The 53,260-nt window shown below is 63.3% G+C and carries 65 protein-coding genes (1 of these 65 running past the window's edge); 40 read left to right on the top strand and 25 right to left on the bottom strand.

Features of this window, described 5'->3' with window-relative positions:
* The 14 genes from lpxA to ACY3GB_RS01050 form a co-directional block, all read right to left on the bottom strand.
* Window positions 1-608, bottom strand: the 5' portion of a protein-coding gene (gene lpxA / locus ACY3GB_RS01115; protein WP_463087076.1) for an acyl-ACP--UDP-N-acetylglucosamine O-acyltransferase. It extends 169 nt beyond the left edge of the window; the window shows 608 of its 777 coding nt (coding positions 1-608); its start codon is at window positions 606-608; the stop codon falls past the left edge of the window.
* Between the two features lie 2 nt (window positions 609-610).
* A complete protein-coding gene (gene fabZ, locus ACY3GB_RS01110) occupies window positions 611-1,063 on the bottom strand; it encodes a 3-hydroxyacyl-ACP dehydratase FabZ (protein ID WP_463087075.1) in 453 nt (150 codons plus the stop codon).
* Entirely contained in the window at window positions 1,056-2,102 is a 1,047-nt protein-coding gene (gene lpxD / locus ACY3GB_RS01105; protein WP_463087074.1) for a UDP-3-O-(3-hydroxymyristoyl)glucosamine N-acyltransferase, read from the bottom strand. Before lpxD ends, fabZ begins: the two co-directional genes overlap by 8 nt.
* 51 nt (window positions 2,103-2,153) lie before the next feature.
* Window positions 2,154-2,639 (bottom strand): OmpH/Skp family outer membrane protein, encoded by a 486-nt coding sequence (locus ACY3GB_RS01100; RefSeq protein ID WP_463087073.1) that lies wholly within the window; start codon window positions 2,637-2,639, stop codon window positions 2,154-2,156.
* A 19-nt stretch (window positions 2,640-2,658) separates the two neighbouring features.
* A complete protein-coding gene (bamA, locus tag ACY3GB_RS01095) occupies window positions 2,659-4,974 on the bottom strand; it encodes an outer membrane protein assembly factor BamA (protein ID WP_463087072.1) in 2,316 nt (771 codons plus the stop codon).
* A 9-nt stretch (window positions 4,975-4,983) separates the two neighbouring features.
* Entirely contained in the window at window positions 4,984-6,327 is a 1,344-nt protein-coding gene (gene rseP, locus ACY3GB_RS01090) for an RIP metalloprotease RseP (RefSeq protein ID WP_463087071.1), read from the bottom strand.
* Entirely contained in the window at window positions 6,321-7,505 is a 1,185-nt protein-coding gene (gene ispC, locus ACY3GB_RS01085) for a 1-deoxy-D-xylulose-5-phosphate reductoisomerase (RefSeq protein ID WP_463087070.1), read from the bottom strand. The genes rseP and ispC overlap by 7 nt, the downstream gene beginning before the upstream one ends.
* Before the next feature lie 16 nt (window positions 7,506-7,521).
* Window positions 7,522-8,328, bottom strand: coding sequence for a phosphatidate cytidylyltransferase (locus tag ACY3GB_RS01080; protein WP_463087069.1), 807 nt, complete (start codon window positions 8,326-8,328; stop codon window positions 7,522-7,524).
* Window positions 8,329-8,332: 4 nt separating this feature from the next.
* A complete protein-coding gene (locus tag ACY3GB_RS01075) occupies window positions 8,333-9,088 on the bottom strand; it encodes an isoprenyl transferase (RefSeq protein ID WP_463087068.1) in 756 nt (251 codons plus the stop codon).
* A 10-nt stretch (window positions 9,089-9,098) separates the two neighbouring features.
* Window positions 9,099-9,656: a ribosome recycling factor gene (gene frr, locus ACY3GB_RS01070; RefSeq protein WP_166440627.1), complete on the bottom strand. Its 558-nt coding sequence runs from the start codon at window positions 9,654-9,656 to the stop codon at window positions 9,099-9,101.
* 75 nt (window positions 9,657-9,731) lie between these two features.
* Window positions 9,732-10,451 carry a UMP kinase gene (gene pyrH, locus ACY3GB_RS01065; protein WP_021477858.1) on the bottom strand — a complete coding sequence of 240 codons (720 nt, stop codon included), beginning with the start codon at window positions 10,449-10,451 and terminating at the stop codon, window positions 9,732-9,734.
* A 90-nt stretch (window positions 10,452-10,541) separates the two neighbouring features.
* Window positions 10,542-11,408 carry a translation elongation factor Ts gene (gene tsf / locus ACY3GB_RS01060; protein WP_463087067.1) on the bottom strand — a complete coding sequence of 289 codons (867 nt, stop codon included), beginning with the start codon at window positions 11,406-11,408 and terminating at the stop codon, window positions 10,542-10,544.
* Window positions 11,409-11,481: 73 nt separating this feature from the next.
* Complete coding sequence (gene rpsB, locus ACY3GB_RS01055; protein ID WP_463087066.1) at window positions 11,482-12,210, bottom strand: 30S ribosomal protein S2; 729 nt, start codon at window positions 12,208-12,210, stop codon at window positions 11,482-11,484.
* 161 nt (window positions 12,211-12,371) lie between these two features.
* On the bottom strand, window positions 12,372-12,563 hold the full coding sequence (locus tag ACY3GB_RS01050; protein WP_463087065.1) for a hypothetical protein: 192 nt from the start codon (window positions 12,561-12,563) through the stop codon (window positions 12,372-12,374).
* Between the two features lie 43 nt (window positions 12,564-12,606).
* Here ACY3GB_RS01050 and ACY3GB_RS01045 point away from each other — a divergent pair, with 43 nt between their 5' ends.
* Window positions 12,607-13,674 carry an NAD(P)H-dependent flavin oxidoreductase gene (locus ACY3GB_RS01045; RefSeq protein ID WP_463087064.1) on the top strand — a complete coding sequence of 356 codons (1,068 nt, stop codon included), beginning with the start codon at window positions 12,607-12,609 and terminating at the stop codon, window positions 13,672-13,674.
* A 65-nt stretch (window positions 13,675-13,739) separates the two neighbouring features.
* Here the strand turns inward: ACY3GB_RS01045 and ACY3GB_RS01040 are convergent, their stop codons facing one another.
* A complete protein-coding gene (locus ACY3GB_RS01040) occupies window positions 13,740-14,534 on the bottom strand; it encodes an outer membrane protein assembly factor BamD (protein WP_440217214.1) in 795 nt (264 codons plus the stop codon).
* Here ACY3GB_RS01040 and rluD point away from each other — a divergent pair.
* The 8 genes from rluD (at window position 14,533) to ACY3GB_RS01000 (ending at window position 20,387) form a co-directional block, all read left to right on the top strand.
* Window positions 14,533-15,639 carry a 23S rRNA pseudouridine(1911/1915/1917) synthase RluD gene (gene rluD, locus ACY3GB_RS01035; protein ID WP_463087063.1) on the top strand — a complete coding sequence of 369 codons (1,107 nt, stop codon included), beginning with the start codon at window positions 14,533-14,535 and terminating at the stop codon, window positions 15,637-15,639. The genes ACY3GB_RS01040 and rluD overlap by 2 nt on opposite strands.
* Window positions 15,629-16,366, top strand: a complete 738-nt coding sequence (gene pgeF / locus ACY3GB_RS01030) for a peptidoglycan editing factor PgeF (protein ID WP_463087062.1) — start codon at window positions 15,629-15,631, stop codon at window positions 16,364-16,366. The genes rluD and pgeF overlap by 11 nt, the downstream gene beginning before the upstream one ends.
* 102 nt (window positions 16,367-16,468) lie before the next feature.
* Window positions 16,469-17,080 carry a type 1 glutamine amidotransferase family protein gene (locus ACY3GB_RS01025; RefSeq protein WP_463087061.1) on the top strand — a complete coding sequence of 204 codons (612 nt, stop codon included), beginning with the start codon at window positions 16,469-16,471 and terminating at the stop codon, window positions 17,078-17,080.
* Window positions 17,077-17,925 carry a GNAT family N-acetyltransferase gene (locus ACY3GB_RS01020; protein WP_463087060.1) on the top strand — a complete coding sequence of 283 codons (849 nt, stop codon included), beginning with the start codon at window positions 17,077-17,079 and terminating at the stop codon, window positions 17,923-17,925. Before ACY3GB_RS01025 ends, ACY3GB_RS01020 begins: the two co-directional genes overlap by 4 nt.
* Window positions 17,926-18,066: 141 nt before the next feature.
* Window positions 18,067-18,720, top strand: coding sequence for an HD domain-containing protein (locus ACY3GB_RS01015; RefSeq protein ID WP_463087059.1), 654 nt, complete (start codon window positions 18,067-18,069; stop codon window positions 18,718-18,720).
* 27 nt (window positions 18,721-18,747) lie between these two features.
* The gene (locus ACY3GB_RS01010) at window positions 18,748-19,497 is read left to right on the top strand and encodes a metallophosphoesterase (RefSeq protein ID WP_463087058.1); all 750 of its coding nucleotides are present in this window, start codon (window positions 18,748-18,750) and stop codon (window positions 19,495-19,497) included.
* A gap of 31 nt (window positions 19,498-19,528) precedes the next feature.
* Window positions 19,529-19,933: a hypothetical protein gene (locus tag ACY3GB_RS01005; RefSeq protein WP_463087057.1), complete on the top strand. Its 405-nt coding sequence runs from the start codon at window positions 19,529-19,531 to the stop codon at window positions 19,931-19,933.
* A gap of 55 nt (window positions 19,934-19,988) precedes the next feature.
* A complete protein-coding gene (locus ACY3GB_RS01000; protein WP_463087056.1) occupies window positions 19,989-20,387 on the top strand; it encodes a VOC family protein in 399 nt (132 codons plus the stop codon).
* A 52-nt stretch (window positions 20,388-20,439) separates the two neighbouring features.
* Here the strand turns inward: ACY3GB_RS01000 and ACY3GB_RS00995 are convergent, their stop codons facing one another.
* From ACY3GB_RS00995 to apaG, 3 genes are all read right to left on the bottom strand, one after another.
* Entirely contained in the window at window positions 20,440-21,162 is a 723-nt protein-coding gene (locus ACY3GB_RS00995) for a substrate-binding periplasmic protein (RefSeq protein ID WP_463087055.1), read from the bottom strand.
* A gap of 209 nt (window positions 21,163-21,371) precedes the next feature.
* Window positions 21,372-23,159, bottom strand: coding sequence for an ABCB family ABC transporter ATP-binding protein/permease (locus tag ACY3GB_RS00990; protein ID WP_463087054.1), 1,788 nt, complete (start codon window positions 23,157-23,159; stop codon window positions 21,372-21,374).
* 177 nt (window positions 23,160-23,336) lie between these two features.
* Window positions 23,337-23,717, bottom strand: a complete 381-nt coding sequence (apaG, locus tag ACY3GB_RS00985; protein ID WP_115617152.1) for a Co2+/Mg2+ efflux protein ApaG — start codon at window positions 23,715-23,717, stop codon at window positions 23,337-23,339.
* A gap of 106 nt (window positions 23,718-23,823) precedes the next feature.
* Here apaG and rpe point away from each other — a divergent pair, with 106 nt between their 5' ends.
* The 4 genes from rpe (at window position 23,824) to trpE (ending at window position 27,619) form a co-directional block, all read left to right on the top strand.
* Complete coding sequence (rpe, locus tag ACY3GB_RS00980; RefSeq protein WP_463087053.1) at window positions 23,824-24,507, top strand: ribulose-phosphate 3-epimerase; 684 nt, start codon at window positions 23,824-23,826, stop codon at window positions 24,505-24,507.
* 39 nt (window positions 24,508-24,546) lie between these two features.
* Window positions 24,547-25,299, top strand: coding sequence for an SDR family oxidoreductase (locus ACY3GB_RS00975; RefSeq protein ID WP_463087052.1), 753 nt, complete (start codon window positions 24,547-24,549; stop codon window positions 25,297-25,299).
* 57 nt (window positions 25,300-25,356) lie between these two features.
* Window positions 25,357-26,025: a phosphoglycolate phosphatase gene (locus ACY3GB_RS00970; RefSeq protein WP_463087051.1), complete on the top strand. Its 669-nt coding sequence runs from the start codon at window positions 25,357-25,359 to the stop codon at window positions 26,023-26,025.
* Between the two features lie 127 nt (window positions 26,026-26,152).
* Window positions 26,153-27,619 carry an anthranilate synthase component I gene (gene trpE, locus ACY3GB_RS00965; protein WP_463087050.1) on the top strand — a complete coding sequence of 489 codons (1,467 nt, stop codon included), beginning with the start codon at window positions 26,153-26,155 and terminating at the stop codon, window positions 27,617-27,619.
* Window positions 27,620-27,657: 38 nt separating this feature from the next.
* Here the strand turns inward: trpE and ACY3GB_RS00960 are convergent, their stop codons facing one another.
* The gene (locus tag ACY3GB_RS00960; RefSeq protein WP_463087049.1) at window positions 27,658-28,860 is read right to left on the bottom strand and encodes an MFS transporter; all 1,203 of its coding nucleotides are present in this window, start codon (window positions 28,858-28,860) and stop codon (window positions 27,658-27,660) included.
* A 297-nt stretch (window positions 28,861-29,157) separates the two neighbouring features.
* Between ACY3GB_RS00960 and ACY3GB_RS00955 the strand changes: the two genes are divergently transcribed.
* From ACY3GB_RS00955 to ACY3GB_RS00945, 3 genes are all read left to right on the top strand, one after another.
* Window positions 29,158-29,529 (top strand): winged helix-turn-helix transcriptional regulator, encoded by a 372-nt coding sequence (locus ACY3GB_RS00955; RefSeq protein ID WP_463087048.1) that lies wholly within the window; start codon window positions 29,158-29,160, stop codon window positions 29,527-29,529.
* Between the two features lie 341 nt (window positions 29,530-29,870).
* The gene (locus ACY3GB_RS00950) at window positions 29,871-30,050 is read left to right on the top strand and encodes an Arm DNA-binding domain-containing protein (protein WP_463087047.1); all 180 of its coding nucleotides are present in this window, start codon (window positions 29,871-29,873) and stop codon (window positions 30,048-30,050) included.
* A gap of 352 nt (window positions 30,051-30,402) precedes the next feature.
* Window positions 30,403-30,879 (top strand): hypothetical protein, encoded by a 477-nt coding sequence (locus ACY3GB_RS00945; protein ID WP_463087046.1) that lies wholly within the window; start codon window positions 30,403-30,405, stop codon window positions 30,877-30,879.
* Between the two features lie 54 nt (window positions 30,880-30,933).
* Here ACY3GB_RS00945 and ACY3GB_RS00940 read toward each other — a convergent pair whose 3' ends face one another.
* The gene (locus ACY3GB_RS00940) at window positions 30,934-31,584 is read right to left on the bottom strand and encodes a hypothetical protein (protein WP_463087045.1); all 651 of its coding nucleotides are present in this window, start codon (window positions 31,582-31,584) and stop codon (window positions 30,934-30,936) included.
* 792 nt (window positions 31,585-32,376) lie between these two features.
* On the opposite strand from ACY3GB_RS00940, the gene ACY3GB_RS00935 reads away from it, so the two are divergent.
* The 9 genes from ACY3GB_RS00935 (at window position 32,377) to ACY3GB_RS00895 (ending at window position 40,446) form a co-directional block, all read left to right on the top strand.
* Window positions 32,377-32,565 (top strand): helix-turn-helix transcriptional regulator, encoded by a 189-nt coding sequence (locus tag ACY3GB_RS00935; RefSeq protein WP_463087044.1) that lies wholly within the window; start codon window positions 32,377-32,379, stop codon window positions 32,563-32,565.
* 65 nt (window positions 32,566-32,630) lie between these two features.
* Window positions 32,631-33,200 (top strand): aminodeoxychorismate/anthranilate synthase component II, encoded by a 570-nt coding sequence (locus ACY3GB_RS00930; protein ID WP_463087043.1) that lies wholly within the window; start codon window positions 32,631-32,633, stop codon window positions 33,198-33,200.
* A complete protein-coding gene (locus ACY3GB_RS00925) occupies window positions 33,200-33,586 on the top strand; it encodes a lysozyme inhibitor LprI family protein (RefSeq protein ID WP_463087042.1) in 387 nt (128 codons plus the stop codon). Before ACY3GB_RS00930 ends, ACY3GB_RS00925 begins: the two co-directional genes overlap by 1 nt.
* A gap of 12 nt (window positions 33,587-33,598) precedes the next feature.
* Window positions 33,599-34,627: an anthranilate phosphoribosyltransferase gene (gene trpD / locus ACY3GB_RS00920; protein ID WP_463087041.1), complete on the top strand. Its 1,029-nt coding sequence runs from the start codon at window positions 33,599-33,601 to the stop codon at window positions 34,625-34,627.
* A 57-nt stretch (window positions 34,628-34,684) separates the two neighbouring features.
* Window positions 34,685-36,061, top strand: coding sequence for a phosphomannomutase/phosphoglucomutase (locus tag ACY3GB_RS00915; protein WP_463087040.1), 1,377 nt, complete (start codon window positions 34,685-34,687; stop codon window positions 36,059-36,061).
* An 89-nt stretch (window positions 36,062-36,150) separates the two neighbouring features.
* Window positions 36,151-37,053: a 50S ribosomal protein L3 N(5)-glutamine methyltransferase gene (prmB, locus tag ACY3GB_RS00910; RefSeq protein ID WP_463087039.1), complete on the top strand. Its 903-nt coding sequence runs from the start codon at window positions 36,151-36,153 to the stop codon at window positions 37,051-37,053.
* 156 nt (window positions 37,054-37,209) lie between these two features.
* On the top strand, window positions 37,210-38,466 hold the full coding sequence (locus ACY3GB_RS00905) for a tyrosine-type recombinase/integrase (RefSeq protein ID WP_463087038.1): 1,257 nt from the start codon (window positions 37,210-37,212) through the stop codon (window positions 38,464-38,466).
* Between the two features lie 229 nt (window positions 38,467-38,695).
* Entirely contained in the window at window positions 38,696-39,931 is a 1,236-nt protein-coding gene (locus ACY3GB_RS00900) for a PAAR domain-containing protein (RefSeq protein ID WP_463087037.1), read from the top strand.
* The gene (locus ACY3GB_RS00895) at window positions 39,928-40,446 is read left to right on the top strand and encodes a hypothetical protein (protein ID WP_463087036.1); all 519 of its coding nucleotides are present in this window, start codon (window positions 39,928-39,930) and stop codon (window positions 40,444-40,446) included. Before ACY3GB_RS00900 ends, ACY3GB_RS00895 begins: the two co-directional genes overlap by 4 nt.
* Before the next feature lie 53 nt (window positions 40,447-40,499).
* Here the strand turns inward: ACY3GB_RS00895 and ACY3GB_RS00890 are convergent, their stop codons facing one another.
* The 3 genes from ACY3GB_RS00890 to ACY3GB_RS00880 form a co-directional block, all read right to left on the bottom strand.
* Window positions 40,500-40,796, bottom strand: coding sequence for a hypothetical protein (locus tag ACY3GB_RS00890; protein ID WP_463087035.1), 297 nt, complete (start codon window positions 40,794-40,796; stop codon window positions 40,500-40,502).
* Between the two features lie 75 nt (window positions 40,797-40,871).
* Entirely contained in the window at window positions 40,872-41,453 is a 582-nt protein-coding gene (locus tag ACY3GB_RS00885; RefSeq protein WP_463087034.1) for a phage portal protein, read from the bottom strand.
* Window positions 41,454-41,546: 93 nt separating this feature from the next.
* Window positions 41,547-43,526: a terminase large subunit domain-containing protein gene (locus ACY3GB_RS00880; protein WP_463087033.1), complete on the bottom strand. Its 1,980-nt coding sequence runs from the start codon at window positions 43,524-43,526 to the stop codon at window positions 41,547-41,549.
* Between ACY3GB_RS00880 and ACY3GB_RS00875 the strand changes: the two genes are divergently transcribed.
* The 8 genes from ACY3GB_RS00875 to ACY3GB_RS00840 all read left to right on the top strand — a co-directional run bounded on the left by ACY3GB_RS00875 (window position 43,462) and on the right by ACY3GB_RS00840 (window position 48,253).
* Complete coding sequence (locus ACY3GB_RS00875; RefSeq protein ID WP_463087032.1) at window positions 43,462-44,277, top strand: GPO family capsid scaffolding protein; 816 nt, start codon at window positions 43,462-43,464, stop codon at window positions 44,275-44,277. The two genes, ACY3GB_RS00880 and ACY3GB_RS00875, sit on opposite strands and share 65 nt — an antisense overlap.
* Window positions 44,278-44,429: 152 nt before the next feature.
* Window positions 44,430-45,341, top strand: a complete 912-nt coding sequence (locus ACY3GB_RS00870; protein WP_463090907.1) for a phage major capsid protein, P2 family — start codon at window positions 44,430-44,432, stop codon at window positions 45,339-45,341.
* A complete protein-coding gene (gene gpM / locus ACY3GB_RS00865) occupies window positions 45,338-46,012 on the top strand; it encodes a phage terminase small subunit (RefSeq protein ID WP_463087031.1) in 675 nt (224 codons plus the stop codon). Before ACY3GB_RS00870 ends, gpM begins: the two co-directional genes overlap by 4 nt.
* A 92-nt stretch (window positions 46,013-46,104) precedes the next feature.
* On the top strand, window positions 46,105-46,584 hold the full coding sequence (locus ACY3GB_RS00860; RefSeq protein ID WP_463087030.1) for a head completion/stabilization protein: 480 nt from the start codon (window positions 46,105-46,107) through the stop codon (window positions 46,582-46,584).
* A complete protein-coding gene (locus tag ACY3GB_RS00855) occupies window positions 46,584-46,796 on the top strand; it encodes a tail protein X (protein WP_463087029.1) in 213 nt (70 codons plus the stop codon). The genes ACY3GB_RS00860 and ACY3GB_RS00855 overlap by 1 nt, the downstream gene beginning before the upstream one ends.
* A 4-nt stretch (window positions 46,797-46,800) precedes the next feature.
* The gene (locus tag ACY3GB_RS00850; RefSeq protein WP_463087028.1) at window positions 46,801-47,169 is read left to right on the top strand and encodes a putative holin; all 369 of its coding nucleotides are present in this window, start codon (window positions 46,801-46,803) and stop codon (window positions 47,167-47,169) included.
* Window positions 47,166-47,477, top strand: a complete 312-nt coding sequence (locus ACY3GB_RS00845) for a phage holin family protein (protein ID WP_463087027.1) — start codon at window positions 47,166-47,168, stop codon at window positions 47,475-47,477. The genes ACY3GB_RS00850 and ACY3GB_RS00845 overlap by 4 nt, the downstream gene beginning before the upstream one ends.
* Complete coding sequence (locus ACY3GB_RS00840) at window positions 47,468-48,253, top strand: N-acetylmuramidase domain-containing protein (RefSeq protein ID WP_463087026.1); 786 nt, start codon at window positions 47,468-47,470, stop codon at window positions 48,251-48,253. Before ACY3GB_RS00845 ends, ACY3GB_RS00840 begins: the two co-directional genes overlap by 10 nt.
* On the opposite strand, the gene ACY3GB_RS00835 is transcribed toward ACY3GB_RS00840, so the two are convergent.
* Window positions 48,223-48,561, bottom strand: coding sequence for a hypothetical protein (locus ACY3GB_RS00835; RefSeq protein ID WP_463087025.1), 339 nt, complete (start codon window positions 48,559-48,561; stop codon window positions 48,223-48,225). The genes ACY3GB_RS00840 and ACY3GB_RS00835 overlap by 31 nt on opposite strands.
* Here ACY3GB_RS00835 and lysC point away from each other — a divergent pair.
* Genes lysC through ACY3GB_RS00815 form a run of 4 tightly spaced genes read left to right on the top strand, consistent with a single transcriptional unit; the run spans window position 48,560 to window position 49,916 of the window.
* Entirely contained in the window at window positions 48,560-48,823 is a 264-nt protein-coding gene (gene lysC, locus ACY3GB_RS00830) for an Rz1-like lysis system protein LysC (protein ID WP_463087024.1), read from the top strand. The genes ACY3GB_RS00835 and lysC overlap by 2 nt on opposite strands.
* Window positions 48,816-49,028 (top strand): TraR/DksA family transcriptional regulator, encoded by a 213-nt coding sequence (locus tag ACY3GB_RS00825; protein WP_168227191.1) that lies wholly within the window; start codon window positions 48,816-48,818, stop codon window positions 49,026-49,028. The genes lysC and ACY3GB_RS00825 overlap by 8 nt, the downstream gene beginning before the upstream one ends.
* Window positions 49,012-49,470, top strand: coding sequence for a phage tail protein (locus tag ACY3GB_RS00820; protein ID WP_463087023.1), 459 nt, complete (start codon window positions 49,012-49,014; stop codon window positions 49,468-49,470). The genes ACY3GB_RS00825 and ACY3GB_RS00820 overlap by 17 nt, the downstream gene beginning before the upstream one ends.
* Window positions 49,413-49,916, top strand: coding sequence for a phage virion morphogenesis protein (locus ACY3GB_RS00815; protein ID WP_463087022.1), 504 nt, complete (start codon window positions 49,413-49,415; stop codon window positions 49,914-49,916). The genes ACY3GB_RS00820 and ACY3GB_RS00815 overlap by 58 nt, the downstream gene beginning before the upstream one ends.
* 199 nt (window positions 49,917-50,115) lie before the next feature.
* Here the strand turns inward: ACY3GB_RS00815 and ACY3GB_RS00810 are convergent, their stop codons facing one another.
* Complete coding sequence (locus tag ACY3GB_RS00810) at window positions 50,116-50,958, bottom strand: hypothetical protein (protein ID WP_463087021.1); 843 nt, start codon at window positions 50,956-50,958, stop codon at window positions 50,116-50,118.
* A gap of 270 nt (window positions 50,959-51,228) precedes the next feature.
* On the opposite strand from ACY3GB_RS00810, the gene ACY3GB_RS00805 reads away from it, so the two are divergent.
* The 3 genes from ACY3GB_RS00805 to ACY3GB_RS00795 are packed head-to-tail and all read left to right on the top strand — an operon-like array spanning window position 51,229 to window position 53,148.
* On the top strand, window positions 51,229-51,900 hold the full coding sequence (locus tag ACY3GB_RS00805; RefSeq protein ID WP_463087020.1) for a phage baseplate assembly protein V: 672 nt from the start codon (window positions 51,229-51,231) through the stop codon (window positions 51,898-51,900).
* Window positions 51,897-52,253 (top strand): GPW/gp25 family protein, encoded by a 357-nt coding sequence (locus tag ACY3GB_RS00800; protein ID WP_463087019.1) that lies wholly within the window; start codon window positions 51,897-51,899, stop codon window positions 52,251-52,253. The genes ACY3GB_RS00805 and ACY3GB_RS00800 overlap by 4 nt, the downstream gene beginning before the upstream one ends.
* A gap of 1 nt (window position 52,254) precedes the next feature.
* On the top strand, window positions 52,255-53,148 hold the full coding sequence (locus tag ACY3GB_RS00795; protein ID WP_463087018.1) for a baseplate assembly protein: 894 nt from the start codon (window positions 52,255-52,257) through the stop codon (window positions 53,146-53,148).
* Window positions 53,149-53,260 lie beyond the last annotated feature (112 nt).

Below are 53,260 nucleotides of genomic sequence, written 5' to 3'. Positions count from 1 at the left end.
GTGAAGCCGCGGCGCTTCATGCCCTCGGCGTTGATGCCGGAAGGCACCGCGCGGTTGCCATGCGCCGTCACGAAGGCCGGAATATCCTGAGCCACCGCGCTGGCGAAGGCCGTCATCGCGTGCTCGCCGACGATGACGAACTGATGCACGCTGGTAAAGCCGCCCAGGAACACCCAATCGCCGAGGTGGACATGGCCAGCCAAGGTGGCGTTATTCGCCAGAATGATGTGGTTGCCGACCTGGCAGTCATGCGCGATGTGCACATAGGCCATGATCCAGTTGTCGCTGCCGATGCGGGTGACGCCGCCGTCTTGCACCGTTCCGGTGTTGAAGGTGCAGAATTCGCGGATGGTGTTGTTGTCGCCGATCTCCAGCCGCGTCGGCTCGCCGGCGTATTTCAGATCCTGCGGAATGGCGCCCAGCGAGCAGAACTGGAAGATCCGGTTGTTCTTGCCGATGGAGGTGTGGCCTTCGATCACCACGTGCGGGCCGACCCAGCTGCCGGCCCCGATGCTGACATGGGGGCCGATGATGGAATAGGCGCCGATTTCGACGTCGTCGGCGATCTGCGCCTTGGGATCTACGATTGCTGTCGGATGGATGGCCATGTTCACACCTCGCGGCGGGCGCACATGATCTCGGCTTCGCAAGCCACCTGGCCGTCCACCAGCGCGCGGGCGGCGTACTTGCCGATGCCGCGCTTGACGGTCTTTTGCGTCACTTCGAATACCAGCTGGTCGCCCGGCACCACCTGGCGCTTGAAGCGGGCGTTGTCGATGCCGACGAAGAAGTACAGCTCGTTGTCGGCGCGCTCGCCCTGGCTCTTGATCGCCAGGATGCCGGCGGCCTGCGCCAGCGCCTCGATGATCAGCACGCCCGGCATCACCGGATATTGTTCGAAATGGCCGACGAAGAACGGCTCATTGATGGTGACGTTCTTCAGCGCCGTGATGCGCACGTTGGGCTCCAGCTCGGTGACGCGGTCAACCAGCAGGAACGGGTAACGATGCGGCAGGCAGCGCATGATCTCGCGGACATCGATCGAGACAGCGTGTTCACTCATGAGGTTCTTCCTTCGATTTTTTCAGTGTTTCCAGTTCTCGCTCAAGCTGCTTCACGCGCTTGGCGAAATCGTCCAGATGGCGCACGTGGACCGCGTTCGACAGCCAGTCCTTCATGCTTTGCAACGGGTAGGAGGACGCGTAGTTGCCGGCCTCCTTGATCGACTTCGACACCAGGGTGCCGCCGCCGATGTGGGTGCGGTCCGCCACTTCGATGTGGCCGACGAACATCGCCGCGCCGCCCACGGTGCAGCGCGCGCCTATCTTGGTGCTGCCGGCGATGCCGACGCAGCCGGCGATAGCGGTATGCTCGCCGATTTCGACGTTATGGGCAATCTGCACCAGATTATCTATCTTGGCGCCCTTGCGGATCACCGTGTCGGCCAGCGCGCCGCGGTCCACCGTGGTGTTGGCGCCGATCTCGACGTCATCCTCCAGCACCACGCGGCCGGTCTGAGGAATCTTGAACCAATGGTCCTTGTCCCAGGCCAGGCCGAAACCATCGCCGCCGATCACGCTGCCCGAGTGCACGCCGACGCGATCGCCGATCACGCAGCCATGATAGACGGTGACGTTGGGGTGAAGCGTGACGTCGTCGCCGATCTGGCAACCGTCGCCGACCACCACGCCTGGCATGATGCGGCAACGCTCGCCGATGACGACGTTGTCGCCGATGGTGGCGTTGGCGGCGATCTCGCTGCTCTCGCCTATCCGGCAGCCTTCGCCCACCACCGCGCGCGGATGAATGCCGGCGCGCGGCGCCTTCGGCGGATGAAACAGCGTGGCCAGGCGCGCGAAATACAGGTAGGGATCGGCGGCCACGATCAGCGAACGATCCGGCAGCTCGGCCGCCAGCGCTTCGGTGACGATCAGCGCGCCCGCCGCGCTGTCCAGCATCTGGCGGCGGAACTTGGCGCTGGCGACGAAAGCGATTTCATCGGTGCCCGCCAAATCCAGCGGGGCCAGCCGGGACACGTCCCGGTTCTGGCCGCGCAGCTCTCCGCCCAGTTGCGCTACGATATGTTCGAGTGTGTAGGACATCAAAAACAAAGCCGACTCGGGGTCGGCTTGCTCCGGTAACGGTTTAAACGACTACTTGTCGAGCTCTTTCAGCACTTGCGGCGTCAGATCGAACTTGGGATTGATGTACACCGCTTCCTGCAAGATCAGATCATAGTTCTCGCGCTGGGCGATTTCCTTGACCGCGCGGTTGGCCCGCTCGGTCACCCCGGCGAATTCCTCGTTGCGGCGCTGGTTGTAATCCTCGGCCAGCTCGCGGGATTTGGCGCGGTAATCCCGGTCCAGCCCGGCGTACTCCCGCTCGTAACGCTTGCGGTCATCCGGCGACAGGCTGTTTTTCGCCAACATGGACTCCAGATCCTTGGCCCGCGTCTCCATCTTCTTCAACTCGTCGCGGCGGCTGGAGAATTCCTTGTCCAGCTTCTTGTAGATGGCGACGGAAACGCCGGCTTCGCGATAGATGCGCTCGATGTTGATGAAGCCCAGCTTGAAGTCGGCGGCATGAACCGGCAGCGCCGCCACGCTCAGCACTGCCAGCCACCATTTCAATGCTTTCATGATCTCATCCTGATAACGGTTAGAACGACGTGCCCAGCTGGAATTGGAAGCGCTGAACCTTGTCTCCCTGCTCTTTCTTCAGCGGGTTGGCGATACTGAACTTCATCGGCCCCATCGGCGACAGCCAGGTCAACGCCAGACCCACGGAATAGCGGAAGCCGTCGCTCGGCGAGCTGGTGATGCCCAACGCCTTTTCCGACGCCGTCAGATTGGTGTTCCACAAGGTGCCCGCATCGAAGAACAGGCTGGTGCGCAGCGACTTGTTGTCCTTCATGCCAGGGAAGGGGAACAGGATTTCCGCGTTGGCCACTACCTTGCGGTTACCCCCGAGGTAGGAGTTCGCCGCCGAATCGTACGGGCCGATGCTGCTGCTGTCGTAGCCGCGAACCGATCCCAGGCCGCCCATGTAGTAGTTCTTGAAGAACGGCAACTGCTTGGTTTTGCCGTAGCCGTCAGCATAGCCCAATTCGCCGTTCAGCATCAGCGTGAAGTCTTTCGACAGCGGGAAGAACCAGGTCTGCTGATGGGTCAGGCTGTAATACTGCAGCGAGCCGCCCGGCAGGCCGAAATCGGCGTTGACGCGGATGCTGGCGCCGCGGGTCGGCCACAACGCGCTGTCTCGGGTGTCCCGGCCCCAGCCTACAGTACCCAGGACGGTATAGTTGCTGCTGCCGTACTGGTTCACGAAGTCGATATACTGCTGCGGGCTGTTGCTATAGGTAGTGATGTCGGTCTTTTCCGCGCCGATCGTGAAATTGATGCGGTCGTACTCGGTGATCGGCACGCCGAAACGCATGTCGGCGCCGGTGGTGCTGGTCTTGTACGCGGAGATCGACGTGGCGTCCGGGTTATAGACGCGGTTGTACAGGTCATAGCCCAGGCTGACGCCATCCGGAGTGAAATACGGATCGGTGAACGACAGCGAGTAATTCTTGTTGACCTTGCCGGTGGACATGCCCAGCGACATGTACTTGCCGGAGCCGAAGATGTTGCTCTGGGAAATGTTCGCGCCCAGCACCAGGCCCTCGCCCTGCACATAGCCCAGGCTGCCGGAGATGCTGCCGGTGGAGCGCTCTTTCAGGCCGATATTCATGTCCACCTGGTCCGGCGCGTCTGTCACCGCCGGCGTTTCGACGTTGACGTCCTCGAAGTAGCCGAGCAGCTCCAGGCGCTCCTTGCTGCGCTTGACGTTGGCGGCGTTGTACGGCGCGCCCTCCAGTTGGCGCAGCTCGCGGCGGATCACTTCGTCGCGGGTCTTGCTGTTGCCTGCAACGTTGACGCGGCGGACATAGGTCTTGCGGCCCGGATCGACGAAGAAAGTGAAGGCGGCGGTCTGCTTTTCGCGGTCGATATCCGGCAGCACGTTGACGTTGGCGAAGGCATAGCCCTCGTTGCCCAGCCGGTCGCTCAACGCCTTCACCGACTCGGTCACCTTCTCATTGTTGAAGGTGTCGCCGCGCTTCACCTGCACCAGGCTCAGCAATTCGGCTTCCGGCACCTTCAGGTCGCCAGCCAGACGCACATCGGACACGGTGTACTTCTTGCCCTCATGCACATTGATGACCAGGTACATGTCCTTCTTGTCCGGACTGATGGACACCTGGGAGGAGTCGATGCCGAACTCCATATAGCCCTGATTCTGGTAGAAGGCTTTCAGCTTCTCCAGGTCGCCGGTCAGCTTCTGCTTGGAGTACTGGTCGTCCTTGGTGATCCAGGACAGCCAGCCGCCAGTAGTCAGGCTGAATTCGTCCAGCAGCTTGGACTGGGCGAAGGCGTTGGCGCCGACGATGCGGATTTCCTTGATGCGGGCGGTCGTGCCCTCGCTGATGTCCAGCGTCACCGCGACGCGATTGCGCTCCAGCTTGGTGACCGAAGGGGTGATCTCCACCGAGTACTTGCCGCGGCTGTAGTACTGGCGCTTCAGCTCCTGCACCGCGCCGTCCAGCAAGGCCTGGTCGAAAATCAGGGACTCGGCGAAGCCGTTGTCCTTCAGCGCCTTCTTCAGCTGGTCCTTGCTGAATTCCTTGGCGCCGTTGATGTTCAGCTGGGTGATCACCGGGCGCTCCGCCACGGTGACGATCAGCGTGCCGCCGCGGCTTTCCACGCGCACGTCGTTGAAGAAGCCGGTGCCGAACAGCGCCTTGATCGCTTCCTTGGCCTTGGCATCGGTAAAGGTGTCGCCCACCTTGACCGGCAGATAGTTGAAGACCGTGCCCGGCTCGGTACGCTGCAGGCCTTCAACGCGGATATCCTTGATCACAAACGGATCTGCAGCCATGGCAACGGTGGCCATGGTCAGGCCCATTGCGGCTACAGCGAGTCGCTTCAATTTCATAGGTTTGTTTTAACCCCCAAATAGGCGGCTGAAATCGTTCAGCATGGCAAAAGCCATCAAAGACGCCAGCAATATGAAACCAATTTTTTGTCCGAGCAATTGCACCCGTTCGCTGACGGGCTTACCTCTAACCAGCTCCGCGACATAATACATTAAGTGGCCCCCATCCAGAACCGGTATGGGCAGCAGATTCAACACGCCGATGCTGACGCTGATCAGCGCCAGGAATTCCAGGTACGGCGTCAATCCCTCGCGGGCGGTCTGGCCGGCCACGTTGGCGATAGTCAGCGGACCCGACAGATTGTTCAAAGAAGCGCGGCCGATCAACATGTTGCCGAGAAACTTGACGCTCATCCAGGCGGTTTCGCCGGTCTTGGCCCAGGCGGCGGCGAAGGCCCCGACCGCATCGTAATGCCGGGTAAAGGCCAGTTGGTCGCTCCAGGCGCGATCCGGCGTCGGCCCTACGCCGATGCGGCCGACCACCTCGTCATCCTGCGCCACCGCCTGCGGACGCAGCTTGATCTCCAGCGGCTTGCCGGCCCGCTCGACGCGCACCGACAACTCCTTGCCCGGGCTGTTGCGCACCAAGTGCACCCACTCTTCCCAGTTTCTGAGCATCACCCCGTTCACGGCCTGCAGCTTGTCGCCGGCCTTGAGGCCGGCCTTGGCAGCCACGCCCTTCTCTTCCAGCACGCCCACCTGCGCCAGGAAGCGCGCCGGAGACAGCCCCGGGTCGCCCTGCTGCAAAGCCTGCTCAGCCTTCTCGCCGAAACGGCGCGCATCGATATCGCGCCGCTTCCTGGCGCCGGACGTTTCCTGCACTTCGACGCGAACCACGGTGGACGACATCGCAGCCTCGACGATGGCCAGCCTCACCTCCTGCCAGCTGGCGACGGGCTTACCCGCCACGCTGAGGATGCGGTCGCCCTCCTTGAAGCCGGCGGCGGCGGCCGGCGTCTGCTCGACCACGGTCCCCACCAGCGGATGCAGCTGCGGCACGCCCTGGGCGATCACCGCCCAGTACAGCAGCGCCGCCAGCAACAGATTGGCCAGCGGCCCCGCGGAAACGATGGCCATGCGCTTGAGCACATGCTGATTGTTGAACGCCCGAGGGCGATCCGCCTCATCGACCAGGCCCTCGCGCTCGTCCAGCATTTTCACATAGCCGCCCAAGGGAATCGGACACACCACCCACTCCGTCTCGCGCGGACGGAAGCGCAGCAACGGCGAGCCAAACCCGATGGAGAAACGCAGCACCTTGACGCCGCACAGCTTGGCCACCCAGTAGTGGCCCAGCTCGTGAAAAGTCACCAGCAGTCCGATGGCCGCCAGGAACGCCAGCAGCGTCAGCATGCCGCCACCCTGCCCTCGGCGAAGCGGCGCGCCTCTTCGTCGCGGGCCAGCAAGCCTTCCAGGCTGTCGCTGGCCGCGCAGGATACGCCGGCCAACGCGGCGGACACCACGCGCGGGATGTCTACGAAACGCAGCCGTCCCTCCAGGAACGCCGCCACCGCCACCTCATTGGCGGCATTCAGCACCGCCGGCGCGTCGCCGCCCATCTCCAGCGCGTCGAACGCCAGCTGCAGGCAAGGGAAGCGCTCAAGATCCGGCTTCTCGAATGTGAGATCGGACAATGCGAAGAAGTCCATGGGCTCCACGCCGGCGTCGATGCGCTCCGGCCAGGCCAGCGCGCAGGCGATAGGCGTGCGCATGTCGGGCGACCCCAGCTGCGCCATCACCGAGCCGTCGCGGTACTGGACCATGGAATGGATCACGCTTTGCGGATGCACCGCCACCTCGATGCGGCTGGGCGGCACATTGAACAGCCAGCGCGCCTCGATCACCTCGAGACCCTTGTTCATCAGCGTGGCGGAGTCGACGGAAATCTTGCGGCCCATGCTCCAATTCGGATGGCGGCAGGCATCGTCCGGCGTGACGTGGGCGAGATCGGCGGCCTGGCGGCTGCGGAACGGCCCGCCCGACGCGGTAAGAATGATTTTGCTCACGCCGGCGGCGTCGGGATTGGCGGCGTAATCGGCGGGCAGAGACTGGAAGATGGCGCTGTGCTCGCTGTCCACCGGCAGCAGCGCCGAGCCGCTGGCGCGCACCGCGTCCATGAACAGGCGTCCGGCCACCACCAGCGATTCCTTGTTGGCCAGCAGAATGCGCTTGCCGGCGCGCGCCGCGGCCAGCGCCGACGGCAAGCCGGCCGCGCCGACGATGGCGGCCATCACCGCGTCCACCTCCGGCAACGCAGCCACCTGGACCAGCGCGTCCGCGCCATGCAGCACTTCCGCGTTCAAGCCGGCGTCCGCCAGCCGCGCGCGCAGATCCGCCGCGGCAGAGGCATCGGCCGCCACCAGATAGTCAGGACGAAAACGGAGAGCCTGCTCGAACAGTTTGTCGAGCTGGCGATGGGCGGTCAGCGCCACCACGCGGTAACGCTCCGGATGACGGGCGATCACATCCAGCGTATTGCAGCCTACGCTGCCGGTCGCCCCCAGTACGGCAATACCCTGAGGTTTGGTCATTGCTATGTTTCCAGAATTACATGCCGCCCAGCGCGCGCAGGGCGTTGCTGACCGCCAGCACGGCGATCAGGCTGTCGATGCGGTCGTAGACGCCGCCATGGCCCGGCAACAGCCGGCTGCTGTCCTTGATGCCGGCCGAGCGCTTGAACCAGGACTCCAGCAAGTCGCCGCACACGCTGACCGCGGTCAGCGGCAATGCCAGCAACAGCAGGCCCCACAGCGGCAGCTTGATGTCCAGCCAGCCGAAATGATCAACCAAGGCGACGTAGATCGCCACGCAGACCACCGCGCCGTAAACGCCCTCCCAGCTTTTGCCCGGGCTGATGGCCGGCGCCAGCTTGCGTCGGCCGAAGGCCTTGCCGGAGAAATAGGCGGCGATGTCGGCCACCCATACCAAGCCCATCACGGCCAGCAGGGCCAACGCGTCATGCGCGGTGGCGCTGGGGCGCCACTCGAGAAAAGCGAACCAGGCCGGCAGCATCAGCGCCCAGCCCAGCAGCCAGGCCGACAGGCCGGACGGCATGGCCCAGCGCTTGGCCAGCCAGGCCGGTACCAGCAACAGCCACAGCGCCAACACCGCGCCGTGCTCGAAACCCTGCATCCGCCAATGGCCGAACCAGGCCGCGGCGGCGAACAGGGTGGACAGCGCAAGATAGCACGCCTGCCGAGAGAGGGGCATCCCGACCATCCGGGCGTACTCCCACAGGGCCAGAACGACGATCAGCCAGGAAAACCCCGCCCAAGCGGCGGCAGGGAACAGGAACAGCGCCGCCAGCATCAGCGGCAGCAATACGAGCGCGGTCAAAATTCGCGTTATCAGCATGAAGTCAGAGCTTGTCTCGGCGCAGGTGCTCGGGCAATTGCTCGCTGGTGCGGCCAAAGCGGCGCTCCCGCTGCCAGTAGGAGTGGATCGCCTCCTGCAGCGCCGCTTGGTCGAAATCGGGCCACAACAGGTCGGTGAAGTACAACTCGGAATACGCCAGCTGCCACAGCAGGAAGTTGCTGATGCGCTGCTCGCCGCCGGTGCGGATGAACAAATCAGGCTCCGGCGCCCATGCCATGCCGAGACGCTCCGTCACCATCTCCTCAGTGATGGCGGCCTGGCCCTCGGCGATCAGCTGATTCACCGCGTGGACGATATCCCAGCGGCCGCCGTAATCGGCGGCGATAGTCAGCACCAAGCCGTCATTGCCGGCGGTCTTGGCCTCCGCCCGTTCGATTCGCTCGGACAACTCCGCGCTGAAGCGCTCGCGCGAACCCAGCACCTTCAGGCGGATATTGTTGTTATGGAGCTTGGAGACTTCGTGCTCCAGCGCGCGCAGAAACAGGTCCATCAGGAAAGACACTTCTTCCTGCGGCCGGCGCCAGTTTTCAGTGGAGAAGGCGAACAGCGTCAGATAGCCGACGCCCATTTCCTTGCAGGCCTTCACCGCCTCGCGCACGGCGTCCAGGCCGCGCTTGTGGCCGGCCACGCGCGGCAGGAAGCGTTTCTTGGCCCAACGGCCGTTGCCATCCATGATGATGGCGATATGCCGGGGCGGCTCGCACCCCTCCGGCACAGTTTTCGAAGAACCGGGAAACAAGATCCGCCCCTTATACCGCCAGCAGGTCGGCTTCTTTGGCGGCCAGCATCTTGTCGACTTCGGCGGTGTACTTGTCGGTCAGCTTCTGGATCTCGTCCTGGCCGCGGCGCTCGTCGTCCTCGGTGATGGCCTTGTCCTTCAGCAGGTTCTTGAATTCGGTGTTGGAATCGCGGCGGATGTTGCGGACGGCCACGCGGGCGCCTTCGGCCTCGCCGCGCACCACCTTGATCAGGTCCTTGCGGCGCTCTTCGGTCAGCATCGGCATCGGAACGCGGATGATCTCGCCCATCGAAGCCGGATTCAGACCCAGGTCGCAATCGCGGATCGCTTTTTCGATCTTGGCCAGCATCGGCTTTTCCCACGGCTGCACGCCGATGGTGCGGGCGTCGATCAGGGTGACGTTGGCCACTTGGTTGACCGGCACGTCGCTGCCGTAATAGTCAACCATGACATGATCCAGAATGCCGGTGTGGGCGCGTCCGGTACGAACCTTGGCCAGGTCGTTCTTGAACGCTTCCAGCGTCTTCTGCATTTTTTGTTCGGCCGATTTTTTGATTTCGTTAATCATGTCGCACTCCCGGAATACTTCAAATGACAAGGCGAAAACGGCCATTGCCGTTTTCGCCCTCAGCAATTTTCAAACTCAGCAGTGTACCAGCGTGCCTTCGTCTTCGCCAAGCACGACGCGGCGCAGCGCGCCGTTCTTGAAGATGCTGAACACCTTGATATTGAGGTGCTGATCGCGGCACAAGGCGAAGGCGGTGGCGTCCATCACCTTCAGGTTCCGCGAGATCGCCTCGTCGAAAGTCACGCTCTGGTAGCGGACCGCGTCGGGATTCTTTTTCGGATCATCGGTATACACGCCATCCACCTTGGTGGCCTTCAGCATGATGTCGACGTTCATTTCCATGCCGCGCAGCGCGGCGGCGGTATCGGTGGTGAAGAAGGGGTTGCCGGTGCCGGCGGCGAAGATCACCACCTTGCCCTCTTCCAGGTACTGCATCGCCTTGCCGCGCACATAAGGCTCGGCGATCTGCTGCATCGTCAGCGCGGACTGCACGCGGGCGATCAAGCCAGCCTTGGTCATCGCATCCTTCAACGCCAGGGCGTTCATCACGGTAGCCATCATGCCCATGTAATCCGCCGTCGCGCGATCCATGCCCGCCGCAGCAGGAGCCACGCCGCGGAAAATATTGCCCCCGCCGATCACGATGCCCACCTCAACGCCCAGGCCCACCACTTCTTTGATCTGACCCACAATCTGCTCGATGGTCGAGCGGTTGATGCCATAGCTGTCATCCCCCATCAGGGCTTCGCCGGAAAGTTTCAACAGGATGCGTTTATAGGCGGGAACTTGGCTCATGATGTCCTCGGATTGGCGGTTGTGGTGTGTTCAATTTGCAAAACGGCACCCTGCAGGCAGGGTGCCGTTGGTAAAGCGGTAAGCCGAAACTTACAGCTTGGCAGCCGCAGCCACTTCAGCTGCGTAGTCTACTACTTTCTTCTCGATGCCTTCGCCCACTACGAACATGGCGAACGCCTTGACCGAGGCTTTTTGCTCGGCCAGCAGCTTCTCGACGGTCACATCCGGGTTCTTGACGAAGGGCTGACCCAGCAGGGTCACTTCGGCCAGGAACTTGTTGATGCGGCCTTCAACCATCTTGGCGACGATGTCGGCCGGCTTGCCGGACTCGGCAGCCTGGGCGCTGTAGATCTTGCGCTCTTGGTCCAGGGTCTCGGAGGAAACCTGGTCCTTGGACACGCAGATCGGCTTGGAAGCGGCGATGTGCATGGCCACGTCCTTGCCCACTTGCTCAGAGCCGGCGTAGTCGACGATCACGCCGATCTTGGCGCCATGCAGGTAGGTGGCGATCGCGCCTTCGGTCTGGTAGCGAACGAAGCGACGGATGGTCATGTTCTCGCCCAGCTTGGCGATGGCAGCCTTGCGGATGTCTTCCACGGACACGCCGTCGACTTCCACTGCGGACAGCGCTTCGACATCGGCCGGATTGGCGATGACGGCAGCCTTGGCGGCTGCGGCGGCCAGCGCCAGGAAGGTCGGGTCTTTGGCGACAAAGTCGGTTTCGCAGTTCACTTCCACCAGGGCGCCGACGCCGGCTTCCACGTAGGAACCGATGATGCCTTCGGCGGCCAGGCGGCCAGCCATCTTGGAAGCCTTGTTGCCGGACTTGATGCGCAGGATTTCTTCAGCCTTGGCCGCGTCGCCGTCGGCTTCAACCAGAGCCTTCTTGCACTCCATCATGCCGAGGCCGGTGGCCACGCGCAGATCCGAAACCATTTTTGCGGTGATTTCCGCCATCTTGCTACTCCTGAATGATTTAGATTACGTGAATGTTCGGGTCCAAAAAAAGGGGCTTTCGCCCCTTTTCCGCTTACTCGGCCTGGGCCGATTCAGCAGCTGCGACGATCTCTTGCAGAGAGTTCGCGCGACCTTCCAGCACCGCGTCGGCAATGCCGCGAGCGTACAGGCGGATGGCGCGGGAGGAGTCGTCGTTGCCCGGAACCACGTAATCGATGCCGTCCGGGGAGTTGTTGGTATCAACAACGCCGATAACCGGGATGCCCAGTTTCTTGGCTTCGACAATGGTGCCCTTCTGGTAGCCAGTATCGATGACGAAGATGGCGTCCGGCAGGCCCTTCATATCCTTGATACCGCCCAGCGAGCGTTCCAGCTTGTCAACTTCGCGTTGCAGGTCCAACAGTTCTTTCTTGTTGTAACCGGTGTCAGCGCCTTCGAGGATGGCACGCTTTTCTTCAAGACGCTTGATGGACTGCTTCACGGTCTTGTAGTTGGTCAGCATGCCGCCGAGCCAGCGGTGATCAACAAACGGCATGCCAGCGCGGGCAGCTTCTTCACGGACGATCTCACGCGCCTGACGCTTGGTACCAACAAACATTACGGTACCCTTGTTGGCGGCCAGACGACGCACATATTCCTGGGCGCTGATGAACAGCGGCAGAGTCTTTTCCAGGTTGATGATGTGGATCTTGTTGCGGCTGCCAAAGATGTACTGAGCCATCTTCGGGTTCCAGAAACGGGTTTGGTGGCCGAAGTGAACGCCGGCCTCAAGCATTTGACGCATGGTAACGTTGGTGGACATGCAAAAACTCCTAAAAGGGTTAAGCCTCCATCCGCGCAGACAACCCTGCAAGGCTTCAGCCAGCGGGCACCCTTTGGCGCGGATGTGCGTAGTTTTGGATTAACAATTCCCCGCCGACATGGCAGGGAACACGAGATTGTAGCATTCCGGGACAGCCGGACTCAAGCCTTTCCCTCGCCCTCCGCGGCCCGCCGCCGCTTGCGCAGCCTGTTGCGTGCCACCCACGCCACAAACCAGACCGGCAGCACGCCCAGGAAGAAGAACACCGCCGCGCCGGCAGCCACGCTGCGCTGCCCCGCGGCCAGCATCAACACCGCGTACAACCACCCCATCAGAACTATGATCAGCGCCATGGATTAAAACATTCGTTTGAAATTCAGGACAAATACAACAACAATGAACCGTCATTGTAAACCACCCGCCTCCATCTCCATGCAAACCGCCATCACTCGCCTGCTCGGCATCCAGCGCCCCCTGCTCTGCCCCGGCATGAGCTATATCGCCACCCCGGAACTGGTCGCGGCGGTCAGCAACGCCGGCGGCCTGGGCATACTCGCCACCGGGCCGCTGTCAGCCGACGCCGTCCGCGCCGCCATCCGCCGCATACGCGAGCTCACCGACAAGCCCTTCGGCATCGGCTGCACGCTGATGATGCCCGGCGCCGCCGACAACGCCAAAGTCGCGCTGGAAAAGCAAGTGCCGGTAATCAATTACTCGCTGGGCAAAGGCGACTGGATCGCCGAGGCCGCGCATCGTTACGGCGGCAAGGTGCTGGCTACCGTGGTGACGGAAAAACACGCGAAATCGGCCGAAAAATGCGGCGCGGACGCCTTGCTGGTCACCGGCCACGAGGCGGCGGCCCACGGCGGCAGCGTGACCTCGCTGGTGCTGATTCCCGCCATCCGCCGCGCAAGCTCGCTGCCCATCGTCGCGGCGGGGGGCTTCGCCGACGGCGCCGGCTTGATGGCGGCGCTGGCCCTGGGCGCCGATGCGGTGGCCATGGGCTCGCGGCTGGCCATGACCCGGGAAAGCCCGGTCCACGCCGCCACCAAGGACATGGTGCTGCAGCGCGGCGTCGGCGATACGCTTTACTCGAAGAATTTCGACGGGCTATGGTGCCGGATGATGGACACGCCCGCCGCGCGCCGCGCCTGCCGCAAGCCGCTGGGATTGATCCCCGCCGCCTTCCGCGCCAGCAAGATGGCGCGCCGGATGGGCATGCCGGTGATGAAAGTGGCGATAGGCGGCATGCTCAGCCAGCCGCAAGCGCTGCGCCAGCTGGCGCTGTTCGGCGCCGCCACCGAGTCCATCCGCCTGGCGATACAGGAGGGAAATCATGAGAAAGGCGTGCAACTGATCGGCCAGGCGCAAGGATTGATCGACGACCTGCCCAGCGTGGCCGAGCTGTTCGCCAGAATCATGTCCGAGGCCAGAGCCTGCCAAGAGCGCGTCGCAGGCTTCTAAGCTCCCGCGGCAAAACAGCCCGCCGATTTCTCGACGGGCTGTTCAAATTCAACATGCCGGAAAGCTTACTTCCACAGCTTCCACCACGGCATCTCCTCGACCGTCCACGACTTCCCCAGGTACTGGCTCTGCGGGTAGTTGAGCGCCAGCACGCGGCGCGCGTCGTCCCGCAGCTTCGGCAACTGCAGCTTGTCGTAGGCGGCCACCATGATGGCCAGCGCCTCTTCCGGATACCTGGTGTTGGCGTAATCCTTGACCACCCCCTGGGCGCGGTTGGCCGCGGCCAGATAGGCGCCGCGCTTCATGTAGTAGCGGGCCACGTGCATCTCGTTGCCGCCCAGCGCGTCCACCAGGCGGATCATCTTCGCCTTGGCGTCCGGCGCGTAGGTGCTGTTGGGGAAACGGGTGGTCAACTCGCGGAAAGCCGAGAAGGCCTCGCGGGCCGCGCGCGGATCGCGTTCGCTCATGTCCTGGCCGGCCCATTTGGCGAGCAGGCCGGAATCATCGTTGTAATACACCAAACCCTTCAGATAATAGATGTAGTCGATGTTCGGATGCGTAGGATGCAGCTTGATGAAGCGATCGGCGGAGGCGATGGCCAGCTCGGGCTCGCCGTCCTTGTAATGGGTGTAGGCCAGGTCCATCTGAGCCTGCTGCGCGTAGCGTCCGTAGGGAAAGCGCGCTTCCAGCGTTTCGTACAGCTTGACTGCGCGAGTATAATTACCGCTGTTCAACTCATCGTGAGCTTCCGAATAGAGCTTCTCCACGGTCCAGCCGCGCGTTTCGTCGTAGGTTTCCGTGGTTGCACAACCGGCAAGCCCCACCATCACCAACATAGCTGCAACAACGTATCTTTTCATGACTGATCCTTACATTGACCCGGACGATTATAGCGACATCTCGGAAAACGAGATATCCGCCACGCAACTTCTTGAGGTGCCGCTCTCGCTGTGCGGCGAACGGCTTGACGCCGCGCTCGCCAAACTGCTGCCCGATTACTCCCGCAGCCGGCTGACTCAATGGGTCAAAGACGGGCTGGTGAAGGTGGACGGCCAGGTCCTCGCGCCCAAGACCAAGATGCTGGGCGGCGAGAAGCTGGAAGTGACGCTGCAGCTCACCAATGAAGAAATGGCCTTCCAGCCCGAGCCGATGGATCTACCCATCGTGTTCGAGGACGACCACATCCTGGTGATCAACAAGCCCGCCGGCCTGGTCGTGCATCCCGCCTCCGGCAACTGGAGCGGCACCCTGCTCAACGGCCTGCTGCACCACTGCCCGTCGCTGGCCAACGTGCCGCGCGCCGGCATCGTCCATCGCCTGGACAAGGACACCTCCGGCCTGATGGTGGTGGCCAAGACCGTGCCGGCCCAAACCGAGCTGGTGCGCCAGATGCAGGCCCGCAGCGTCAAGCGCGTCTACCGCGCCATCGCCGACGGCGTGGTACCCTTCGATGGCACCATCGACGCCAATATCGGCCGCGACCCGCACAACCGGCTGAAAATGGCGGTGCTGAAATTCGGCGGCAAGCCGGCCATCACCCATCTGCGGGTGCTGGAGCGCTTCGCCAGCCATTCCTACGTGGAATGCAAGCTCGAGACCGGCCGCACCCACCAGATCCGCGTCCACATGCGCGAAGCGGGCCACCCGCTGGCCGGCGACCCGGTGTATGGCAATCCGCGCCACAAGATGGACGAGGACGCCGCCGCCGCGGTCAAGGCGCTGGGCCGCCAGGCGCTGCACGCCTTCGCGCTGGCGCTGATCCATCCGGCCACCGGCGAGGAACGCAGCTGGAAGGCGCCGCTGCCCGACGACTTCCGCGCGCTGCTGGACCTGCTGCGCGGCGACGGCGCGGTGGCGGACGACGAAACCTTCGCCCACGGCGACGGCGAGGACGATGAAGACTGGGACGACGACGACGACGACGACGACGATGACGGCGACGTCGAGGTGATCTATGCCCGATAAGGACTGGATCGAGGCCGACTGGCCCGCCCCGGCGCGGGTCCGCACGCTGGCGACCACGCGCAACGGCGGCGTCAGCCAGCCGCCCTACGCCAGCCTGAACCTGGGCGCGCATGTCGGCGACGACCCGGAAGCCGTGGCGGCCAACCGCGCGCGGCTGCGCGACGAGCTGCCCGCCGAACCGGCATGGCTCAACCAGGTGCACGGCATCATCGTGGCCGACGCGGCGACGGTCGGCCACGCCGCGCCCGATGCCGACGCCAGCTTCGCCCGCGCGCCGGGAGCCGTCTGCGCGGTGATGACCGCCGACTGCCTGCCGGTGCTGCTGTGCGACGAGCAGGGCCGCGCGGTGGCCGCGGCCCACGCCGGCTGGCGCGGGCTGTGCGACGGCGTGATCGAGGCGACCGTGGCCGCGATGGCGCTGCCGCCGTCGGGACTGATGGCCTGGCTCGGCCCGGCCATCGGCCCGGACGCCTTCGAAGTGGGGCCGGAAGTGCGCCAGGCCTTCATCGCGAAAGACGCCGAGGCGGACCATGCCTTCGCCGACATCGGCGGCGGCAAGTACCTGGCCGACATCTACGCGTTGGCGCGGCTGCGGCTGAAAAAGCTGGGCGTCTCGCGCGTCTACGGCGGCGATTTCTGCACCGTGATCGACCGCGACCGCTTCTTCTCCTACCGCCGCGACCGCGAAACTGGCCGCATGGCCTCGCTGATCTGGCTGGAAGACTGATCCCGCCCGCCCCGCCGCCCGGCGGGGCCTCTCCTCCCGGTTGACCCGGCCGTTCGATGCGAACAACATAGACAGGTGTATTAACATCCAGGAAAACGCCCCATGGATATCGCCATCGTCACGCTGGACTGTTTCAACGAGCTGGACTCCATGATCGCCGCCGGCATCTTGGGCCGGATGAGCCCGCAAGGCTGGAACGTGCGCATCTGCTCGCCCGCGCCCGTCATCCAGTCGCGCAGCGGCACGCGCGTGGAGCGCCAGGAAGACCTGTCCTACGCCAATCGCGCCGACGCGGTGCTGATAGGTAGCGGCTGGCGCACCCGCGACTGGGTGGCCGACGACGCGATCATGAGCCAGTTGAAGCTGGACCCGTCCCGCCAGTTGATAGGCTCCCAATGTTCGGGCGCGCTGGTGCTGCACCGGCTCGGCCTGCTCGCCGACGGCGTCGCCTGCACCGACGGCATGACCCGGCCGATGCTGGAACAGCTTGGCATCCAGGTGCCGTCCGCAGCCTTCCGGGTTGCCGGCAATATCGCCACCGCCGGCGGCTGCCTGTCCTCGCAATACCTGGCGGCCTGGGTGCTGCTGCGCCTGGCCGGCGAGGCGAAAACCCGCGAGATCCTGTCCTACATCGCGCCGGTAGGAGAAGAGGACGCCTTCGTTCAGCGCGCGCTGTTCATCGTCTCCGTCGCGCCCGAGCCTGCCCTCCGATGAAGATCGCATCGTTGGCGGGGCTGGCGCCTGAAGACCTCCACCCCTGCTTTCTCGACGCCTTCAGCGACTACCTGGTGCCCGCCCAGCCTGGTTTGCCGCAGCTGGCCGCCATGCTGCGCCGGCGGGGCTGGGCGCCCGAGCTGAGCGCCGGCGCCTGGCTGAATGGCAGCCTGACCGGCTTCTGGCTATGCGCGACGCCGGAAATCGACGGGGAACGCGAAGGCTATTGCATCGCCGCCGGCGTCGCTCCCGCCGCGAGGCGGCGTCACGCGCTGACCGATATGGCGGGGCTGGTCAGCCGCCTGCTGGCCGCCCACGGCATCCGCCGCCAGCGCCTGGAAGTGATAGACGGCAACCAACGGGCGCGCGAAGCCTACGCTTCCCTGGGCTTTACGCCGCTGCGCAAGCTGGACTGCTACCAGATGACGGCGCAGGTTCAGACCCGCCGCGCATGGCCGGTAACCATTCATTCGGCCCACGATCCGGCGCGATGGCCGGCGCCCGATGCCCTCTCCTACCCCCAGGCCGTGCCCAATCGGCACGAATCATTGCTGCGCGCCGACCCGCCGCTGCGCTGGCTGACCGTCGACTGCGACGGACAAACCCTGGGCTCCTTGCTGATGTCGCCGGACGGCGAGGTCGCCGAGCTGCAGGTGGATCCAGCCTTCCGCCGCCAGGGCATCGCCAGCCAGCTGCTGCTCGCCGCGCAGGGACTGAGCGCGGGCGGTCGCCTGGGCTTCAACAACGTCGACAGCCGCGACCTGCCCTTGCTTTCCTTGTTGCTGCGCCACCAGGCCGTCTATCGCCTGTCGCAATGGGAAATGACGCTTTCCCCTGCGCGCTAGCCTGCGATTCCGCCTGCGGATGTTAAAATGACAATACGGATTGTTTTCAATCAGTCATTTTCGCCGCTCCCCTGCGGACGGCGCGCGCAACCCCGCCACGCCGGCGCATCGCTGGCGCGCGCAAACCTCAGGACCTGCCGCATGACCCCGCAGCAACAAACCGAATGGCAGCAACGCCTGATCGCCGTGCTGGAAAGCCAGCCGCCGGACGACGACGGCGCCCATGACCTCAGCCACCTCCACCGCGTCTGGGCCGTGGCCCGCAAGCTGCTGGCCCGCTATCCCGAGGCCGACCCCATCGTCGTCATGGCCGGCAGCTATCTGCACGATCTGGTCAACCTGCCCAAAAACCACCCGCAACGCCAGCTCGCCTCTCACTGGTCGGCCGAGCGCGCGCGCCAGTTGCTGGCAGACAGCGGCCTGTCCGGCGCCCAGCTGGACAACCTGGCCCACGCCATCGAGGCCCACAGCTACTCGGCCGCCATTCCGCCGCGCACTCTGGAAGCCAAGATCGTGCAGGACGCCGACCGCATGGACGCGCTGGGACCGGTTGGCCTGGCCCGCATGTTCTACGTGTCCGGCCGCATGGGACGCGCGCTGGCCCACCCGATCGACCCGATGGCCGAGCAGCGCGGCCTGGACGACCAGGCCTGGGCGATAGACCATATCGACGTCAAGCTGGCCAGGCTGCCCGGCATGATGCAGACCGAGGCCGGGCGCGACATGGCCGAGCGGAAGCTGGAATGGCTGATTCGCTTCCGCGACGAATTCTGCCGGGACTGGATGGCCCGCTGAAAGAAGCCACACGGGAGAGCCGCCGCCATGCTGATCGAGAAACTGTCCCGCAACACGCAAGGCCGGGATTGGGCGGTCGGGGATGTGCATGGCTGCTTCGCCCAGTTGTCGGGCCTGCTCAAGATCATCGCCTTCGACCCCGCGCGCGACCGGCTGCTGTCGGTGGGCGACCTGGTGGACAGAGGGCCGGACAGCCCGATGGTGACGGAATGGCTGGCCCAGCCGTGGTTCCACGCGGTGCGCGGCAACCATGAGCAGATGGCGCTGGACGCGATGCGCAACCCGCTCGAGGATCAGGAGCGCCATCTGCGCAACGGCGGCCGCTGGCTGGCCGAACTGAGCCCGGCCGAGCGCGAGGCTTGCGCCGCGGCCCTGTCCCGGCTGCCGCTGGCGCTGGAAGTGGAGGTAGAGGGAGGAAAAATCGGCGTGCTCCACGCCGATTGCCCCGGCAACGACTGGACCGCGCTGGCCGCCAGACTGGAAGCCGGCGATCTCGACGAGCAGGACCGAGACGCGCTGCTGTGGTCGCGCGAGCGGGCGCGAAACGGCGGCGCCGGCACGGTGGCCGGCATAGACCTGGTCCTGGCCGGCCATACTCCCCAGCCCAACGCCGTTCTCTACGACAACGTGATGCATCTTGACACCGGCGCCGTCTACGGCGGCAAACTCACGCTGTTCTGCCTGCAGGATTTCGTCGAGGTATCGCTGCCCTCCGGCTTCGGCCACCTGGCCCGCTTCGAGCTGCATGAATTAGACGCCGGCCGCCCTCGCCGCTAGAATGCGCGCTCAGCAGACCAAGGACACGACAATGGCCGAGCGCAACAAGAAAACCGCCGCCCCCAAACCGGGCCAACAGCAACGCCGCGCGCAGGAGCAGCGCAACGCCCAGGCCGAGACAGCCTGCCGCCAGCTGGTCGGACTGCTGGAGGGCATGGCGGAAGAAGGCCGGCTGGACGGCCAGGAAACCGCCGCCCAGTACCTGAACTCCACCCGCGCCTACTACCGCCGCATCCGCAACGGCAAGGTGATGGGTCCGGCCGACTTCGCCGCCGCCGCCGACGTCTGCGCCAGCGTCCGCCGCGCGCTGGCCGCGCTGGACCCGTCGCTGGAGTTTTCCGGGCTGCCGCAAGCCGACGCGCTGCGCGAAGCGCTGCGCCAGGGCGCGCTGGTGATCGAGGAAATGAAGCGGATCAAGGCCGGCAAGACTGGCTGAACGTCCGCCCGCATGCCATGATGGAGGCATCCCCAAACCACCCGCCTCCATCGCCATGTACAAGCAAACGCCCCAGCTGCGAATCGCCCGCCCAGTCGGCAATCTCAACCTCAGCAAGGCGATGTATTGCGAAGGACTGAATCTGCAGCAACTGGGCAGTTTCAAGGATCACGACGGTTTCGACGGCGTGATGCTGGGTCTGCCCGGCGCCAGCTACCATCTGGAATTCGTCGTCAGCCACCGCCACCCGGCGCGGCCCAGCCCGACGGTTGAAGACCTGCTGGTGCTCTACCTGCCCGACCACGCCGAATGGGAAGCCGCCTGTGCCTGCATGCGCGCCGCCGGCTTCATCCAGCAGCCCGCCGCCAATCCTTACTGGAACATCCACGGCGCCACTTTTGTCGATCACGACGGCTACCGCACCGTGCTGCAAAATACCGCCAGCCCGGTCTAGGAGGCATCATGCCCCGCCGGCCGGCCTGCGAAAACGAGACCCTCTCCGCATCCTACTTCGCAGGCTGGGCCTCCAGCTTTTCCAATAGCCCCGCCTTGCGCATTTTCTCGATGACCTTGTTGAATTCAGCGACCCACTTGTCCGCTCCCGACGCCTTGGAAAATCCAAACGCGGCGTAGGACAGCTTGCCGATCGGCACATCGGAAACGCCTATGGTATCGGCGACGCCCTGCTGATTGACCAGATACTTTCCCACGCTGGAATCTATGGTGGCCAGATCGATGCGGCCGGAATCCATCATCTTCAGCAAGGTGATGGAATCCGCCGCCCGCTCGATCGGATGGGCGGACTCGAATATCGCTTCCATGTCCTTGTCGACGACCGAGCCGATTTCCATTCCCAAGCGGTGCTCTTTCAAGGCCTGATAGTCCACCCAATCCACGCGGCCGCGGAATGCGCTTTTTTTATAAAGAAAACAGTTGTATTGCCGCATGACAGGCAGGGAGAACGCCATGAACTGCTCCCGCTCAGGCGTCTTGTATAGCGGCAGAATGCCGTCCACCAAACCATCCTTGGCCGCGCTCAAACACCGTTTCCAGGGCAATATTTTCACCGCCACCGCCACATCAAGCTGCTTGCCGATATCCTGCAACAATTTCACCTTGATGCCGCCGCTGGCCGCCTCGCCAAACTCGCCTACCGCATAGGGCGGATATTTGTCGTAGCACAGCGTCAGCTTGCGGCTTTCCGCGTGCGAAAATCCGGCAATCAGCATAAAAACCGATAGCAGTGCGTATCTGTACGCCATACCCCTCCCGCCGATTTAGCCAACCTGCCGCCGCGCCATTGGCTCCGCCCGGGACGCGCCATATTTTCGCTAGACACCCGCGGCCTATTCAGCATAGCCATGCTGCAGGCGCGCATTAGCCATTCCATCAGGCCGGCGCCTTGCCGATCTCCCGCGCGCAGGATCGCCGCGTCCCCTTACTCCGCCACCGCCTCGCTCTCCTGCTGCAAACGCCACATTTCGGCGTAGCGGCCGCCCTGTTCCAGCAGTTCGCGATGGCTGCCCTGCTCCACCACCCGGCCGGCGTCCAGCACCAGGATGCGATCGGCGTCGACGATAGTGGACAGGCGGTGGGCGATGATCAGCGTGGTGCGATCGGCGGAGATGGCGGTCAGCTCGCGCTGGATCGCCTTTTCGGTGCGCGAATCGAGCGCGCTGGTTGCCTCGTCGAAGATCAATATCGGCGGGTTCTTCAAAATGGTGCGCGCGATGGCGACGCGCTGCTTCTCGCCGCCGGACAATTTCAGCCCGCGCTCGCCGACCATGGTGTCGTAGCCGTCCGGCAGACTGCTGACGAAGTCGTGGATATGGGCGGAGCGCGCCGCCTCGATCACTTCCTCGCGGGTGGCGCCGGGCTTGCCGTAGGCGATGTTGTAATAGACGGTGTCGTTGAACAGCACGGTGTCCTGCGGCACGATGCCGATGTGGGCGCGCAGCGAATCCTGCGTCAGCTCGCGGATGTCCTCGCCGTTGATCCGCACCGCGCCGGACGTGGCGTCGTAAAAGCGGAACATCAGCCGCGACAGCGTGGACTTGCCGGCGCCGCTGGCGCCGACCACCGCCAGCGTCTGGCCGGCGGGAATGGTGAAGTCCACATCATGCAGGATCTGCCGCTTGGATTCGTAGGCGAAGCCGACGCGCTCGAAACGTATCGTCGCGGCCCGGGTGGCCAAGGTCTTGGCGTCGGCGGAATCCGCCACCTCCAGGCCCACGCCCAGCAGCTTGAACATCCGCTCGATGTCGGCCAGCGAATGCTTGATCTCGCGATAGACGAAACCCAGGAAGTTCAGCGGCGCGTACAGCTGGGTGATGAAGGTGGCCACCAGCACCACGTCGCCCACCGTCATCCGGTGCGCCGTCACGTCGCGCGCCGCCAGCACCATCACCAGCGTGACGCCGATGGCGATGATGGCCGCCTGGCCGGCGTTCAGCAGCGACAGCGACACCTGGTTCTTGATCGCCGACGCCTCCCAGGCCTCCAGGTTGCGGTCATAACGCCTGGACTCGTATTCCTCGTTGTTGAAGTATTTGACCGTTTCGTAATTCAGCAGCGCGTCTATCGCCTTGGAATTGGCCTTGGAGTCCAGGTCGTTCATCGTGCGGCGGTAAACGGTGCGCCACTCGGTCACCAGCAGCGTGAATGCGATGTAGAGGCCGATGGTGCCCAGCGTCACCACCGCGAACTCCCATGAGTAGCGGTGCAGCAGGATGGCCGACACCATGCCGATTTCCAGCAGCGTCGGCAGGATGTTGAACACGGTGAAATTCAGCAGGAAGCCTATGCCCTTGGTGCCGCGCTCGATGTCGCGGCTCATGCCGCCGGTGTGCCGCTCCAGGTGGAAGCGCAGCGACAGCTTGAACAGGTGGCGGAACACATTGCGCGCCACGCTGCGCACCGCGCCCTGGATCACCCGGGCGAACACGGCGTCGCGCAGCTCGCCCAGCACGCCGGACAGCAGCCGCGCCACGCCGTAGCCGGTCAGCGCCAGCACCGGGATGGCCAGCAGCGTGGCCGGCACCGACAGCTGGTCGACGATGTCCTTCAAGTACAAGGGCACCGTCACCGCCGCCACCTTGGCCAGCACCATGCAGGCCAGCGCCAGGGAAACTCGCCACTTGAACGCCCACAGATAGGGCAGCAGGGTCTGTATGGTTTGCCAATCGTTGCGGCCGGACGGCGCCGGACCGCTATGGGTGATACGCATAAATAAGGTTTGCCTGTGACTAAGACCTATCCCAAAGTGAAATAGCACTTCACTTCATAAAGGGGCGGACATCATGTGGATTCTGTTGCTGGAAGCGCTGGGTGCGGGCGGGCTCGCCACTTTCATCGTCTGGTGGACCTGGCCGCGCGACGACAAGGACCCTTCCTGTAAAAGCGATTAGTGCAGCACCCGCGGCGCCACCAGCGTCATCTCGGGAATGGACGCCTCGAAACGCTGGCCGTCGTCCGCCATCATCTGGTAGACGCCCTTCATGCTGCCGTACGGCGTGGTGATATGCGCGGCGCTGGAATATTCGAATACCTGGCCGGGATCGAGATGCGGCTGTTCGCCCACCACGCCCATGCCCCGCACCTCCTGCACCTGCAGGTTGGCGTCGGTGATGATCCAATGGCGGCTGATCAGTTGCGCCGGCTCGCTGCCGGTATTGGTGATGCGGACGCGATAGGCGAACACGTAGACGTCATTGGCGACGCTGGACTGCTCCGCCACGTATTGCGGCTCCGCCCGCACCTCCATCTGGTAGAGTTTGTCGGCCATTTCGGCTTCTCCTGATTGATCTTGGTTTTCATTTTATCCGGCCAAACCGCTTTTGGCGCGGTAGAATGCCGGGCATTCCTCGTTTATCGATGTCAGAGCAATCGCCATGCGCACTTTCCGTATCGCCCCCAGCATTCTGTCCGCCGATTTCGCCCGCCTGGGCCAGGAAGTCAGCGATGTCATCGCCGCCGGCGCCGACATCATCCACTTCGATGTGATGGACAACCACTACGTCCCCAATCTGACCATGGGCCCGATGTTCTGCGAGGCCATCCGCCCCCACAGCAGCGCGCCCATCGACGTCCACCTGATGGTCAAGCCGGTGGACACGCTGGCCGCCGCCTTCGCCAAGGCCGGCGCGGACATCATCACCTTCCATCCGGAAGGCTCGGAACACATCGACCGCACGCTGGGCCTGATCAAGGATGCCGGCTGTAAGGCCGGCCTGGTGTTCAACCCGGCCACGCCGCTCTCCTACCTCGACCACGTGATGGACAAGCTGGACATGATCCTGATCATGTCGGTGAACCCGGGCTTCGGCGGACAATCCTTCATTCCGCACGCGCTGGAAAAGATCCGGCAAGTCCGCCTGCGCATCGACGAATACACCGCCAAGCGCGGCGGCGAGATCTGGCTGGAAGTGGACGGCGGCGTCAAGGTGGACAATATCGCCCAGGTGGCCGCCGCCGGCGCCGACACCTTCGTCGCCGGCTCCGCCATTTACGGCCAGAAGGACTACAAGGCCGTCATCGACGCGATGCGCGCCGAGCTGGCCCGCATCCAGGCATAAGAGCGCGGCGGGCCTCCTCCACCATCAAGGGGTAAAGCAATGCATGCATTCATCGTCACCGGTGCCTCGCGCGGCCTCGGTTACGCCATCTGCGAAACGCTGCTGAGCGACGGTTATTTCGTCGTCGGCATCGCCCGCAACGCCGGTCCGGCGCTGGAAGGGCTGGCTGCCCGCCATCCGGAGCGGCTGCTGGCCGTCAATGCCGACCTGGCCGACGCCGCGCAGGCTGCCGCCTCGGTCCATAGCGCCTTGCAGCAGTTGCCGCTGCCGGAATGCGCGACGATCACGCTGATCAACAACGCCGGCGTGGTCACGCCCATCGCCCAGGCCGGCCATTATCCGGCCGACGAGGTGGTGAAGGCTGTCGCCGTCAACGTCACCGCGCCGCTGCTGGCGACCGACGCGCTGCTGTCCGCCACCGATCGCCTGCCGGCGCGCCGCCGCATCCTGAACATCTCGTCCGGCGCCGCCGCCAAGGCCTATCCGGGCTGGAGCGTATACTGCGCCACCAAGGCCAGCCTGGACCACTTCAGCCGCAGCGTGGCTGTGGAGCAGGAGGGCAAGGCCAATCCGGCGCGCATCGTCGCGCTGTATCCGGGCGTGGTGGACACCGACATGCAGGGCAATATCCGCTCCAGCGACGAAGGCCAGTTTCCGCAGAAGGCCCGCTTCGACGCGCTGAAGGCCGACGGCGCGCTGAGCAGCCCGAGCGACGCCGCGCGCAAGATCGTCGACTATCTAGTTTCGCCGGCCTTCGGCCAGTTGCAAGTCGTCGACATCCGCGAGCTCTAGACACTCCGCATCACCCATTCCGCCGCGGCCCGCCGGCCGCGGCAGCAAAGCAGATACATGAATCTCAAGCACATCAAAGCCGTCGCCTTCGATCTGGACGGCACCCTGGTCGACTCCATTCCCGATCTGGCCGACGCCGCCAACGCGATGCGCGAGCATCTGGGCCTGCCGCCGCTTGATCCCGAACGGATCAAGAGCCACGTCGGCGACGGCATCGCCAGCCTGGTGCACCGCGCCATCACCGACGAGCGCCACGCCGAGGCCGACGGCCCGCTGTGGGAGCGCGGCTACCGCTTCTTCGTCCAGAGCTACAGCGAGCGTCTGGCGGTCCGCACCACGGTCTACCCCGGCGTGCTAGACGGCCTCGCGCTGCTGCGCGCCCTCAAGCTGCCGCTGGTCATGATCACCAACAAATCCGAACGCCTGGCGGTGCCGCTGGCCGAGCAACTGGGCCTGCGCGACCTGTTCAGCCTGATCCTCGGCGGCGACACGCTGCCGGAGAAGAAACCATCGGCGCTGCCGCTGCTGCATTGCTGCCAGGTGCTGGGGATTCAGCCGCAGGAACTGGCGATGGTGGGCGACTCCGCCAACGACGTGGCCGCCGCGCGCGCAGCCGGCAGCGCCGCCATCGCCGTCAGCTACGGCTACGCCGACGCGTCCACGCTGGGCGCGGACCTGACGGTAAACAGTGTTGCCGAGCTCTACGATTTGATGAAGAATGACTGAATCCCGTCAACCCTGAAGGAACTCAAACGCTCATGGCCTTTCTTCCCTGCCCCGCCAGCTGGCGATGGCGTCGCCCGGACCACGCCCCACGACCCCGCCCAAACTGACAAGACACAGGAAGAATCGCATGCAAGCGCAAGAGTTTGACCAGCTGGCCGCCGCCGGCTACAACCGCATCCCCGTCACCCAGGAACTGCTGGCCGATCTGGACAGCCCGCTGTCCATCTACCTGAAGCTCGCCAACCAGCCGTACAGCTACCTGCTGGAATCGGTGGTGGGCGGCGAGCGCCACGGCCGCTATTCCATCATCGGCCTGCCGGCCGACACCCGCTTGCGCGTCAATGGCCAACGGGTGCAGGTGGAGTGCGGCGACAAGGTGATAGAGCGCCACGACGGCGACCCGCTGGCCTTCATCGAAGCCTTCCAGCACCGCTTCCGCATCCCGGAACTGCCCGGCCTGCCGCGCTACTCCGGCGGCCTGGTCGGCTATTTCGGCTACGACACCATACGCTACGTGGAGCGCCGCCTGGCCGACGTCCAGAAACCGGACCCGGTGGGCACGCCGGACATCCTGCTGATGCTATCGGAAGAGATCGCCGTGGTGGACAATCTGTCCGGCAAGCTCTACCTGGTGGTTTACGCCGATCCCGAAGTGCCGAACGCGCTGCAGAAGGCCAAGGCGCGGCTGGCCCAGCTGCGCGCCAAGCTGCGCGAGCCGCTGGCCATCCCGCTGTCGCTGCCGCAGCCGCACGAGGGCGAAGCGGTGTCGGAATACGGCGAGGACGCGTTCAAGGAAGCGGTGGCGTCCTGTCAGCGCTACATCCACGACGGCGACATCATGCAAGTGGTGCTGGCCCAGCGCATGCAGCAGCCCTACCACGGCTCGCCGATCGCGCTGTACCGCGCGCTGCGCAATCTCAATCCGTCGCCGTACATGTTTTTCTACCATTTCGACGACTTCCACGTGGTGGGCGCGTCGCCGGAAATCCTGGTGCGCCGCGAAGGCGAAACCGTGACCGTGCGCCCGATCGCCGGCACCCGCCCGCGCGGCCACAACCGCGAGCACGACGAAGCGCTGGCCGCGGAACTGCTGGCCGATCCCAAGGAAATCGCCGAACACGTGATGCTGATGGATCTGGGCCGCAACGACGTCGGCCGCGTCGCCGACATCGGCACGGTGAAGATCACCGACAATATGGCGATCGAGCGCTATTCCCACGTGATGCACATCGTGTCCAACGTAGAGGGCCAGGTGGACCGCAAGATCAGCAATATCGACGTGATCAAGGCCACCTTCCCGGCCGGCACGCTGTCCGGCGCGCCCAAAGTGCGGGCGATGCAGATCATCGACGAATTCGAGCCGACCAAGCGCGGCGTCTACGGCGGCGCGGTGGGCTACCTGGGCTTCAACGGCGACATGGATCTCGCCATCGCCATCCGCACCGCGGTGCTGAAGAACGGCATGCTCTACGTGCAGTCCGGCGCCGGCATCGTCGCCGACTCGGTGCCGCAAGCGGAATGGCAGGAAACGCAGAACAAGGCGCGCGCGGTGCTGCGCGCCGCCCAAATGGTGCGCGACGGGCTGGACGCCTGACGCTTCCAGTCGAAAACGCCGGCGCAAGCCGGCGTTTTTTATGCACCCAGATCCCTGCCCACCCGCCAGGACAGCGGCAGCGTCAACAACAGGAAGGCCGCCAGCGCCAGCATCGCCGTCGGCACGCCGACGACATCGCCCAAACGGCCGAACAGCACCGGCGACAGCGCGCCGCCGCCTATCGCGCCGGTGTAGAACAAGGCGAACGCGTGCTCGCGGCCGCTGGCGTCGGCCAGTTCCGGCACCGTGCCGTACAGCACCGACGAGGTGCCGTTCAGCGCCAGGCCCAGCAAGGGCAGCAGCGCCATGGTTCCAAACAGCGGCAAAATCAGGCTGGCCGCGATCAACAGCGCGGTCATCCCCTCGGTCAGCCATACCGTCCTGATCATGCCGACGCGCGCGCCCAGATAGCCGCAAAACAGCTTGCCGAACGCGCCGCCGACAAACAGCAGCGACAGCGCCAAACCGATGCCCGCCGTGCCCGCGCCCTTGCTCTGCAGCAGGAAGGGGAGAAAAGTCAGAAAGCCCATCCGCGCCGCGCTGTCTATCGCGCCGGTGGCCAGCAAGGCGCGCAAGCCGCCCCTCGAGCCCTTTCCCGCCGCGCGCGCCGCCGACTTTGCCGCGGCGCTTGGCAAATGGTCCGGAACCAGCCGCCACAGCAACCCGGCCGCCGCCAAGCCCAGTAGACCCATCAGGCTGACGCTGAGCCGCCAGCTCGCCACCGTCAGCAGCAAGCCAGTCAACGCCGGGATCAGCGTCTTGCCGATATCGCCGGCGAAATTGTATTGCGCCAGCGCCTGCCGCGAGCCGCCGCCCGCCTCATGGCTGTCCGCCACCAGCGAAGACGCCAGCGGATGCTGGACGCTGGCGCCCAGGCCTCCCAGCGCCAAGGCCAGTAGCAGTACCGCCAGGCCGCCAGCTTGCCCGGCCAACAGATAGGCCGCGCCGGCCAGCGCGGTGCCGCCAACCAGCATGCGTTTGCGCCCCCAGCGTTTCGCCAGTCGGCTGGCCAGCAGCTGGAAACCGGCCATCGCGCCGGAATAAGCGCCGCGCAGCAAGCCCACCATCGCGTAGCCGATGCCGAATTGCGCCTGCCAGATGGGCAGCAGCACATAGACCAGGTCGGTCAGGCCGTCGTGGACCGCGTGGGCGCCGGCAGCGGCCAGCAGCGAGCGGCGGCGCGAGCGCCTGTCTTCGCTTGCCGCCGCGGCGCGCAGAATGGCAGGTTTGGGATCATTCATGAGGTGGCGCTTCCATTTTAATGCGGACCATTCTAGCGCCGTAAAACACAAACGTCATATCCAAGGCGCGCGCCGCCACCCACCAACAGCCGCCCCCTGCCAATAGCTGGCTCATCGCAAGCCAGAAACCGCCGCCTTGCCCACCAGCCGGCCCAGCGGAGCGCGCTTGAGATCTGTTCCTGTCACTCGGGCAATTCGTCTTCCGGCATGCCCAGCTTGCCGAAGGCCGAAGCCGCAGTTTTATGACCGCTGGCATGCAATGTATAGTTGGTATCAAATTGATACTAATGATCCATCATGGCTTTGAAAAATCAGCAGGAAACCGCCTCGGCCAGCACCTGTCCGATGCTGCAATTCGTCGACCTGATCGCCGGCAAATGGGCGATTCCCGTTCTTTACCGCCTGATCGTGATGGACCGCCCAGTACGCTTCGGCGAACTGCAGCGCGCGGTCGGCACCATCACCCAGAAGGAGCTCACCCGCCAGCTGCGAGCCTTTGAACAGCGCGGCCTGGTGCGGCGCACGGTTTACGCCGAAGTCCCGCCCCGCGTCGAATACCAGATCACCGCGCTGGGCAGCACGCTGCAGCAACCGCTGCAGCAACCGCTGCAGCAACTGGCGGGCTGGATGGAGCGCCATGGCGACCAGCTGAACCGCAGCGCCTCATAAGCATCCGCGACATCGCGCGGCAAAGCCGGCTTCCGGGGGTGACGGCGACGGCCGACTATGGGGTATAGTGTTGGCGCCCCGCCCTCCGAGCAATGCCCATCGCTAGCCAGCGAAACTGGGGGTGCGAACGGGGGTATCAAATAGCCGGCAACACTATGAATTCAACAAAATCAAGGAATTAAGCTAAACATGCTATTGACGATCGATAATCAATAGTGCCAGCGCGGCGGCCGCATTCCTCAAGCCTCCCCCAACTGCCAGTTGTCGCACCCAATCGCCCCTAGTCTCAGCACATCGCGATGAATTGTGAGTAACGACAAATCCCGATCCCATTACTCACAATGCTCTCCGACACCAAGGCCAGGCAGGCAAAGCCAACTGACAAAGTCTACCGAATTGCTGATGCAAAGGGCCTGACTCTGGAGGTGCGCCCCTCCGCCCAGAAGTTTTGGCGCTGGCGCTTTCATTTCGACGAAAAAGTGAGAAAAAGCCGCTGTCGGACTACGTGTCCATCAAGGTGAAGGTCCATCGTGATGATCATCGCCCCCTTGCTGACCTAGCCAACGTCGAGCGGACCTGCCTTCAGGATTTGGACGTCGAGGACTACAGCCGAGTTTTTGCTGAGCACGGCCTGCCGCCGCTGCGGCCATACTAAAGTGGGGTAAATGCCCATTTGCGTATTTACGCACTTGCTCACCCGCTAGTTTACCCATTTGCTCACATGCGCAATTGCTCATCGAGCTGGAGAAACCAATGCTCGACATCGACGCCATCATCGACAGCATGAGCTGGTCGCTTGACGCCAGCGAGCGCTCGGACATGCGCCGGCTGTGTTAGGCCGTCCTAGCCGCCGCTGAGCAGCCTGAAGAGGCGGTGGCGCAGACCATCGAAACCGCGCTTGTCGGCACAAAGGCCCCAGCGATCATGGGCAGCTACTGGTATCGAAATGCGCGTGGCTGGAAATGGAACGGGCCGGATGGAAGCGGCGGTACATTCCCCCGGCCCGGTGCCGATTGGAGTGGCGAGCTGATTGAGCCACAGCCAATACACGCCGCGGGACCGGAAGATCAGGCCGTATATGACAGCATCGCCGAGAGCTATCACCCGCAGCCCGTGCCAACACTGCCAGAGGAGTGGCGCATGGCCATATCGGAGTTGCTGGCGAGTGACAGCAACGGTGGCGTCTATGATGCCTCGCGCTGCATCAAGGCGCGCAAGGCGCTCGCCGCCGCGCTGCAGCCGGCCAAGCAGCTGCGAGCCAGATTTCGTCGCGCCACAGCCGGACCAGCAACGTTAACGGGGAAAATAGCCTGCTATTTATCAGGGGAGTGGATACTGAAGCTAATTTAATTTCCGCACATGGCTTATATTGATTTGCCAAGCCATGTGCGGAACTATTTCTTACTAGTGGCCTTTGAATTTGAACGTGTAGTAGGCGCTGATCGCTGTTGTCGATCTGCCGGGATTATATTCAATGACGTAATCTTTGCCGAATGTCAGAGGGCTATCTGTCACAATGACAATGGAGCCTCTGCTGTCGTTGGTCGGGACCGGGGTATGTTGCACTGCTTGGCCGGGAGAAACAACTTGGCTGCCATTGAATAGATATATCCAGTCCAGGCTTCGGTTCGGAGTATTGCCATCGGGGGTAGAGTACTGGATGGTCAGATAGGTTTTCCCATCTAGGTTCTTCTGGTTGGTTGCGACCACTGTCGTCACTTCGGATTTCAAATATTGCCCATTGACTAATACAACAGTGGCGCAAATAGAATCATTGCCAGTATTGTTATTCACGATGAAACCGACCGTGTACGGTCCGTCGTTAAAGTCGTAGCCTTGCGCCGTGAGGGTTACCTCTCCCTCTAGATCTGTTGCCGGAGCTATTGCAACCGGGTTGCCAGTGGCCTGAAATCCTGGCCATATACCAACCCTGGAGTCCTTGGATGCGGTAATGGCCTTGTAACTTGTCTTGACCGAGACCGTGCTAGTGACGGCAGTGTTGTAAACACGTGTACTTCCCATCACTGTTGAAGCCTTTTCGAAAAAATCACTCATTTTCAGCTCCCAAAATTAAGTAAGGAATGTTTACGCATCATAAGTAAGGCTGAGGCGTAATGGAATTCTATAGTTAATTTATTAATTTGCTTGCGTATTTGAAGTCGAAATTCTGGCAAAAAGAACTGCATTTGTTAGAACAGGAATCATATATCTATTTATGATTAGAAATTTATCAAATCGATAGGTGTATTTTGAAAGTCTTTTGATTATTCTGATCGACTTTAAGTCTAGATTAATATTGCCATGGGAATTATATAGTTTCATGTTTATGCCGCCTTGGAGCGACTACCGGCGCACGACATCCGGCTGGGATTATTTCATCTGCGCGGTGCGCGAACGGATCGAGGCTCTGGGGCGCCGGTCGTCGTGTCCAGCCTGCGCAATGCCGCCAGCGCGCCGATTCCGACCGCTGAGGCCGACCTGATCCGGCAGCTGAGCGGCTGGGGCTGGCACACGACCGACCAGGCTTCGAGGCATCGGCGGAGCGCACGACAGAAATCGCCCTGCCGCGCCACCCACGCGACCTCACCATCGACAACGACGGCGACGTCGAGGCGCTGCTCGAAGTTGTCGACCTGACCATCGAAGCTCTCGCATGAAGCAGAGCACCCCGACCACGAAGAGGCCGACCACGTTGGCGGCCTTGTTGTTTCCACAGGTCGTGCCGGAGAGTATGCACGCCCTACCCTCCACCCTCCATCCGGAGCGGCACAACAAGGGCCAGTCGTTCAGCCCGGCGCACTGGCCGCGAATGTCGTCGTCTCAAGAACTGAATTGAAAGGAACGGCCATGTCCACTCGGCAGCTCTACACGATGAAGGACATCAGACGGCTAACGGGTTTCCACCCTGCCACGATTTACCGTAAGATCAAGCTGAACGAATTTCCCGCACCAATAAAAATTGGCTCAGCATCGCGTTGGCCAGAGGAAGTATTCACTGAATGGCGAGGGAGAGCCATCGCCGGAAAAAGTGAGTAACACTGTGAGTAACATACGGTCACACCTCGGGCGGCAACCATTAAAATCAAAGGCTTAGCCGACTTATGTTACTTATGATCGACAATTACGATTCCTTCACCTACAACCTGGTACAGTACTTCGGCGAGCTGGGCCAGGACGTGAAGGTGTTCCGCAACGATGAAATCACCCTGCAGCAGATCGAAGAGCTGAAGCCTAAATACCTGGTGGTCTCCCCCGGCCCCTGCACCCCCAACGAAGCCGGCGTGTCGGTGCCCGCCATCCTGCACTTCGCCGGCAAGCTGCCCATCATGGGCGTGTGCCTGGGCCACCAAGGCATAGGCCAGGCTTTCGGCGGCAAGGTGGTCCACGCCAAGCAACTGATGCACGGCAAGGTGTCGCCGGTCAGCCATCTGGACAAGGGCATGTTCCATGGCCTGCCCAATCCGGTCACCTGCACCCGCTACCACTCGCTGGTGATCGAACGCGAAACGCTGCCGGACTGCCTGGAAGTCACCGCCTGGACCGAGGACGGCGAGATCATGGGCGTGCGCCACAAGACGCTGCCCATCGAGGGCGTGCAGTTCCACCCGGAATCCATCCTCACCGAGCATGGCCACCGCATGCTGGACAACTTCCTGAAGGAATTCGCCTGATGCGATTGACGCCGCTGCTGCTCGGCGTCCTGCTGGCCTCCCCCGCCTGGTCCGGCGCGCTGGACGATTGCGAGCAAAGCCAGGCCGACAGCCCCGCCGTCGCCGCCTGCCTGCAGCAACGGCACGGCGAAACGGGCCGCCAGCTGGCCGCCCAGGAAGACAAGGCGCTGGACGCGATGCGCAAGCTGGACGCCGCCACCGACGGCCGCTTCCACGCCGCGCGCGAACTGCGCCGCGCCCGCCAGTCCTACCTCGACTACCGCCGCCAGCACTGCGACTGGGTGGAAGCCAGCTACGCTAGCGGCAACGGCGCGGCCCGCGCCAGGCTGGCCTGCGAAATCGATCTCGACACGCAAAGGCTGGCCGATCTCGCCCGCCACAGCTGATAGGAAATCCACATGATCACTCCTCAAGCGGCGCTGAACCGCCTGATCGACGGCAACGAACTGTTCTACGAAGAAATGCTGGCGCTGATGCGCCAGATCATGCGCGGCGAACTGACGCCGGCGCAAACCTCCGCCATCCTGATCGGCCTCAGGGTCAAGGTGGAATCCGTGTCGGAAATCGCGGCGGCCGCCACCGTGATGCGCGAATTCTCCACCCACGTCCCGGTGTCCGACCACCGCCACCTGGTGGACACCTGTGGCACCGGCGGCGACAAGTCCCACACTTTCAACATCTCCACCACCGCGGCCTTCGTCGCCTCGGCCGCCGGCGCGCGCGTGGCCAAGCACGGCGGCCGTTCGGTGTCGTCCAGCTCGGGCAGCGCCGATGTGCTGGAGCTCTTAGGCGTCAACCTGCAGCTGACTGCGGAACAAGTGGGACAGTGCCTGGATGAAATCGGCCTGGGCTTCATGTTCGCGCCCAACCACAACAGCGCGATGAAGCACGTGGCGCCGATCCGCAAGGAGCTTGGCGCGCGCACCATCTTCAACATCCTGGGGCCGCTGACCAATCCGGCGGGCGCCGACAACCAGTTGATGGGCGTGTTCCACCCCGACCTGGTGGGCATCCAGTCCCGCGTGCTCAAGCAACTGGGCAGCAAGCACGTGATGGTCGTCCACGGCAGCGACGGCCTGGACGAATTGACACTGTCCGGTCCCAGCATGGTGGCGGAACTCAAGAATGGCGAGATACTGGAATACCAGCTGGAGCCAGGCGAATTCGGCCTCGCCGCCTGCGAGCTGAAAGACCTGCGCGCCAACACCGCCGAACAATCCCGCGACCGCCTGCTATCGGTATTGGACGGCCAGCCGGGACCCGCCCGCGACATCGTGCTGCTCAACGCCGGCGCGGCGATTTACACCGCCGATATCGCCCCAAGCCTGGCCGACGGTGTTACCATGGCGCGCGAAGCCTTGGACAGCGGCAAAGCCAAGCAGAAATTACAGCAGTTGGTCGCCTTGAGCCGCAAGCTCGGCGGCTGACTCCCCAGCGGGGCGGCGCACCTCCGCCCTTCAACCTCATATCGCGTCAATACCATCATGAACAAAATATCCAAAGATATCTTCAAGGCGTATGACATCCGCGGCATCGTCGGCAAAACCCTGACCGCCGCCGTCGCGCGGCAAATCGGCCAGGCGGTGGCCTCGGAAGCCCTCGCCCGCAAGGTCAAGGCCATCGTGATCGGCCGCGACGGCCGCCTGTCCGGCCCCGAGCTGAGCGAGGCGCTCGCCGACGGCATCCGCGCCGCCGGCGTGGACGTGATCGACGTCGGCCGCGTCGCCACGCCCATGCTGTACTTCGCCGCCCATCAGCTGGGCACCCTGTCCGGCGTGATGGTGACCGGCAGCCACAATCCGCCCGACTACAACGGCTTCAAGATGATGCTGGCCGGCGACACGCTCGCGGGCGACGACATCCAGAAGCTTTACCAGCGCATCGTCGACGGCCAGCTCGCCGCAGGCGAAGGCGGCTACCGCACCGAAGACATCGCGGAAGCGTACCTGGAACGCATCACCTCCGACATCAAGCTGGAGCGCCCGCTGAACATCGTGGTGGATAGCGGCAACGGCGTAGCCGGCGCTTTCGGCCCGTTGCTGTACCGCCGCCTGGGCTGCAAGGTGCGCGAGCTGTTCTGCGACGTGGACGGCAATTTCCCGAACCACCACCCGGACCCGGCCAAGCCGGAAAACCTGAAGGACCTGATCGAGGCGCTGCAGAAGACCGACGCCGAGATCGGCCTGGCCTTCGACGGCGACGGCGACCGCCTGGGCGTGGTCACCAAGGACGGCAACATCATCTGGCCGGACCGCCAGCTGATGCTGTACGCGGCCGACGTGCTGGACCGCAACCCCAAGGCCAAGGTGATCTTCGACGTCAAATCCACCCGCCTGCTGAAGCCGTGGATCAAGAAGAACGGCGGCGTGCCGGTGATGGCGCGCACCGGCCACAGCTTCATCAAGGCCAAGATCAAGGAAACCGGCGCGCTGCTGGCCGGCGAGATGAGCGGCCACGTGTTCTTCAAGGAGCGCTGGTACGGCTTCGACGACGGCATCTACACCGGCGCCCGCCTGCTGGAAGTGCTGTCCCGCGTCGAGGATCCGAGCGAGCTCCTGAACGCGCTGCCCAACGCCGTCTCCACGCCCGAGCTGAACCTGAAGATGGCCAAGGAAGGCGAAAACCACGCGCTGATCTCGAGGCTGCAGGAGTCCGCCAAGTTCGACGGCGCCGAAGAAGTCAACACGCTGGACGGCCTGCGCGTCGAGTACAAGGACGGCTTCGGCCTGGCCCGCGCGTCCAACACCACGCCGGTGATCGTGCTGCGCTTCGAGGCGGACACCGAGGAGGCGCTGGAACGCATCAAGGGCGACTTCCGCCGCGTGCTGGCCACCGCCACCGACGCCAAGCTGCCGTTCTAAGCCTGCCGCGACCGCGACTGGCGGTCGTCTGGAACTAGCTGTCAGGGGACATGGTGCATCCATGTCCCCGTTGCATTGAAAGGAAACCCATGTACCAACTGGCCGCCAGCCACTTCACCACCGCGCGCGACCTGCTGCGCTTCGCCGTATCCCGTTTCAACGAGGCCGAACTCACCTACGGCCACGGCACCCACAACGCGCACGACGAAGCCGCCTATCTGATCCTGTCGGCGCTGCAATTGCCCATCGACACGCTGGAGCCTTACCTGGACGCCCGGCTGCTGCCGGAAGAGGTGGAGCGCGCGGTGGAGCTGATCCGCCGCCGCGCCGAAGACAAGGTGCCGGTGGCTTACCTCACCAATGAAGCCTGGCAGGGCGAGTACAGTTTCTACGTCGACGAACGCGTGCTGGTGCCGCGCTCCTTCATCTACGAACTCTTGGGCGAACCGCTGGCGCCGTGGATCGAACATCCGGAACTGGTCCACCGCGCGCTGGACCTGTGCACCGGCTCCGGCTGCCTGGCCATCCAGCTGGCCAGCCACTATCCGGACGCCGAGGTCGACGCCATCGACATCTCGCTGGACGCGCTGGAAGTGGCGGCGATCAACGTCGAGCACTACGGCCTGCAGGACCGGATCAACCTGATCCACACCGACATGTTCGAGGGGATCGAGGAAAAGTACGACCTGATCATCTCCAACCCGCCCTACGTCGACGCGGAATCGGTGGAGGCGCTGCCGGAAGAATATCTGCACGAGCCGGAAATCGCGCTCGGCTCCGGCGAGGACGGCCTGGACGCCACCCGCGAAATCCTGCGCCGCGCGCCGGAGTTCCTGAACGAGCGCGGCGTGCTGCTGGTGGAAATCGGCCACAACCGCGACATGCTGGAAGAGTGCTTCCCCACCCTGCCCTTCATGTGGATGGAAACCCAGAGCGGCGACGGCTTTGTATTCCTGCTGACGCGCGAAGATTTGGTTTCAGCGAAAATCTAAATAGACCGAAAAGCCGCCAAACTAAAGGGTTTTGCGGCTTTTCTCATTCCATCCCGGTTCGGGTTGGAACAGTGACAACCGGGGGTGTCGCGGGGTACATTTGGGGGAACAACAGGGGGTATCTAAAGAAATACCCCACTCCTCCGAGGTGAACACATGCCGCTAACCAAGCTGGAAATCGACCGGATCACTCCGGGCGAAAAACAAGTAAAAGTCACAGATGGCCAGGGCCTTTACTTGCTGGTCATGCCCAATGCCGCAAAATACTGGCGCCTGAAATACCGTTTTGCAGGCAAGGAAAAGGTTCTTGCCCTGGGTGTCTATCCAGAAGTGTCGCTCAAGGAAGCGCGGCTGAAACGAGACGAAGCCCGCCGCCTGCTGGCTCAGGGAGAAGACCCTGGCGAACAAAAAAAGAAGAACGCACGCAAGCAACTGATTGAAGCCTCCTCCACCTTCCAAGCCGTCGCCCAGGAATGGTGGAACAAAATGTCTGCCGAATGGGCACCCACACATGCATCCGGGGTCTGGCGCTCACTGGAAATCCACCTCTTCCCCAAGCTTGGCGACCGACCAATCCGTGACATCGGCGCAATGGACTTGTTGCTTGCCCTACAGTCTGTTGAGAAACAGGGGCTTCACGACACAGCAAATCGGCTTCGTGAACGCTGCAACGCTATCTGGCGCAGAGCGGTCAAAACAGGCCGTGCGGCTACCAACCCCGCCGCAGATCTGGTAGGTGAGTTGATCACCCCCATCTCAAAACCTCAGCCATCCTTATCACGCGAACAGCTACCTGCCTTTTTGACTGCATTGGCTACAAGCGAGCACATCACGCTGCAAACCAAGTACCTGATCAAGCTCGTCATGATCTGCTTCACCCGGATTGGTGAAACGGTCCAGGCGAAATGGGATGACTTCGATCTGGATAAAGCCATTTGGACCATCCCGCCGGAGACCCGCAAGCTGAAGCGAGTGCTCAAAGCCGCCGCCGCCCCCCACATCGTCCCTCTTCCATCTCAAGCGGTGGACATCCTAAAGCAGTTGCACATGCACCGCGTAGAGGGAAACGATTTCATCTTTCCCAGTTTCTTCTATCGCGGCCGGCACATGAGCAAAGCCACACTGCTCAAGGCCTTCGAACGCATGGGATATAGTGGCAAAAATACGGAAAATGGGCATGTAGTCACCCACGGCTTCCGCGCGACCGCCTCCACCATTCTGAATGAAGCTGGCTACAACCCCGATGCCATCGAGCGGCAGCTGTCGCACAAGGAACCCAACCAAGTGCGAGCGGCCTACAACCGCGCTCAATACATGGAAGAGCGCCGGACCATGCTGCAAAGCTGGGCCGACTACCTCGACAAAGTCGAACAAGGGGGAGATACCACGCTGCTGGCTGCCATGCATGCATAACGCGCATGAAAGCGCATGAATGCCAGTACCCCCGCCAGCTGCCGCAAGCGCCGCGCCTGGGGCGTTTGCGGGGCATTTGTGCGGGTGCATGATTTCCCACACATGAAGCGCGGGGGCGAGGCGGGGCTTCGATGGCGCGCGCTGGGGGCTGGTAGACCTCCCTGCCCGGTTTGACAGGGGTCTGCATTAGATTTTTCGCATATAATTGACCCTTTGCCTGCACCACTCCATGAAACGAGTCATCCGCATCGGCGACCCGACCGACCACGGCGGGAACGTTACCAGCGCATCGTCTACCACGACTATGTTCGGCAAGGCCGTGGCCTTGGTCGGCGACTCCGTCAGTTGCCCCCGGCAAGGGCATACAAACTGCGTAATAGTGGAAGGCGATCCGTCATGGACCATCGGCGGCAAGGGGGTAGCGCTTGAGGGGCATACGGTTTCCTGTGGAGCGAAACTGATCTCGACGATGGGTGAGGTTGGCAGAAGCTACGAAGGCAGCGGCTCCGCCATCCTCGGCGGCGCTGCTGGAGCGGCTACTGGCGCAGTTGCTGCCGCCGCACTCACTGCCGCATTTGATGAACAGATCCGGTTCTTCACCGCTGACCGTAATATCCTGGCCGACACGCCCTATAAGCTCACGCTTGCCGACGGCTCTACAATCGAGGGTACGACGGACGCGGCGGGCAAAACCTCGCGGATCAAGACCGACGACGAACAAGCCATTACCTGCGTCGAATTTTATCCAGAAATGTACTACCCCTGCGCCTGCACCGCGGAGCATGCCTGCGAAGTGGGTGGCCGAGCGCCAGCGCCCGCGCTGAAGGTAGAGCTGAAAGGGGTGAAGACCAACAAAAGGGAAATAGGCTCGTCAGTAGTTAGCGAGACGCTCCCGCCACCTGATGTCAGACCGATGACTCCCGGCGAGATCGCCATGGCGCAGACCGTATTCAAGGACTCACTGGATTACGGCAAGGTGAAGATACACAAGGGTGGTCTGCTGGGCATTCCAGGGCGAACCGGAAACGCCATGACCCCCCGCGGTGAAATTCATTTTCCTCCGGATAGTTATCGTGAAGACTTTTCAACCGAAGGCGACGATGTGAAAGTCTGGTTCATCCACGAAATGGGCCACGTCTGGCAGTTTCAAATGGGTTATTCTGTGGCCTGGGCCGGAACCAAGTTAGGCGCGCGCGGCGGTTATAAAGACGACGGTGTTGCCGGCCAGCCCTCCCCGGCGTATCGCTACAATCTGAACGGTGAGGACAAAGGCAAAAAGCTGGCCGACTTCAATATGGAGCAGCAAGCCCAGCTGATCGCGCACTACTTCGGCGGTGCCGTTCTCAAATACGGCGATTACGTCGGGCGCGTTCCGCTTCTGCGCGAAGCACTCGCTGAATTTCTCGCCAACCCAGCCAACTCGGACTTGGTGCCGACCACGACCAAGGTGGAACCGAACCCATGATGTCTCTACCGTTGTTCAAGACTGCCATCGTCGGCGCATTGGCTGGAGCGCTTACTGCCAGTTCCCCTGCGCTAGCGGTTTCGAAGCTATACGACGCGACAGCCAGCGCCGTCCTGAAGAGCGGCAAGCCATGCTTCTATACCCTGGCCAAGATCAGCAACCCACCACCCGACTATATGAAGGGCATGGGCATGAGCTTCTCCGTGTTCAATGAAGCGACAGGATCGAAGGGCTATGCCTGGAGTACTTGGTTCGCGTCCTGGACCAGGCCGCTCCCGACCTCGCCCGCGTTGTGCGTGCCCTATGGCGTTGCTTCGCCGGATCAGAACAAGCAACCGGCAAAGCCTCTGCCGCGCGATACCCCACTTTCATTTGCGATGACGGGCGAACACGGCAAGCATGGCATGGGGTTTTGCGTTCGCAAAAACGGTTCTGGACGCGACTACCTTTCAACGGTGACTTGGCAAGATGGCATCGCGTCGTGCACTACAGAGCCATTGAGAAGTACTCCGTAGATATTGGAAAAGCCCCGCATCTGCGGGGCCCGTTCCATCTATCGGCGCCAGGATCAAGCGGCGGCCGCCAGCGCATAATCGCCGAACTGGATCACGTCCTCGCTCAGCCCCAGCGCATCGCGTGCCCAATCGTTTACCTCCTGCAGCCGCATCATCAGCGGCTTGATCTCGTTTTCGTAGAACACGCCGGCCGCCTTCGGCGCGTCGCCGAATCCGCCGACGTTGCCCGGCATCACGCCCAGCAGCTGGGGCCGCACCCGGTGCGCGGCCAGCACATCGTCGCGCATCACGCTCTTGATGTTGAAGAACTCGTCCTTCGCCGCCACTTCGGCCAGCGGGATCACCTGCACCCCATCTTTCTTGCCATTGGGCGTGTAGAGAAACAGGTTTTTGAAGTTGCCCGGCCCCTTGCTGTCCTTCAGCGCCTAGCGCATGGCGTCGATGTCCTTCTCGTTGTGGGCGGTGTCGGACAGATGCAAGATGAAGCCGGCATGCGAACCGTTCAGATAGTACTTGCGACGGAACAGCGTCGCCGACTCGTTGAGCCAGGCCGATTGCAACGCGGCCAGATATTCCGGCAAGCCGTACACCTCCTGATTGATATCGGCATCCATCAGATGCAGCACCTGGCCGGCCAGCAGCTGTTCCTGATCGAAGCCCGGCACCCACCAGAAACCCGCCAAATCCTTGGCCCGGCGCACATACTTGGCGCGCGCCGGCTTCAGCTCCATCACCCCGCCCAGCCTGTTGGTCACGGCCTGCAGGTAGGCGTTGCCGAAGACCAGATAATCCATCACCCAGGCGGAAAACGCCGACCGGCTCAGCAGCCGATGCGGTTTGAAGGTGCTGGCCAGCACATTGCGCTTTACCGCCAGCGCGCTGGCGTGGTGGACGTTGGCGCGCTGGCTGCGCGCCAGGCCATCCCAGCTGATCGGCGGTTCATACCAGCGCTCATTCCCCATGCACTGCAGATAGTCCATGATCTCGCGCCGATCCAGCATCGGCACCGGCTCGCCGAATGAAAACGCCAGCGGCGAGTCGCTGCCGCCGGTTCGGCGGGCGTGAGGGAATGGTTGCGGCTATGTCGCGATTTGCCCATATCAAAAAATCTCCATGACACTGGAATTGGTGGTTGACGCGCCCTCAAGCGGTTCGTTGAAGAGGGCATGCATCGTGGCCCACGCGAGATCCGCGTGGCTGGTTTCTTCGGAGCGTCCGGCTTGGTATGTCGCCTGCCGGCCGGACGGTGTAAGAACTTTCTTGATGGACATGAAGCTGGCGGCGATATCGGCATGGCCGGCGTCATACTCCAGCCGGCCATTGCCCAGCACATTCATCGCCTTCAGCACCATCTTGGTTTTCAGCTCGACGTTGTAATCGAACGCAACCGCATCCGGCCGGAAATTCTTCACCAGTTGATAGACGGCGGAGCCCAGGCCGGTCGCGTCAATACCGATGTACGCCACATGGAAGCGGTCGCAGGTGTCCTTGATGAACTTGGCCTGCGCCTCATAGTCGGCGCCCTGGAATTGGTGGCGCTCCAGAATGCGGAACTTGCCGCCCGGCACGGCCGGCGGCGCCAGCACCATCAGCGCCGACTTGTCGCCGCTCTTGGCCGGGTCATAGCCCAGCCATACCGGGCGGTGGCCAAACGGCCGCAAGGTGAAGGGCTTCCAATCGCTGCCCCATTCTTCAAGGCTGTCCACCATCGCCCGTTGCATCAGGTTGAAGCTGAACACCGACGCCCCATCGTCGATGAACTGGCACAGGTAGAGCTGGGCGAAAACGTCCGGCGTGTTCTTACGGCGCAAGTACTCGATGTTGAACAGATTGCAGCCGCTGGCCTGGGCATCCTCGATTGTCACGATCTGGCGCCACAGGCCATCACCGCCGCGCGAGCCGCCGCGCAAAGCGCCGTGGCTGACGTCGATCTGCACCTGTTCGGCCGTAGGCCTGCCCTGGTTGAATTCGTCCCCCGTCCACCACTTGTACGCCTCGTGGGTCATGGTCGATGGGGTGGAAAAATAGGTGCTGCGGTATCGCTCCTGTGATGCGATGGCGCCCGCCAGGTCGCGCAGCTGGCGATAGCGAGGAATCCAGAAGAATTCGTCCAGATACAGGTTGCCGTGATAGCCCTGGGCAGTGCGCGAGTTGGTCCTCAGGAATGCCAGTTCCGCGCCGTTGGGCAAGATGATCGTCTCGCCCTTCAGATCCACGTCCGCCACCTGGGCGGCGAACTTCACGATGTAGTTGCGGAAAATCAGCGCCTGGCTTTTCGAGGCTGACAGGAATATCTGATTGCGGCCGGTGTCGATGGCGTCGATCAACGCCTCATGGGCGAAATAGTAGGTCGCGCCGATCTGGCGCGACTTCAGAATCACGCGGTCCCGTTCCGCCAGGCCGGCGCGATGCCAATGCTTCTGATAGCCGAACATCCGCTCCAGAAATGCCGCCTTCAGCTGGGCGGCTTGCTCCTCGCTGATCGCGTTCTTGACTGGCTGGCGCTTCGGCGCCGCGTTGCGGTTCGCCACCTTCGGATTGAGATCCGACTCATTGCCGCCATTGCGATAGCGCCGCATCCGTTCGGCGCGTTCCGCGGCGCGCATCAGGGCGTCCAGCTCTTTGTATTCGCTGTTGCCCTTCTGCTCCATGTGGATCAGCTGGGTGATGCGGGTTTCCAGCGCGCAGTCGATGCGCTCCGGCGCGCTCGCGTCATCCCATTTGTCGCGGCGCTTCCAGCTGTGCACCGTGGCGGGCTTCTCGCGTAGGTGTTCGGCAATGCGCGAAACGCGCCAGCCCTGCCAGTACAGCGCGCGCGCCAGCCGGCGCGGGTCCGCATTGGGGTCGGAGGTGGGGAGTTTGGTATCCATGCCGGCAGTCTGCCGCCTTGTTCGGCGCACTTCTTCGCCTGCCGGTTGTGCCCAATCGCCACACAACAGCCACCGCTCGACCCCGTCCCGCCTGGCCGGGAATATGGGCGCATCGCCACGACAGACACCCGACCGAGGACCAACCATGGCAGGCAAAAAAGCCAAGAAATTCCGCGTCGCCACCGAAGGTGCCACCACCGACGGCCGCAATATCGAACGCTCGTGGATCGAGCAGATGGCCAAAAACTACGACCCGAAGAAATACGGCGCGCGGGTCAATATGGAGCACATCAAGGGGTATACGCCGGACAGCCCATTCAAGCGCTATGGCGATGTGTTGGAGGTGAGCGCGGAAAAAGTGGAAGACGACAAGCTGGCGCTGTTCGTTGTTATCGATCCGACTGACGATCTGGTCAAAATGACCAACGATGATCGCCAAAAAGTTTACTCATCCATCGAGATCAACCCGAAGTTTGCCGACACCGGCGAGGCCTATCTGGTCGGCCTTGCTGTTACAGACGATCCCGCCAGCCTGGGCTGCGACATGCTGCAATTCAGCGCAACAGCCAAGAGCAACCCGCTGGCAAAGCGGAAGTTTGACCCGGACAACCTATTTTCCGAAGCCATCGAATTCACCCTGGAGCTGGAAGAAAACAGCGCCGGCGCGCTGGCCGGCTTCAGCGACAAGATCAAGGGCATGCTGGGCAAGTTTTCCAGCCGTCAGGGCGCCGACACCGCCGAGCTATCCGCCGCGGTGCAAACTATCGCCGAGAGCCAGGCCGGCGTGCTGGAGCAATTCAGCGGCCTGCCAACCGCGGCCGAGTTCAAAAAGCTGGGCGAGCAGTACAACCAGCTCAAAACCGACCATGACGCCCTGGTCGCCAAGCTGAGCAACGAACCCGCCGGCCCGGCGCGCACGCCCGCCACTGGTGCCGCCGCTGAACACGTCACCGACTGCTGACCAGCCCTCACCCCTTACCGGAGCCATACCGCATGAAAACCGAAACCCGCAATGTGTTCACCCAGCTGCTGGAGCAGATCGCCAAGCTGAACGGCGTCAGCGCCGCCGCCGTCGAAAAATCCTTCAGCGTCCAGCCGTCCATCCAGTAGAAGCTGGAAACCCGCATTCAAGAGTCGAGCGAATTCCTGTCCCGCATCAACGTCACCGGCGTGGATGAACTGGAAGGCGAAAAGTTGGGCCTCGGCGTGTTCGGCACCATCGCCGGCCGCACCAAAGTGACGCCGACCAACCCGCGCCGCCCCCGCAACCTGGCGGACATGAACAGCCACAAGTACCGCTGCGAGTTCACCGAGTTTGACACCGCGCTCCCCTACAACCAGCTCGACGCCTGGGCCAAGTTCCCGGACTTCCAGACCAAGCTGCGCGACGTCATCGTCAAGCAGCAGGCGCTGGACCGCATGATGATCGGCTTCAACGGCGTCAGCGTCGCGGAGCAAACCGACCGCGTGAAAAATCCGCTGCCGCAGGACGTCAACAAGGGCTGGCTGCAGTACTACCGCGAGAAAGCGCCCGAGCGCGTGATGGCGGAAGTGAAGAAGGGGTCCGGCAAGGTCATGATCGGGGCAAAAGATAAGGGTGGCGACTATGCCAACCTCGACGCGCTGGTGATGGATGCCGTGGCCGGCCTGATCGATCCGACCCTGGCCGGCAACCCGGAACTGGTGGTCATCCTCGGCCGCGACCTGCTGCATGACAAGTACTTCCCCATCGTCAACCAAGACAACAAGCCCAGCGAGCAGATGGCGGCAGACATGGTCATCAGCCAGAAGCGAGTCGGCGGCTTGCCGGCCGTCACCGTGCCGTTCTTCCCGGCCGGCGCGATGCTGATCACCCCACTGTCGAACCTTTCCATCTACTACCAGAACGGCAGCCGCCGCCGCCATCTGCGCGAAGAGCCGGATTACAACCAAGCGGCCAACTACGAAAGCAATAACGAAGCCTATGTGGTGGAGCGCTACGAGGCCGGTTGCCTGGTGGAAAACATCGAGCCGGTGGCGGCATGAGCCACGCCCGCGCCCACTTCCAGCGGGCCAGCGCGGCCAAGGCTTCGGCCTTGGTCGGCGACGACAGCCCGGTCAACTGCTCCGCCTACGAACTGATGCTGGTCAAGCTGGCGGAGGATCGGCGCCAGCTCAAGCTGGTGCATTCGATGGAGCGCAAAGCGGAAGTCAAGCGCCAAGTGCTGCCGGATTACCTGCCATGGGTGGAAGGCGCGCTGCAGGCGGATAGCGGCCGGCCGGACGACGTCGTCACCACCATCATGATGTGGAGCATCGATGCCGGCTGCTATGACACCGCCCTGGACATCGCCGAGTACGTGCTCCGCCATAACCTGCCGCTGCCGGACAAGTTCACCCGCACGCCGGCGACAGCTGTGGCTGACCAGATCGCCATCGCCGCCAAGATCGCCAGGGACGGCAAGCAGCCATTTGACGCTCGCATCCTCGTCTACACCCATGAGCTGACCAAGGGGCATGACATCCCGGATGCCGCGCGCGCCAAGCTGCTCAAGGAAATCGGCCTGGCACTCGCCGACAGCGACCCGGCCGCCGCGCTGGAACATCTGCGCCGCGCCCAGCAGCTGTACGACAGCGTCGGCGTGAAAAAGGACATTGAGCGCATCGAACGCGCCATCAAGAACAGCGCCCCGCCGCCCTCTGGCGGCCAGGCGTAACCGAGCGACCCCGCGCGACTGACGGCAAGGGGGTGGACGCCAGGCAATCGCCAACGGCCGCCCCCCCCTCCACCGTCACCAAGGACACCGCCATGATCATCAACACCAACGCATCCACCACCAGCGCGCCGGCGCTGGACGATGGCCAAGTCATCGAGACTGCCCGCTTCTGGCCCGACGTCGAGCCCGGCCACTTCCGCGCCGCCATGCGTTACGACGGCACCGTCACCGCCGCCCGTCTGCGCGGCGCGCTGATCGAAGCCATCGCCGCGGTCAATGGCGAGCTGTCCGGCTGGCGCGTGGTCAAGATCGCCGGCGGCGCGCTGGCGCTGGCCGACCTCGACGCCGAGCAGATCGATGGCGAGTCGGTGCTGGTGCAGCGCTGGCGGCGCGCGGTCTACGCCGCCGCCGCGGCGGATCTGGCCGAGCGTTACCGCTCGTTCGATACCGCCGGCACCGGCCGCCAGCGCGCCGAGGATCTGGACGACACCGCCGACCAGCTGCGCGCGGATGCCCGCGCCGCCATACGCGCCATCCTGGGCGTCGGCCGCTCAACGGTGGAGCTGATCTGATGCGCGCCATCCGCTCGCTGCAAGGGGATTCCGTCGATGCCATCGCCCATCGCGTCTACGGCCAAACCCGCGGCGTGGTGGAAATGCTGTTGCAGAGCAATCCGGGGCTGGCCGCGAAAGGGCCAATCCTGCCGGCGGGAACCGTGGTCCAGCTGCCGGACCTGCCGGCCGACCCCGCCCCCACGAAAACCCTCATCAACCTATGGGACTAACACCATGGCAGAACCTGTAAGCAGCACCGCCACCAGCGCCACGCTGGCCACCGTCGCCGGCCTGGCGCTGGCGCCGGGCATCGACGCCGCCGTCGTGCTGGGCGCGTTCGCCGGCGCGGCAGTGTTCGTGCTCAGTTCGGACAGCTTGAGCCTGGCCAAGAAGGCCGGTTTTTTTCTGGTTTCGTTCATCGCGGGCTGCCTCGCGGCCGTCAGCGTCGCCGGCGCGGTGGCGCATTGGCTGGCCGTGGCAATCAGCCCCGGCGTCTGCTCCATGCTCGCCGCCGCCCTCGCCGTCAAATTGCTGCAGTGGCTGATTAAAAGCGCGGACGATCCGGCCGCGGCCCTGCGCAGCTTGAAGGGGGGCGGCAAATGATCGCTCTCGCTCATGCCGCCGTCGCTGCCTTCCTCGCCCTGGTGCTGCTGGCCTTCCAGCGTGGCGACAGCCAGCACCGCCCCTGGGCCAGCCTGCTGGCCTACCTGCTCATCGCCGCCGCCGGCGCGGTGGCGGTGTTGCGCTTGTTCGGCCGGCCGGAGCTGGCCGACCTGCCGCAACTGTTCATCAACCTGACGCTGGTGCTGGCGCTGATCGCCCAACGCGGCAAGGTGGTGGAGCTGTACCGCAACGCCGGCCCTCGCCAGTCGCTGCTCGCCATCCTGCTGAGGAAAGAAAAATGGCTCTGAAAAAAGGCGCGCACGGCCTTGACGTGCAAACGCTGCAAAGCCGGCTCAACGCCGCCGGCGCCAAGCTCGCCGCCGATGGCTGGTATGGCGACGCCACCGAGGCCGCCGTCGCCGCATTCCAGCGCCGCGCCGGCCTGGTGGTGGACGGCATCGCCGGCCCCAAAACCCTGGCCGCGCTGGATGGCCAACCTGGCCCGCGCCGGCTGGGCGACGCCGACTTGCAGGCCGCCGCCGACCGCCTGGGCGTCGGCCTGTCCGTGGTCAAGGCCATCAACGCTGTCGAGTCGCGCGGGTCTGGATTCCTGCCGGATGGCCGCCCCGTCATCCTGCTGGAGCGTCATGTCGCCTATCAGCGCGCCGGCGAGCGGGCCGAGGCGCTGGCCGCACAGTACCCGGCCATCTGCAACAAGACGCGCGGCGGCTACGCCGGCGGCGCGGCCGAGTGGGCGCGCTTCGATAGCCTGCGCAGCGTCGCCGGCCAGGATGTGGCCGTCGAGTCCTGCAGCTGGGACGCGTTCCAGATCATGGGCTACCACTGGCAGCGCCTGGGCTATGCCAGCGCCGCCGACTGGCGCCAGGCGATGGAGTCCGGCGAGCCCGCCCAGCTCGACGCCTTCGTCCGCTTCGTGCTGGCTGAGCCGGCATTGCTGAAGGCACTGCAATCCAAAAAGTGGACCGATGTCGCCCGCCTGTACAACGGCCCGGCCTACCGCGAAAACCTCTACGACGCCAAGCTGCAGGCCGCCTACGAGCGGGCGGAAAGGCTCGCCGCATGATCGCCGACGCCCTGCTTCCCTTCGTCCGCCGCGTGCTGGCCGTCATCCTGATCGCCGCCGCGCTGCTGGCCGGCTTCGCCATCTGGCAGCAGCACGGCCAATTGCAGCGCCAGGCCGCGGAACTCGACGCCACCCAGCACGACAACGCCGTGCTGGCCGAGCGCAACCGCGCCCAGGGCGAGCAGCTGGCCGCCCAGGATATCGACATCAAGCTGCAGGCCGCCGCCAGCCGTGAGCTGGCCGGCCAGCTGTCCACCCTGTCCCGTCAACACGCCGCCGCCGCGGCGAAACTGGAGGCCGCCATCCATGCCACGCCTGCCGCTATCGCCTGGGGTAGCGCTGCTATTCCTGGCCCTGTTGCCCGCCTGCTCGACACCACCGGCCGCGCCGCCGACGCCGCGCCCGCTGCTGACCACGCGCTGCCCGGCAGTGACGGCCTGCGCGCTGCCGGCGCTGGCGCCGACAACCAACGCCCAGCTGGCGGACAGCTGGCAGCAGCACCGGGCGGCGCTTGAGTTTTGCGCCGCGCAGATCAACAGCATCATTCAATGCCAACTACGCCATGACTGATTTTTACGACCGCGCCCAGGCGCTGGAGCAGCGCCAGCGCGATGAAGCCCTCGCCCGTCAATTTGACCGCCTCGCCGCCGGCGCCAGCCTGAGCCACTGCGAGGACTGCGCCGAACCGATCCCGGAAGCGCGCCAGCGCATCGTTGCCGGCTGCACCCGCTGCGTGCAGTGCCAGGAAGATTTCGAGCATGATCAAGCCCGCTAGCCTGCGCGCGGCGCTAGAGGCCGCGCTCCCGGAGCTGCGCGACAACCCCGACCGGCTGCAGATGCTGGTCGAGGATGGCGGCATCGCCACCGCGCCGGGCCGCCTGTCCTTCGGCTACCGCTACACCCTGAAGGCGCTGATTCTCGACTACGCCGGCCATCTGGATCAGCTCGTCATCCCGCTGCGCGCCTGGATCGAGGAGAACGAACCGCCGCTGATCCAGAATGCCGAGCTGCGCGAAAAGGGATTTCGGTTCGAGGTGGATTGGGTCAAGGTCGATGCGGTGGATCTGCAAATCACCCTGCAGCTGTCCGAGTCCGTGCGCGTCGAGCGCCTGCCGGACGGCGACATCCGCGCCACCCACCTGGGCGAGCCGCTGGCGGAGTGGGAAGGCGCCGGCGTCACCGACTGGACAATCATCGTGGAAGAGGTGCGCGAGTGAGCATTGCCAAGCTGGACGCCGAGCTGGGCGCGCTGCTGCAGAAAATGGAACCGGCCGCCCGCCGCGGCCTTGCCCGCGAAATCGCCTGCCAGCTGCGGGCAAGCCAGCAAAAACGCATCGCCGCCCAGCAGAACCCGGACGGCAGCGCATTCGCGCCGCGCAAGCCCCAGCTGCGCGAGAAAAAGGGCGCGCTGCGCCGCCAGATGTTCGCCAAGCTGCGCACGGCCAAGTGGCTGAAGGTGGAGGCCACTGCCGCCGGCGCGGCAGTCTCATTCGTCGCCCAAGTCGAGCGCATCGCTCGCGTCCATCATTACGGCCTGCGCGACCGTTTCAGTCCGCGCATTGCGCGCGACGTGGAATACCCGGCGCGGGAGCTGCTGGGGCTTAATATTACGGACACTTTAAATATGCGAAATTTACTTCTCTCAAACCTTGCGAATTATTAATTATGCAAAGCAATTATTCCATTCCAAGCAAAGCGAAAATTTTGCAGTCCTAAATTAATAAAATCATTAAAATTACAATAAAAAAATGCTGCCACTAAAACTCAATGGCAGCAAATATAATATTATCTAGCATGGTGAAAAATCAGAACGCCTCACCAAATTACCATTACCCACATATCAACCCGTTCTTCAGACAATTCTAAGATCCAAAAATACCGTCAAAGTAATTCTCAGAATCTGAGATATTGGCCTTTTGGAACTTAGCTATAAAATCTCGCACCTGTTTGCGAAAATCTTCCGATGATTTCCAGTTCTCAATCATGAAGGCACCAGACATCACATCCAGGTCAAACTTAAACTTGAACTGGTCAAATGAAGCGCATGCAGTTGAAAGCTTCAGGGTTTCCTGAGTGAATTGAGTGAAATAACTCTTAAACTTCGGCACGTAGATCCAGCGACCGTCAGATGCTTGGAAAATCTCATGCACAATTGAGACACTGGCATAAAGGTATTTATTTGTGCTGGTTGAAACCTGTGATCGGATGGTCTCCCCTTGGCCTGCTAGAAACTTCCTAAAATCTGCGAGTGCAGCACCTTCGTTAACAGTAACGTCCATCAGAATATTTAAGAACTTAGTAGCGACATCAACACCACGAATGGTCTGATCGTAGTGCTTAGACGTTTGAGAAAATGCGCCGCAGAATGCCTTGGTCATTGCCTCCATTGGACCACGCCATACTGCGGGATCGTGTTTTTTCGCATCATCGGAACCAGCTTTTTTCAATATTGCTGAGACTACAACATTGGTCAGACCTTCCATAACTGGCGCGACCTCCTCATACAACTTTTGCATTTCCTTCGGAGGAGGGTTTGACGAAGCCACCATATACGTCACCAACCCATCCTTATCTTGAATGTTTGGATTTAACTCTTCCTCCTTCAGCAAGTGAAGCTGAAACTGTTCAAAATATTGGTGAGCACTCTTGACGTATGGAGTCGGATCATCAACCAAGAACAGTGCAGATAACTCATTCGTACCCATCTTCATCTCCTTAAACTGTAAATTAACCAATAAAAACCACCCCAAAAAATGCCAAACCGCCCGGCAATCAACTATATAAACTCCAAAACAAAATGCAAAATAATCAATTAAGAATCTGACACTATTGCCAGGCACCAACCATGAATGGCTGTATTGAATTCTTGAAGGGTGTGTAGAGTTTCTTGCTAGCTACTTTTATTATGTTGTACCACCTTTTCACACAACACCTAACGCGCGACACCCAGCGCCGGCCTGTGCAAACTGGCCGGCATGGAAAACTTCGCAGACCTCGCCCGCCGCATTGAATCGTTGATCCGCCTCGGCACCATCGCCGAGGTGGACCACGCCGCCCGCCGCGTGCGCGTGAAATCCGGCGGCCTGACCAGCAACTGGTTGCCCTGGTGCGCGCGCCGCGCCGGACAAACCCGCGATTGGGAGCCGCCCACCGTCAACGAGCAGGTGGTATTGCTCTGCCCCAGCGGCGACCCGGCCGGGGGCGTCGCGCTGCTGGCGCTGTATTCCGACCAGTGCGACGCGCCCAGCAGCAGCCCGGACGAGCATTTGCGCGTCTACCCGGACGGCGCCCGCATCCTCTACAACCACGTCACCGGCGCGCTGTCGGTCAGCGGCATCAAAACCGCCACCGTCCAAGCCGCCGAGCGCGTCACTCTGGACGTGCCTGAAACCCTGATCACTGGCAACGTCACCGTCCACGGCCGGCTGACGGTGCGGGGCGATGTGTTGGCAAAAGCCAAAGCCACTATTTCCGGCCTGTTCAGCTACCTCGCCGGCATGTCTGGCCAGGGCGGCGCCGGCGGCGCGTCCACCACCATCGCCGGCGACATCAATCACACCGCCGGCACCCTGTCGTCAAACGGCGTCAGTCTGCATGGCCACCGCCACCCGGACAGCCACGGCGGCGACACTGGAACCCCGAAATGAGCGACTACCTCGGCCTCAACCCGCACACCGGCCGCGCCATCGGCGACGGCGACCACATCCGCCAGTGCATCGGCCGCATCCTGACCACGCCGCTAGGTTCGCGCGTCGAGCGCCGACGCGTGGGCTCGCTGCTGCCGGAGCTGATCGACCAGCCGCTAAACGGCAAAACCCGCATGCAAGCCATGGCCGCCAGCGTCATGGCGCTGGCCGAGCAAGAGCCGCGCATCGAGCTGACCCGCGTCATGCTGGAAGTGGGCGCCGGCGAGCAAGCCGGCGCGCTGGCGATATCGGTGCACGGCCGGCGGCGCGGCAGCGGCCAGCCGCTGGAACACGTCATCGCGCTGAGGGGCTGACATGAGCGCTATCAATCTGTCCGCCCTGCCGCCGCCGGATGTTGTCGAGACACTGGATTTTGAAGCCGTCCTGGCCGACATCTGTGCCACCCTGCTGCGCATCGCGCCGGCCGACATGCGCGCCGGTATCGCCGCCGCGCTGAAAAGCGAGCTGGAGCCTATCCAGATGCTGGCCCAGGTCGCCGCCTATCGCGAATTGCTGCTGCGCCAGCGGGTCAACGAAGCCGCCCGCGCCACGATGCTGGCGTATGCCGAGAAAACCGATCTGGATAATCGGGCCGCCGATTACGGCGTCACCCGCCTGTTGGTCCGCCCGGCCGATCCAAACGCCATCCCGCCCGTGGAAGCGGAATATGAAAAAGACGAGCGGCTGCGCTACCGCTGCCAGATGGCGATGGAAGGGCTGGCCGCTGCCGGCCCGCGCGGCGCGTACCGGTTCCATGCATTGAGCGCGTCCGCCGATGTGGCGGATGTCGCTATCGAGACCCCGGCCGGCGGGCGGGTCCGGGTGTGGGTGCTGGCGCAAGCGGGCCGCGCCGGCCAGCCGCTGCTGGACACCGTCGCCGCGGCACTCAATGCCGAAACCATTCGCCCGCTGTGCGACACCGTGGAGGTGGCGGCCGCGACCCCGCTGGCGTTCTCCATTCAGGCATCCATCGTCTATCAGCCGGGCGGCGAGGCTGTCAGCGGCGGACTGGAGGGCGCGCGCGCCAGGCTGACCAAGATGTTGGCCGATCGCCGCGCCATAGGCGGCAGCGTGCCGCGCTCCGCCATAGACGCCGCGCTGCATGTGTCGGGCGTTGACCGCGTCGCCATTATCTCGCCGGCGTCGGACGTGTTGTGCGCGCCAGGGCAATACCCGGACTGCACCGCGGCGGAGGTGTTCGCATCATGAGTCGCCACTTGTTGCCGCCCAACGTCACGCCGCTGGAGCAGGCGCTGGCCGACGTCATGGCGCCGACGGTGGACCCGTCTGTCATCGCCACGATTGCCGACAGCGCGCGCTG

The organism is Chromobacterium sp. Ag138, assembly GCF_055181315.1.
The sequence above is the reverse complement of the archived record's forward strand: the minus strand, read 5'-3'. Positions and strand labels throughout refer to the sequence as shown.

Excerpts from the sequence above, each read along its gene's own strand:
- fabZ (WP_463087075.1), bottom strand. The coding sequence starts at position 1,063 with ATGAGTGAACACGCTGTCTCGATCGATGTCCGCGAGATCATGCGCTGC.
- lpxD (WP_463087074.1), bottom strand. The coding sequence starts at position 2,102 with ATGTCCTACACACTCGAACATATCGTAGCGCAACTGGGCGGAGAGCTG.
- ACY3GB_RS01100 (WP_463087073.1), bottom strand. The coding sequence starts at position 2,639 with ATGAAAGCATTGAAATGGTGGCTGGCAGTGCTGAGCGTGGCGGCGCTG.
- bamA (WP_463087072.1), bottom strand. The coding sequence starts at position 4,974 with ATGAAATTGAAGCGACTCGCTGTAGCCGCAATGGGCCTGACCATGGCC.
- rseP (WP_463087071.1), bottom strand. The coding sequence starts at position 6,327 with ATGCTGACGCTGCTGGCGTTCCTGGCGGCCATCGGACTGCTGGTGACT.
- ispC (WP_463087070.1), bottom strand. The coding sequence starts at position 7,505 with ATGACCAAACCTCAGGGTATTGCCGTACTGGGGGCGACCGGCAGCGTA.
- ACY3GB_RS01080 (WP_463087069.1), bottom strand. The coding sequence starts at position 8,328 with ATGCTGATAACGCGAATTTTGACCGCGCTCGTATTGCTGCCGCTGATG.
- frr (WP_166440627.1), bottom strand. The coding sequence starts at position 9,656 with ATGATTAACGAAATCAAAAAATCGGCCGAACAAAAAATGCAGAAGACG.
- pyrH (WP_021477858.1), bottom strand. The coding sequence starts at position 10,451 with ATGAGCCAAGTTCCCGCCTATAAACGCATCCTGTTGAAACTTTCCGGC.
- tsf (WP_463087067.1), bottom strand. The coding sequence starts at position 11,408 with ATGGCGGAAATCACCGCAAAAATGGTTTCGGATCTGCGCGTGGCCACC.
- rpsB (WP_463087066.1), bottom strand. The coding sequence starts at position 12,210 with ATGTCCACCAACGTTACCATGCGTCAAATGCTTGAGGCCGGCGTTCAC.
- ACY3GB_RS01050 (WP_463087065.1), bottom strand. The coding sequence starts at position 12,563 with ATGGCGCTGATCATAGTTCTGATGGGGTGGTTGTACGCGGTGTTGATG.
- ACY3GB_RS01045 (WP_463087064.1), top strand. The coding sequence starts at position 12,607 with ATGAACCGTCATTGTAAACCACCCGCCTCCATCTCCATGCAAACCGCC.
- rluD (WP_463087063.1), top strand. The coding sequence starts at position 14,533 with ATGACTGATCCTTACATTGACCCGGACGATTATAGCGACATCTCGGAA.
- ACY3GB_RS01040 (WP_440217214.1), bottom strand. The coding sequence starts at position 14,534 with ATGAAAAGATACGTTGTTGCAGCTATGTTGGTGATGGTGGGGCTTGCC.
- pgeF (WP_463087062.1), top strand. The coding sequence starts at position 15,629 with ATGCCCGATAAGGACTGGATCGAGGCCGACTGGCCCGCCCCGGCGCGG.
- ACY3GB_RS01025 (WP_463087061.1), top strand. The coding sequence starts at position 16,469 with ATGGATATCGCCATCGTCACGCTGGACTGTTTCAACGAGCTGGACTCC.
- ACY3GB_RS01020 (WP_463087060.1), top strand. The coding sequence starts at position 17,077 with ATGAAGATCGCATCGTTGGCGGGGCTGGCGCCTGAAGACCTCCACCCC.
- ACY3GB_RS01015 (WP_463087059.1), top strand. The coding sequence starts at position 18,067 with ATGACCCCGCAGCAACAAACCGAATGGCAGCAACGCCTGATCGCCGTG.
- ACY3GB_RS01010 (WP_463087058.1), top strand. The coding sequence starts at position 18,748 with ATGCTGATCGAGAAACTGTCCCGCAACACGCAAGGCCGGGATTGGGCG.
- ACY3GB_RS01005 (WP_463087057.1), top strand. The coding sequence starts at position 19,529 with ATGGCCGAGCGCAACAAGAAAACCGCCGCCCCCAAACCGGGCCAACAG.
- ACY3GB_RS01000 (WP_463087056.1), top strand. The coding sequence starts at position 19,989 with ATGTACAAGCAAACGCCCCAGCTGCGAATCGCCCGCCCAGTCGGCAAT.
- ACY3GB_RS00995 (WP_463087055.1), bottom strand. The coding sequence starts at position 21,162 with ATGCTGATTGCCGGATTTTCGCACGCGGAAAGCCGCAAGCTGACGCTG.
- ACY3GB_RS00990 (WP_463087054.1), bottom strand. The coding sequence starts at position 23,159 with ATGCGTATCACCCATAGCGGTCCGGCGCCGTCCGGCCGCAACGATTGG.
- apaG (WP_115617152.1), bottom strand. The coding sequence starts at position 23,717 with ATGGCCGACAAACTCTACCAGATGGAGGTGCGGGCGGAGCCGCAATAC.
- rpe (WP_463087053.1), top strand. The coding sequence starts at position 23,824 with ATGCGCACTTTCCGTATCGCCCCCAGCATTCTGTCCGCCGATTTCGCC.
- ACY3GB_RS00975 (WP_463087052.1), top strand. The coding sequence starts at position 24,547 with ATGCATGCATTCATCGTCACCGGTGCCTCGCGCGGCCTCGGTTACGCC.
- ACY3GB_RS00970 (WP_463087051.1), top strand. The coding sequence starts at position 25,357 with ATGAATCTCAAGCACATCAAAGCCGTCGCCTTCGATCTGGACGGCACC.
- trpE (WP_463087050.1), top strand. The coding sequence starts at position 26,153 with ATGCAAGCGCAAGAGTTTGACCAGCTGGCCGCCGCCGGCTACAACCGC.
- ACY3GB_RS00960 (WP_463087049.1), bottom strand. The coding sequence starts at position 28,860 with ATGAATGATCCCAAACCTGCCATTCTGCGCGCCGCGGCGGCAAGCGAA.
- ACY3GB_RS00955 (WP_463087048.1), top strand. The coding sequence starts at position 29,158 with ATGGCTTTGAAAAATCAGCAGGAAACCGCCTCGGCCAGCACCTGTCCG.
- ACY3GB_RS00950 (WP_463087047.1), top strand. The coding sequence starts at position 29,871 with ATGCTCTCCGACACCAAGGCCAGGCAGGCAAAGCCAACTGACAAAGTC.
- ACY3GB_RS00940 (WP_463087045.1), bottom strand. The coding sequence starts at position 31,584 with ATGAGTGATTTTTTCGAAAAGGCTTCAACAGTGATGGGAAGTACACGT.
- ACY3GB_RS00935 (WP_463087044.1), top strand. The coding sequence starts at position 32,377 with ATGTCCACTCGGCAGCTCTACACGATGAAGGACATCAGACGGCTAACG.
- ACY3GB_RS00930 (WP_463087043.1), top strand. The coding sequence starts at position 32,631 with ATGTTACTTATGATCGACAATTACGATTCCTTCACCTACAACCTGGTA.
- ACY3GB_RS00925 (WP_463087042.1), top strand. The coding sequence starts at position 33,200 with ATGCGATTGACGCCGCTGCTGCTCGGCGTCCTGCTGGCCTCCCCCGCC.
- trpD (WP_463087041.1), top strand. The coding sequence starts at position 33,599 with ATGATCACTCCTCAAGCGGCGCTGAACCGCCTGATCGACGGCAACGAA.
- ACY3GB_RS00915 (WP_463087040.1), top strand. The coding sequence starts at position 34,685 with ATGAACAAAATATCCAAAGATATCTTCAAGGCGTATGACATCCGCGGC.
- prmB (WP_463087039.1), top strand. The coding sequence starts at position 36,151 with ATGTACCAACTGGCCGCCAGCCACTTCACCACCGCGCGCGACCTGCTG.
- ACY3GB_RS00905 (WP_463087038.1), top strand. The coding sequence starts at position 37,210 with ATGCCGCTAACCAAGCTGGAAATCGACCGGATCACTCCGGGCGAAAAA.
- ACY3GB_RS00900 (WP_463087037.1), top strand. The coding sequence starts at position 38,696 with ATGAAACGAGTCATCCGCATCGGCGACCCGACCGACCACGGCGGGAAC.
- ACY3GB_RS00895 (WP_463087036.1), top strand. The coding sequence starts at position 39,928 with ATGATGTCTCTACCGTTGTTCAAGACTGCCATCGTCGGCGCATTGGCT.
- ACY3GB_RS00875 (WP_463087032.1), top strand. The coding sequence starts at position 43,462 with ATGGCAGGCAAAAAAGCCAAGAAATTCCGCGTCGCCACCGAAGGTGCC.
- gpM (WP_463087031.1), top strand. The coding sequence starts at position 45,338 with ATGAGCCACGCCCGCGCCCACTTCCAGCGGGCCAGCGCGGCCAAGGCT.
- ACY3GB_RS00860 (WP_463087030.1), top strand. The coding sequence starts at position 46,105 with ATGATCATCAACACCAACGCATCCACCACCAGCGCGCCGGCGCTGGAC.
- ACY3GB_RS00855 (WP_463087029.1), top strand. The coding sequence starts at position 46,584 with ATGCGCGCCATCCGCTCGCTGCAAGGGGATTCCGTCGATGCCATCGCC.
- ACY3GB_RS00850 (WP_463087028.1), top strand. The coding sequence starts at position 46,801 with ATGGCAGAACCTGTAAGCAGCACCGCCACCAGCGCCACGCTGGCCACC.
- ACY3GB_RS00845 (WP_463087027.1), top strand. The coding sequence starts at position 47,166 with ATGATCGCTCTCGCTCATGCCGCCGTCGCTGCCTTCCTCGCCCTGGTG.
- ACY3GB_RS00840 (WP_463087026.1), top strand. The coding sequence starts at position 47,468 with ATGGCTCTGAAAAAAGGCGCGCACGGCCTTGACGTGCAAACGCTGCAA.
- lysC (WP_463087024.1), top strand. The coding sequence starts at position 48,560 with ATGCCACGCCTGCCGCTATCGCCTGGGGTAGCGCTGCTATTCCTGGCC.
- ACY3GB_RS00835 (WP_463087025.1), bottom strand. The coding sequence starts at position 48,561 with ATGGATGGCGGCCTCCAGTTTCGCCGCGGCGGCGGCGTGTTGACGGGA.
- ACY3GB_RS00825 (WP_168227191.1), top strand. The coding sequence starts at position 48,816 with ATGACTGATTTTTACGACCGCGCCCAGGCGCTGGAGCAGCGCCAGCGC.
- ACY3GB_RS00820 (WP_463087023.1), top strand. The coding sequence starts at position 49,012 with ATGATCAAGCCCGCTAGCCTGCGCGCGGCGCTAGAGGCCGCGCTCCCG.
- ACY3GB_RS00810 (WP_463087021.1), bottom strand. The coding sequence starts at position 50,958 with ATGGGTACGAATGAGTTATCTGCACTGTTCTTGGTTGATGATCCGACT.
- ACY3GB_RS00805 (WP_463087020.1), top strand. The coding sequence starts at position 51,229 with ATGGAAAACTTCGCAGACCTCGCCCGCCGCATTGAATCGTTGATCCGC.
- ACY3GB_RS00800 (WP_463087019.1), top strand. The coding sequence starts at position 51,897 with ATGAGCGACTACCTCGGCCTCAACCCGCACACCGGCCGCGCCATCGGC.
- ACY3GB_RS00795 (WP_463087018.1), top strand. The coding sequence starts at position 52,255 with ATGAGCGCTATCAATCTGTCCGCCCTGCCGCCGCCGGATGTTGTCGAG.